This is a genomic window from Novosphingobium sp. BF6 (genome assembly GCF_058273105.1).
On the sequence record NZ_CM177775.1, the window covers coordinates 1557826 to 1613812 of the forward strand.

General features: G+C 64.8%; 51 protein-coding genes, 3 tRNA genes and 1 other RNA gene (2 of these 55 running past the window's edge). 31 read left to right on the forward strand and 24 right to left on the reverse strand.

The genetic code is table 11. The features are described from left to right. Nucleotides 1-2020, reverse strand: the 5' portion of a protein-coding gene (locus AC4D6D_RS07725) for a response regulator (RefSeq protein WP_491327155.1). The gene continues 1091 nt to the left of window position 1, outside the view; 2020 of the gene's 3111 nt are visible here — the first part of the coding sequence; it begins with the start codon at nucleotides 2018-2020; its stop codon lies off the left edge, out of view. A 244-nt stretch (nucleotides 2021-2264) separates the two neighbouring features. Between AC4D6D_RS07725 and AC4D6D_RS07730 the strand changes: the two genes are divergently transcribed. From AC4D6D_RS07730 to AC4D6D_RS07740, 3 genes are read left to right on the forward strand one after another with little or no spacing between them, the layout of a single operon-like run. Then, a complete protein-coding gene (locus AC4D6D_RS07730; RefSeq protein ID WP_491327156.1) occupies nucleotides 2265-4184 on the forward strand; it encodes a pilus assembly protein TadG-related protein in 1920 nt (639 codons plus the stop codon). After that, entirely contained in the window at nucleotides 4181-4777 is a 597-nt protein-coding gene (locus AC4D6D_RS07735) for a TadE/TadG family type IV pilus assembly protein (RefSeq protein ID WP_491327157.1), read from the forward strand. Before AC4D6D_RS07730 ends, AC4D6D_RS07735 begins: the two co-directional genes overlap by 4 nt. After that, a complete protein-coding gene (locus tag AC4D6D_RS07740) occupies nucleotides 4774-5448 on the forward strand; it encodes a TadE/TadG family type IV pilus assembly protein (RefSeq protein WP_491327158.1) in 675 nt (224 codons plus the stop codon). The genes AC4D6D_RS07735 and AC4D6D_RS07740 overlap by 4 nt, the downstream gene beginning before the upstream one ends. Before the next feature lie 36 nt (nucleotides 5449-5484). Here the strand turns inward: AC4D6D_RS07740 and AC4D6D_RS07745 are convergent, their stop codons facing one another. The 5 genes from AC4D6D_RS07745 to AC4D6D_RS07765 all read right to left on the reverse strand — a co-directional run bounded on the left by AC4D6D_RS07745 (nucleotide 5485) and on the right by AC4D6D_RS07765 (nucleotide 9324). Then, on the reverse strand, nucleotides 5485-5703 hold the full coding sequence (locus AC4D6D_RS07745) for a hypothetical protein (RefSeq protein WP_491327159.1): 219 nt from the start codon (nucleotides 5701-5703) through the stop codon (nucleotides 5485-5487). A 435-nt stretch (nucleotides 5704-6138) separates the two neighbouring features. After that, a tRNA-Pro gene (locus tag AC4D6D_RS07750) sits at nucleotides 6139-6215 on the reverse strand. 47 nt (nucleotides 6216-6262) lie between these two features. After that, a tRNA-Ile gene (locus AC4D6D_RS07755) sits at nucleotides 6263-6338 on the reverse strand. Nucleotides 6339-6384: 46 nt separating this feature from the next. Continuing rightward, a complete protein-coding gene (locus AC4D6D_RS07760) occupies nucleotides 6385-7398 on the reverse strand; it encodes a polysaccharide deacetylase family protein (RefSeq protein ID WP_491327160.1) in 1014 nt (337 codons plus the stop codon). A 120-nt stretch (nucleotides 7399-7518) separates the two neighbouring features. After that, on the reverse strand, nucleotides 7519-9324 hold the full coding sequence (locus AC4D6D_RS07765) for a histidine kinase (RefSeq protein ID WP_491327161.1): 1806 nt from the start codon (nucleotides 9322-9324) through the stop codon (nucleotides 7519-7521). Between the two features lie 405 nt (nucleotides 9325-9729). On the opposite strand from AC4D6D_RS07765, the gene AC4D6D_RS07770 reads away from it, so the two are divergent. Continuing rightward, a complete protein-coding gene (locus AC4D6D_RS07770; RefSeq protein WP_031342574.1) occupies nucleotides 9730-10197 on the forward strand; it encodes an Lrp/AsnC family transcriptional regulator in 468 nt (155 codons plus the stop codon). A gap of 20 nt (nucleotides 10198-10217) precedes the next feature. Further along, nucleotides 10218-10736: a hypothetical protein gene (locus AC4D6D_RS07775; RefSeq protein ID WP_491327162.1), complete on the forward strand. Its 519-nt coding sequence runs from the start codon at nucleotides 10218-10220 to the stop codon at nucleotides 10734-10736. Here AC4D6D_RS07775 and aroQ read toward each other — a convergent pair. From aroQ to AC4D6D_RS07805, 6 genes are all read right to left on the reverse strand, one after another. Further along, a complete protein-coding gene (aroQ, locus tag AC4D6D_RS07780) occupies nucleotides 10700-11137 on the reverse strand; it encodes a type II 3-dehydroquinate dehydratase (protein WP_491327163.1) in 438 nt (145 codons plus the stop codon). The genes AC4D6D_RS07775 and aroQ overlap by 37 nt on opposite strands. 100 nt (nucleotides 11138-11237) lie before the next feature. After that, entirely contained in the window at nucleotides 11238-11600 is a 363-nt protein-coding gene (locus AC4D6D_RS07785) for a hypothetical protein (RefSeq protein ID WP_491327164.1), read from the reverse strand. A gap of 73 nt (nucleotides 11601-11673) precedes the next feature. Then, entirely contained in the window at nucleotides 11674-12087 is a 414-nt protein-coding gene (locus AC4D6D_RS07790; protein WP_491327165.1) for a holin family protein, read from the reverse strand. A 90-nt stretch (nucleotides 12088-12177) separates the two neighbouring features. After that, nucleotides 12178-12534 (reverse strand): hypothetical protein, encoded by a 357-nt coding sequence (locus AC4D6D_RS07795; RefSeq protein WP_491327166.1) that lies wholly within the window; start codon nucleotides 12532-12534, stop codon nucleotides 12178-12180. 177 nt (nucleotides 12535-12711) lie between these two features. Next, a complete protein-coding gene (locus tag AC4D6D_RS07800; protein WP_147219808.1) occupies nucleotides 12712-12927 on the reverse strand; it encodes a hypothetical protein in 216 nt (71 codons plus the stop codon). Nucleotides 12928-13066: 139 nt separating this feature from the next. Beyond that, nucleotides 13067-13143: transfer RNA gene (locus AC4D6D_RS07805), tRNA-Pro, on the reverse strand. Between the two features lie 284 nt (nucleotides 13144-13427). On the opposite strand from AC4D6D_RS07805, the gene yajC reads away from it, so the two are divergent. From yajC to secF, 3 genes are all read left to right on the forward strand, one after another. Further along, nucleotides 13428-13763: a preprotein translocase subunit YajC gene (gene yajC / locus AC4D6D_RS07810; protein ID WP_147219807.1), complete on the forward strand. Its 336-nt coding sequence runs from the start codon at nucleotides 13428-13430 to the stop codon at nucleotides 13761-13763. An 88-nt stretch (nucleotides 13764-13851) separates the two neighbouring features. Further along, entirely contained in the window at nucleotides 13852-15465 is a 1614-nt protein-coding gene (secD, locus tag AC4D6D_RS07815) for a protein translocase subunit SecD (RefSeq protein WP_147219806.1), read from the forward strand. 12 nt (nucleotides 15466-15477) lie between these two features. Further along, a complete protein-coding gene (gene secF / locus AC4D6D_RS07820; RefSeq protein WP_147219805.1) occupies nucleotides 15478-16464 on the forward strand; it encodes a protein translocase subunit SecF in 987 nt (328 codons plus the stop codon). A gap of 58 nt (nucleotides 16465-16522) precedes the next feature. On the opposite strand, the gene AC4D6D_RS07825 is transcribed toward secF, so the two are convergent. Both AC4D6D_RS07825 and AC4D6D_RS07830 read right to left on the reverse strand, forming a co-directional pair. Further along, nucleotides 16523-17731 (reverse strand): glycosyltransferase, encoded by a 1209-nt coding sequence (locus tag AC4D6D_RS07825; protein ID WP_491327167.1) that lies wholly within the window; start codon nucleotides 17729-17731, stop codon nucleotides 16523-16525. A 23-nt stretch (nucleotides 17732-17754) separates the two neighbouring features. Next, nucleotides 17755-18327, reverse strand: coding sequence for a helix-turn-helix domain-containing protein (locus AC4D6D_RS07830; protein ID WP_147219803.1), 573 nt, complete (start codon nucleotides 18325-18327; stop codon nucleotides 17755-17757). Between the two features lie 180 nt (nucleotides 18328-18507). Between AC4D6D_RS07830 and AC4D6D_RS07835 the strand changes: the two genes are divergently transcribed. Continuing rightward, a complete protein-coding gene (locus tag AC4D6D_RS07835) occupies nucleotides 18508-20331 on the forward strand; it encodes a DUF885 domain-containing protein (RefSeq protein ID WP_491327168.1) in 1824 nt (607 codons plus the stop codon). Between the two features lie 34 nt (nucleotides 20332-20365). On the opposite strand, the gene AC4D6D_RS07840 is transcribed toward AC4D6D_RS07835, so the two are convergent. Continuing rightward, nucleotides 20366-22150 carry an ABC-F family ATP-binding cassette domain-containing protein gene (locus AC4D6D_RS07840; RefSeq protein ID WP_491327169.1) on the reverse strand — a complete coding sequence of 595 codons (1785 nt, stop codon included), beginning with the start codon at nucleotides 22148-22150 and terminating at the stop codon, nucleotides 20366-20368. A gap of 142 nt (nucleotides 22151-22292) precedes the next feature. Between AC4D6D_RS07840 and AC4D6D_RS07845 the strand changes: the two genes are divergently transcribed. From AC4D6D_RS07845 to AC4D6D_RS07860, 4 genes are all read left to right on the forward strand, one after another. Continuing rightward, nucleotides 22293-22616 (forward strand): PepSY domain-containing protein, encoded by a 324-nt coding sequence (locus tag AC4D6D_RS07845; protein ID WP_147219800.1) that lies wholly within the window; start codon nucleotides 22293-22295, stop codon nucleotides 22614-22616. A gap of 180 nt (nucleotides 22617-22796) precedes the next feature. Then, nucleotides 22797-23474, forward strand: a complete 678-nt coding sequence (locus AC4D6D_RS07850; RefSeq protein WP_147219799.1) for a response regulator transcription factor — start codon at nucleotides 22797-22799, stop codon at nucleotides 23472-23474. An 86-nt stretch (nucleotides 23475-23560) separates the two neighbouring features. After that, complete coding sequence (locus AC4D6D_RS07855) at nucleotides 23561-24913, forward strand: sensor histidine kinase (RefSeq protein WP_491327221.1); 1353 nt, start codon at nucleotides 23561-23563, stop codon at nucleotides 24911-24913. A gap of 90 nt (nucleotides 24914-25003) precedes the next feature. Then, nucleotides 25004-25207 (forward strand): hypothetical protein, encoded by a 204-nt coding sequence (locus tag AC4D6D_RS07860; RefSeq protein WP_491327170.1) that lies wholly within the window; start codon nucleotides 25004-25006, stop codon nucleotides 25205-25207. Nucleotides 25208-25336: 129 nt separating this feature from the next. Here AC4D6D_RS07860 and AC4D6D_RS07865 read toward each other — a convergent pair whose 3' ends face one another. Next, nucleotides 25337-25639 (reverse strand): chorismate mutase, encoded by a 303-nt coding sequence (locus tag AC4D6D_RS07865; protein WP_147219830.1) that lies wholly within the window; start codon nucleotides 25637-25639, stop codon nucleotides 25337-25339. A 108-nt stretch (nucleotides 25640-25747) separates the two neighbouring features. Here AC4D6D_RS07865 and AC4D6D_RS07870 point away from each other — a divergent pair, with 108 nt between their 5' ends. The 4 genes from AC4D6D_RS07870 to AC4D6D_RS07885 all read left to right on the forward strand — a co-directional run bounded on the left by AC4D6D_RS07870 (nucleotide 25748) and on the right by AC4D6D_RS07885 (nucleotide 29399). Then, entirely contained in the window at nucleotides 25748-26764 is a 1017-nt protein-coding gene (locus AC4D6D_RS07870; RefSeq protein WP_147219797.1) for a polyprenyl synthetase family protein, read from the forward strand. Nucleotides 26765-27151: 387 nt separating this feature from the next. Beyond that, entirely contained in the window at nucleotides 27152-27403 is a 252-nt protein-coding gene (locus AC4D6D_RS07875) for a hypothetical protein (RefSeq protein ID WP_491327171.1), read from the forward strand. 33 nt (nucleotides 27404-27436) lie between these two features. Further along, nucleotides 27437-28510 (forward strand): linear amide C-N hydrolase, encoded by a 1074-nt coding sequence (locus AC4D6D_RS07880; RefSeq protein WP_491327172.1) that lies wholly within the window; start codon nucleotides 27437-27439, stop codon nucleotides 28508-28510. 118 nt (nucleotides 28511-28628) lie between these two features. Then, on the forward strand, nucleotides 28629-29399 hold the full coding sequence (locus tag AC4D6D_RS07885; RefSeq protein ID WP_491327173.1) for an energy transducer TonB: 771 nt from the start codon (nucleotides 28629-28631) through the stop codon (nucleotides 29397-29399). Nucleotides 29400-29426: 27 nt separating this feature from the next. Here the strand turns inward: AC4D6D_RS07885 and AC4D6D_RS07890 are convergent, their stop codons facing one another. After that, complete coding sequence (locus tag AC4D6D_RS07890) at nucleotides 29427-31343, reverse strand: putative bifunctional diguanylate cyclase/phosphodiesterase (RefSeq protein ID WP_491327174.1); 1917 nt, start codon at nucleotides 31341-31343, stop codon at nucleotides 29427-29429. A gap of 171 nt (nucleotides 31344-31514) precedes the next feature. On the opposite strand from AC4D6D_RS07890, the gene hrpB reads away from it, so the two are divergent. The 7 genes from hrpB (at nucleotide 31515) to AC4D6D_RS07925 (ending at nucleotide 40843) form a co-directional block, all read left to right on the forward strand. Then, nucleotides 31515-33968: an ATP-dependent helicase HrpB gene (hrpB, locus tag AC4D6D_RS07895; protein ID WP_491327175.1), complete on the forward strand. Its 2454-nt coding sequence runs from the start codon at nucleotides 31515-31517 to the stop codon at nucleotides 33966-33968. A 45-nt stretch (nucleotides 33969-34013) separates the two neighbouring features. Continuing rightward, nucleotides 34014-34292, forward strand: coding sequence for an ETC complex I subunit (locus tag AC4D6D_RS07900; protein ID WP_147219793.1), 279 nt, complete (start codon nucleotides 34014-34016; stop codon nucleotides 34290-34292). Nucleotides 34293-34461: 169 nt separating this feature from the next. Then, an RNA gene (gene ffs / locus AC4D6D_RS07905) (signal recognition particle sRNA small type) lies at nucleotides 34462-34556 on the forward strand. A 142-nt stretch (nucleotides 34557-34698) separates the two neighbouring features. Then, nucleotides 34699-36621: a DNA polymerase III subunit gamma/tau gene (locus tag AC4D6D_RS07910; protein WP_491327176.1), complete on the forward strand. Its 1923-nt coding sequence runs from the start codon at nucleotides 34699-34701 to the stop codon at nucleotides 36619-36621. A 1-nt stretch (nucleotide 36622) separates the two neighbouring features. Continuing rightward, on the forward strand, nucleotides 36623-36958 hold the full coding sequence (locus AC4D6D_RS07915; protein ID WP_147219791.1) for a YbaB/EbfC family nucleoid-associated protein: 336 nt from the start codon (nucleotides 36623-36625) through the stop codon (nucleotides 36956-36958). 275 nt (nucleotides 36959-37233) lie between these two features. Next, a complete protein-coding gene (lon, locus tag AC4D6D_RS07920; protein WP_491327177.1) occupies nucleotides 37234-39636 on the forward strand; it encodes an endopeptidase La in 2403 nt (800 codons plus the stop codon). A gap of 181 nt (nucleotides 39637-39817) precedes the next feature. Next, on the forward strand, nucleotides 39818-40843 hold the full coding sequence (locus AC4D6D_RS07925) for an aspartate-semialdehyde dehydrogenase (protein ID WP_147219789.1): 1026 nt from the start codon (nucleotides 39818-39820) through the stop codon (nucleotides 40841-40843). An 84-nt stretch (nucleotides 40844-40927) separates the two neighbouring features. Here the strand turns inward: AC4D6D_RS07925 and AC4D6D_RS07930 are convergent, their stop codons facing one another. Further along, nucleotides 40928-41155, reverse strand: a complete 228-nt coding sequence (locus AC4D6D_RS07930) for a hypothetical protein (RefSeq protein ID WP_147219827.1) — start codon at nucleotides 41153-41155, stop codon at nucleotides 40928-40930. 71 nt (nucleotides 41156-41226) lie between these two features. On the opposite strand from AC4D6D_RS07930, the gene AC4D6D_RS07935 reads away from it, so the two are divergent. From AC4D6D_RS07935 to AC4D6D_RS07945, 3 genes are all read left to right on the forward strand, one after another. Further along, complete coding sequence (locus tag AC4D6D_RS07935) at nucleotides 41227-41670, forward strand: GFA family protein (protein WP_491324856.1); 444 nt, start codon at nucleotides 41227-41229, stop codon at nucleotides 41668-41670. Next, on the forward strand, nucleotides 41671-42432 hold the full coding sequence (locus AC4D6D_RS07940) for an alpha/beta fold hydrolase (protein ID WP_491324857.1): 762 nt from the start codon (nucleotides 41671-41673) through the stop codon (nucleotides 42430-42432). A gap of 280 nt (nucleotides 42433-42712) precedes the next feature. Beyond that, nucleotides 42713-44548: a M2 family metallopeptidase gene (locus AC4D6D_RS07945; RefSeq protein WP_491324858.1), complete on the forward strand. Its 1836-nt coding sequence runs from the start codon at nucleotides 42713-42715 to the stop codon at nucleotides 44546-44548. Nucleotides 44549-44637: 89 nt separating this feature from the next. On the opposite strand, the gene AC4D6D_RS07950 is transcribed toward AC4D6D_RS07945, so the two are convergent. The 5 genes from AC4D6D_RS07950 to rpsF form a co-directional block, all read right to left on the reverse strand. After that, nucleotides 44638-47433 carry a TonB-dependent receptor gene (locus AC4D6D_RS07950; protein ID WP_491324859.1) on the reverse strand — a complete coding sequence of 932 codons (2796 nt, stop codon included), beginning with the start codon at nucleotides 47431-47433 and terminating at the stop codon, nucleotides 44638-44640. A gap of 438 nt (nucleotides 47434-47871) precedes the next feature. Continuing rightward, nucleotides 47872-49302, reverse strand: coding sequence for an AMP nucleosidase (locus AC4D6D_RS07955; protein WP_491324860.1), 1431 nt, complete (start codon nucleotides 49300-49302; stop codon nucleotides 47872-47874). Between the two features lie 118 nt (nucleotides 49303-49420). Next, complete coding sequence (gene rplI, locus AC4D6D_RS07960; RefSeq protein WP_147219783.1) at nucleotides 49421-50017, reverse strand: 50S ribosomal protein L9; 597 nt, start codon at nucleotides 50015-50017, stop codon at nucleotides 49421-49423. 14 nt (nucleotides 50018-50031) lie between these two features. Continuing rightward, nucleotides 50032-50256: a 30S ribosomal protein S18 gene (gene rpsR, locus AC4D6D_RS07965; protein WP_021232952.1), complete on the reverse strand. Its 225-nt coding sequence runs from the start codon at nucleotides 50254-50256 to the stop codon at nucleotides 50032-50034. Nucleotides 50257-50261: 5 nt separating this feature from the next. Then, nucleotides 50262-50624, reverse strand: a complete 363-nt coding sequence (gene rpsF, locus AC4D6D_RS07970; RefSeq protein WP_054440796.1) for a 30S ribosomal protein S6 — start codon at nucleotides 50622-50624, stop codon at nucleotides 50262-50264. A gap of 244 nt (nucleotides 50625-50868) precedes the next feature. On the opposite strand from rpsF, the gene AC4D6D_RS07975 reads away from it, so the two are divergent. Further along, on the forward strand, nucleotides 50869-51813 hold the full coding sequence (locus tag AC4D6D_RS07975) for a DUF808 domain-containing protein (protein WP_147219782.1): 945 nt from the start codon (nucleotides 50869-50871) through the stop codon (nucleotides 51811-51813). 9 nt (nucleotides 51814-51822) lie between these two features. Here the strand turns inward: AC4D6D_RS07975 and AC4D6D_RS07980 are convergent, their stop codons facing one another. After that, entirely contained in the window at nucleotides 51823-53232 is a 1410-nt protein-coding gene (locus tag AC4D6D_RS07980) for a glutamate ligase domain-containing protein (protein ID WP_491324861.1), read from the reverse strand. A gap of 53 nt (nucleotides 53233-53285) precedes the next feature. On the opposite strand from AC4D6D_RS07980, the gene AC4D6D_RS07985 reads away from it, so the two are divergent. From AC4D6D_RS07985 to fabG, 3 genes are all read left to right on the forward strand, one after another. Further along, nucleotides 53286-54113 carry an LD-carboxypeptidase gene (locus AC4D6D_RS07985; protein ID WP_491324862.1) on the forward strand — a complete coding sequence of 276 codons (828 nt, stop codon included), beginning with the start codon at nucleotides 53286-53288 and terminating at the stop codon, nucleotides 54111-54113. Nucleotides 54114-54191: 78 nt separating this feature from the next. After that, the gene (gene fabD / locus AC4D6D_RS07990; protein ID WP_491324863.1) at nucleotides 54192-55127 is read left to right on the forward strand and encodes an ACP S-malonyltransferase; all 936 of its coding nucleotides are present in this window, start codon (nucleotides 54192-54194) and stop codon (nucleotides 55125-55127) included. Nucleotides 55128-55232: 105 nt separating this feature from the next. Then, nucleotides 55233-55987 carry the 5' portion of a 3-oxoacyl-[acyl-carrier-protein] reductase gene (gene fabG / locus AC4D6D_RS07995; RefSeq protein WP_491324864.1) on the forward strand. It continues 10 nt past the right edge of the window, so 755 of the gene's 765 nt are visible here — the first part of the coding sequence; the start codon lies at nucleotides 55233-55235; the stop codon falls past the right edge of the window.

Here is a 55987-nt window from a genome sequence, read left to right on the forward strand (position 1 = left end):
TGCCAGCGATCAGGCACTCGAAGCCGACTTCGTGGGCGAGGTCGCAGAGGATACGGGCGAAGGCGGGGTCGTCCTCGACGATCAGGATCACGCGGGAATCGCCGGAGAGCGTCTCGCGGTCGTCCTGCGGGACCGGCACGCGGCGGTTCGTCGGGGCAGTGGTCTGGGTCGCCGCCGGGGTGGGTGTCGGAGTGGAGCGACCGGGGATCAGCGGAGTGCTGGCGGCGTCGCCCGGCTTGAAGGCCACCGGCAGTTCGAGCGTGAACGTGCTGCCCTGGCCCGGCGTGCTGGCGACGGTGATCGTGCCGCCCAGCAGATGCGCCAGTTCGCGCGAGATCGACAGGCCGAGGCCTGTGCCGCCGTACTTGCGGGCAATGCCGCCGTCGGCCTGGCGGAAGGCCTCGAAGATCGCGTCCTGCTGGTCGGCGGGAATGCCGGGGCCGGTATCCCGGACGGCGAAGGCGAGGCGGCCCGGCACCGTGGGGGCGACCGTCAGCGAGACTTCCCCGTGAGCGGTGAACTTGACCGCGTTCGAGAGGAAGTTCTTGAGTACCTGCTCCAGCCGCAGGGGATCGGTCTCGATCTCGCCGACGCCTTCGGCCGCGGTCATCGTCAGCGCCAGCCCCTTGCCGGAGGCGGCGGCGCCGAAGGTGTTCTCCAGCTTGCCCAGCAGCGCGGCCACCGGCACCCGGTGCGGCTCCAGTTCCAGACGGCCCGCCTCGATCTTGGAGATATCGAGCACGTCGTTGATCAGCGTCAGCAGGTCGTTGCCCGAGGACTCGATCGTCTCGGCATAGCGGACCTGTTCGCCGGAAAGATTGCCGTGGCGGTTGTCGGCCAGCAGGCGCGCCATGATGAGCAGCGAATTGAGCGGGGTGCGCAGTTCGTGGCTCATGTTGGCGAGGAATTCGGATTTGTAGCGGCTGGCCTGGGCGAGCTCGTCGGCCTGGCTGCGCAGCCGCGCCTGCGAACGCGTCAGTTCGTCGCGCTGGGCTTCGAGCGACTGGGCCTGCTCCTCCAGCTGGGAATTGCTGCGTTCCAGATCGGCCTGCTGTTCCTCGAGCTGGCCCTGCGAGTGCAGCAGCAGCTTGCTCTGGGCTTCCAGTTCATCGTTGGTGGCGCGCAGTTCCTCGCTCTGGTTCTGGAGTTCCTCGGCCTGCTGCTGAGTTTCCGACAGCAGGTGCTCCAGCCGGGCGCGGTACTTGGCCGAGCGCAGCGTCACGCCCAGCGAGCCGCCGACGATGTCGAGGAAAGCGGCGAGGTCTTCGGCCCGCGCATCCGGCGCATTCACGAAACCGAGCTCGAGCACGGCGTTGACGGTGCCGTCGACCTGGGTGGCGCCGAGCACCAGCCGGGCCGGACTGGCCTGTCCCAGCGCGGTGCCGAAGGCGAGATAGCCGGCGGGGACCTGCTCGATCGTGGAGGTACGGCCATGGCGGATCACTTCGCCGAGCAGGCTTTCGCCCGGCGCGATGGTTTCGGGCAGGGCGGCGCCTGCGGGCACGCCATACGTGGCGACTTTGCGGAAGGCGCTGTCGTCCTTCACGTAGATCGCCCCGGCGACGGCGCCGAAACGCTCGGCCAGGAAGGTGAGGGTGCGATTGCCCAGTTCGCCCAGCGAGAGACTGCCCGCCGTGGCGCGGGCGAGGTCGGTCTCGCTCTCGCGTAGCCATTGCTGGTGGCGATTGGCGTTGCGATAGCGGATCAGCACGAAGCCGATCGCCGCCAGCAGCAGGTTGGTCGTGCCCGAGAGCGCGCGATTGGCCATCGCCACTTCCACGCCCAGTCCCTGCGGCGCGATCAGATAGGCGCCCATCGCGCAGCCGATGCCGAGGATTGCGGTCAGCAGCGGCGTGATCGGGCGGCGCGCGACGAAGGCGATCACCGTCGGCAGCAGGTAGAGCACGCTGACACCGGTGCCGAGCGGGATGGTCGCGTCGATCAGGAGGCAGAGCCCCAGGACGATGATGATGACGAGCGCGAGCTGGACGTGAGGACCGAAGGCCTTGCTGGGCGACATTATGATTCTCAAGGAGAACGGCCGGTTGGAGGCGGGCCGCGTCTCCCCCAAACTTCGGCGCGGTCCCCGGATCGAGGTGGGCAACGCATTGGAACGCGATAAGGTTCCCGGAAGATTACGCAAAATTGCGTGACCTGCCGGGCACGAGGTGACTCCTGTGCGGGGCGCTTGAGGGTTTCATTAAGCAGTTCGCGTTAGAAAAGCCCGTTTCCACTGGGTTTCCTGCTGAAAGACGGCTCTCGCGATGCGTCACTTCCTGAAAGCTTCCTCGAAGATGGTCGCGGACCGCAGCGGCGCCGTCCTGCCGATGGCGGCGGTGGGCATGCTGGTGGCCGCGCTGATCGTCGGCGCAGCGGTCGATCTCAGCCGCCGCTACAAAGTGGAGAACCAGTTGCAGGCGGCCTGCGACTCCGCCGTTCTGGCCGGTCGCAGGACGGTGACGACTGCGGGGTTCGACCAGAAGTCGAAAGATGCGGCGGACGCCTACTTCGCGACCAATTTCGACGATGCCGCGCAGGAAGCCACCGCGACTGCCTTCAACGCGACTTCGGACGACGATGGGCAGACGGTAAAGGGTGCGGCCACCACGACCGTCAACACGCTTATCATGCGCCTGTTCGGCTACGACAGTTTTGCAGTGGCCGTGAGCTGCACTTCGTCGATGGGCATGGGCAATGCCGACGTGATGCTGGTGCTGGACACGACGGGTTCGATGGCGAGTTCGCTCGACAAGACCACGCGTATCGCCGCGCTGCGCTCGGCGGTGAAGAACTTCTACAAGACTGTGAACACCGCGACTAAGGAAACCAATGCACGGGTGCGCTACGGTTTCGTGCCCTATAGCTCGACCGTGAACGTCGGCAGGTTGCTGACCGGACTGGATCCGAATTACATCGTCGATAAGTGGAAGTATCAATCCCGTCAGGCGTTTTTCGTGGACTATTCCGCGGGAACCAAGTCCACCGGATCGACAAGCTATCAGAATGCATCCGTTTCAAATTTGAGGCAGTACAGCAGCACGAGATACAGTTCGAACAGCAACTGCACCAAGGCGCTGCCTTCGGCTGGCAGTTACAGTTCCAACGGGTCGGTTTCGCAGTCCTGGACAACTTCCGGCACGGCACCCAACCAGACGATAGTCGTTACGGATTCTCAACCGGTCAAGCGAACGATCTACCAGTGCCAAGGCTCGGGTTCGAGCTATTACATCTATTCCGGCACCGAAACCTCGGATGGCAAGACTTCGACGACTTACACGAAGTCGAAGTGGGTCAATGCCCCCACGAGCAAGTCCGATTTCATTTATTTGGAGTACACGCAGGTCGAGCGGCCCACGAACGTCTTCAAGACGTTCGCTTCGACAACCACTTATACCGGAGACAATGGAGCGGCGCAGACCTCGACCTGGGGCGGCTGCATCATCGAGCGCGATACGGTGAACAGCGGCACGTTCAGCTATTCCAGCGTGACGGGCATCTCCCCGTCGGGCGCCCTCGATGTCGATATCGATTCTGCTCCCACGTCCGATGAAAAGACGAAGTGGCGTCCGCTCTGGCCCGAGATTTCCTATCGCCGGGCGGGATCGAGTTCCTCTACCTACACCCAGGCGACCACGGCTACCGGTGCTCTGGCGGGAACCTATTGCCCGGTCGAGGCGCGCGCGCTCAACGAGATGAGCCAGAGCGATTTCAACGCTTATGCCGATTCGCTGACCGCCGTCGGTGGTACCTATCTTGACATAGGCATGATCTGGGGCGGCCGCATGCTTTCGCCGAACGGCATCTTCCAGAGTACCGTGAACGTGAAGCCGGGCAACGGCGGCGAAGTGTCCCGGCACATCATCTTCATGACCGACGGCGAGATGGATACTTCCAACTACGTGCCGCAGGCCTGGGGCATGGAATGGTGGGACCGCAAGGTGACCAGCGATGGTTCCAAGTCGCAGGAAGACGCTCGCCACACCCAGCGCTTCCGCGCCGTCTGCGAAGCGGTGAAGGCCAAGGGCATCCGCGTCTGGGTGATCGCCTTCACCTCGAAGCTGTCCGACGATCTCAAAGCCTGCGCTTCCGACGACAGTTCCTATCTGGCCGGCAATTCGAGCGAACTCGACAATGCCTTCCAGGAAATCGCCAAGCAGGTGGGCGAGCTGAGGATCACCCAGTGACGGTAAGGGCATTGTCCCTGCGCCGGGTCGCGGAGGACCGTTCGGGCGTGACCGTGGTGGAGTTCGCGCTGGTCGCGCCGGTGTTCCTGCTGCTGCTCATGGGAATCTTCGATATCGGCCACATGGCCTATGTCCGCTCCGTGCTACAGGGCGCGGTGCAGCAGGTGGCCCGCAACGCCACGTTGGAAACCGCCGACACCGCGACGGGCGACGACTATGTGCGCAAGGCGGTGGAAGGTGTCGCGCCGGGGGCTAAGATCGAAATCACCCGTTCCAGCTACTACGACTTCACCGATATCGCCCGGCCGGAAGTCTGGAGCGACAAGAACAACAATGGCCGCTGCGACAACGGCGAGGCCTATACGGACGAGAACGGCAACGGCCAGTGGGACGCCGATATCGGCAAGAGTGGCAACGGCGGGGCCAACGACATCGTCGTCTACAAGGTGAGCGTCACTTACAAGCCGCTCTTTCCCGTCCCCGGCCTGACCGATCGCAATGCCACGCGCACGCTCACGGCGACGGCAGTGAAGAAGAACCAGCCTTTCGCGCTCCAGACCGAATACGGCTCGGCGGCGGGGACCTGCAAGTGATCGCGCCGCTTTCGTGTATCCGCAGGGAAGCGCGGCGTCTGCGGGCCGATCGCAGCGGCGTGTCGATCCTGGAATTCGCGCTCGTCCTGCCGGTCCTGATGACACTGGGCATGTACGGCACCGAAGTGGCCTATATGGCGATGGTCAACATGCAGGTCGGCGAGATCGCCACCTCGGTGGCGGACAACGCCTCGCGCCTCGGCCAGACGGATAATACCGCCGTGGCGCCGACGGTGAAGGAGGCGGACGTCGATTCGGTCATGTGGGGGGCGCTGGCGGAAGGCGCGAGCTTCAACTTCGGCGATAACGGACGGATCATCCTCTCCAGCCTCGAAGTCGATCCCTCGACGAAGCGCGAGTACATCCACTGGCAGCGCTGCCGGGGCAGTCTTGCGCGAGCCTCGTCCTACGGCGTGGCCGATACCGGTAAGACCGGCAACCTGCTGAACGGCATGGGCAAGACCGGGAAGAAGATCCATCCGGTCGCCAATTCGGCGGTGATGTACGTGGAAGTCTATTACCGTTACCAGCCGCTGTTCGGCACGATGTTCGTGAAGGATGCCGAGTTCAAGCAGGAAGCGGCCTTCATCATCCGCGACAACCGCATGCTCAATCCCATGGACGCTCCGGGCGGCGTCACCGGCGGCAACGGCAAGTCGCTTTGCACCTGAACTACGGGCCGAGGTATCCGCACGCTGGCAGAGGAGCTATTCGAACAGTTCCTCAACGGCCTCATCCTTGTTCGATCGTTTGACGCCCTCCCAGAGCAGTCGAATGGGCACGGCTATGAGGAGGCTGTTCAAGATCATGTTGCCGACCAGCATGCCGAGCAGCTTTGGAACATTTTGAGATCCAGTGCCGCCGAGCCCGGCAATGCCGAACAGGACGAAAGCCAGGACGATGTGGACGCCGGTAGCCAACGCCACGGATATGGACGCCGCGAGGAAGCGGTTCCGGGCCAAGCGCTTGCTTCGTGGTCCGAATAGAAGCGCGATGGCCAGAATCAACGCGACATGAACTAGGCGTAGGATCATATGCTGACACTTTATTGTTTGATTTTACTAGGGATATAGTAGCCAGATTTGCCCCGTTTCCGGCCCCCAAGATCAACGCGTAACAGCCTTTTTCGTAATGTGTTGCCGGAACACATCACCTTCTGCCGTGCATCCTCGTTTGTCATTTGCCTGTTGATTGCCGCCTGGAAGTGACCCGGGTGCGTTGCTCCATGTGCTGCCGCCAGGCAGCGCCGCGTTCGCAAATCCCTTTCCGCCGCCTTCAAAAGTACGGCGAGGGGGCAAACGTGTGTGCAATCGTTCCGTCCGGGGAACTTTAGGGCTTGAAATCAGAAACTTGGAGGAAGTTGGTCGGGGAGACAGGATTCGAACCTGCGACATCTTGCTCCCAAAGCAAGCGCGCTACCGGGCTGCGCCACTCCCCGACCCTTCGGTCGTCGATGATCTATCCGAGGATTTCCTCGGTGGCCGTTGGTGGGCCCGGCAGGATTCGAACCCGCGACCTAGCCGTTATGAGCGGCCAGCTCTAACCGCTGAGCTACAGGCCCCAACTGCCGCGCTCGGCCTCATCGACGATGCCGGGCGGATTGCGCGTTAGCCCGGCAATTCGTTCTGTGCAAGGGCTACACTGGAGATGATGTCGGTAACATGGCTGGGTTTTACACCGCGGCGGTGCAAATGGGAAAAAAGTGTGCGCCACCAATCGTAAAGCGCGTCGAGATCGTGCAGCGCGCGGACGTAAGGGGTATAGCCGGGAACCAGCGAAGGGCTGTGGAACGAGAACACCAGCACCGGCAGCCCCTGATCGATCGCGACATCCACGCCGCGCAGCGCTTCCTCCACGGTCACGCCTTCGGGAGTGAGCGGAATGCGCTCCAGCAGCCCCGCGCGGGCGAGGGCGCCGCGCAACTGCGGCGCGCGCCAGAGTGCCGGATAGATCGTGTTGCCGAGCTGGCGTAGCGGTCCCCAGTAGACCGTTGTCAGTGGCAGTTCGAGCAGGTTGCCCGCCCAATAGGGCTGCAAGGGATGCTGGCGATAGTTCGGCCCGCCCGAGGCGCTGTAGTCGAACCGCGCGCGGACCGAGGTGTCGATGGCGATGCCGAATTCGGCGAGGATCTCGGCGGTGCGGGGGCTGAGGCCGTAGCGACCGGCGCGGTAGATCAGCGGCGTGGTGCCGAAGGCCTTTACGATTCGGGCGTGGAGTCTTGCGAACTTCTCGCGCTCCAGTTCGAAGGGGAGGTTGCCCGCGAAGGAGTTGAATTCGTTCACCGCCTCGTCGAACGGCGGGTTGACCCAGGGGTGGAGCTGGACGCCGATTTCGGCCCGTCCGGCCGAGACCGCCTCGCCGATGGCCTCCACCGCGATTTCGGAATCGGCGACCGGATAGTCCACGAGGTAGATTGGCACCACGCCGAAGCTCTCGCAGAATTCCTGGAACATGCGCAGGGCCGGGATCGTGCGGGTGCTGTGGCCGTCGCGGTTGAGCGGCGCGTTCCAGTCGAACTCCTCCTCGGTGTCTACGGTGACGATGAAGCGCTGGCCGAAGTCGCTGCCGAAGCGGGCAAGCTCATCCGGACTGGGCGGCAGGAGGAGATTTGGCCCCGGCAAGACTGACATTTCCTCGATCGGCCCCTTATCGTCTCGCGTCCGACAAGGTAGCGAGTTGGACGGATGATGTGAAAGGAACGATTTAGCCGTAAAGTGTTCCGCTTCGGTAAAGGCGATCCGTCAAAGAGCGCGCAGGTGCGCTTCCTGGACGGCGGGGAGCGAGAGCTTGAGTTCGTTATCCTCGCGGTCCAGCCCGCCCCCGGCAGCGCTCGCCTCGGCGGCGGCGAGGCGCAAGGTGAAGCCGATGCCGAACATGCCGGTGGAGAGCGACTGGCCGCGTTCGCTGACCGGCGTTTCGAACAGGCTCTGGGCATCGCGGGCGATCAGCAGCGAGGGCAGGGCGATCCGCATGGCGATGCGGCCATTCTCGACGACAAGCCGCACCGGCAGCAGTTCCTGCGGTGCGGTCATGCCCGCAAGGACCGCGAAGACGCGCCAGAGCATGCGCTCGATTTCGGTGCGGTCCACGGCGACGAGGACCGGGAGCGCTTCCACAGGCGGCAGCACGAAGCCGCTGCCGCGCGGTTCGGTCCAGGCCTTGAGGCGCGCGACCGTCTCGGTCAGCACCGAGGCGAGATCGCATTCACCGGGCTCGATGCCGAGCGCACCGCATTCGAGCTTCACCAGCCGGTCGAGTTCCTCGAACCCGGCGAGAATATGCGCGCAGTCCCCGGCGATCGCGGCGGCGAGGGCGCGATACTCGTGCGGGGCGGGGCCGTAGAGCTGCTGCTGGATGATCTCGGCGGCGACCTGGATGGCATTGGCCGGGGTGCGCAGTTCATGGAGGACCTGGCGCATGCGGTCCGCCTCGCTCGGCTCGGCTTCGGGTGCGGCATCGACGGCGGCAATCCTGCCGGGGCGGCGCAGGCGGCCCGCATAGCCGGTGAAGCGGCCGCTGGCGGGATCGAAGTGCGGCACCGCGTCAATCTGCCAGGCACCGCTGACGGCAGGTGCTCCGGTCACTTCGATTCGCGCGTCGCGCAGCGGCTGGCGATGGCGCATCGACAGCGCGAGGCCGGGGACATGCAGCGCGGCCGAGGCCAAAGGGCTGGAGATCGGCGGGCTGGGCGATAGCGGTGCAGCAGGATCGAGCGGTTCGCCCAGCGCCGGATCGAGAGCCGGGAGATTGAGGCCGATGAGGGCGCTGGCATGGACGCCGTCCGCCCAGCAGATGCGGCCTTCCGCGTCGGTCGCGAAATCGATGGCGGCAAGAGCGGGAGCGGGCGAATCGGCTGCCGGCAGCCGGGTGGTGCTGCCGCTTGTTGCCGTCTGGCTTTCGCGCGCCTTGCGGAATTCCTCGATGCGGCGGACGATCGCGCCGATCCCGGCTTCGCCTTCATTCGAGAGAGGCGCACTGGTCGCGCTTCGGGTGACGGCCTGTTCGAACGCGGCGAAGGGGGCGGGTGCGGCGGAGAGGACTTCTGCTTCCGGAAAAGCGTCCTCTTCGAGCAGGTCCAGCGGCTCCGCCGATTCGGTCGCGGTTTCGGCAGGCGGCAGGGCGCGGTCACGGATGCCGAGGCGAGCGAGCAGGGCTTCCACTTCCGCACCGAGATCGCGGCGATGGCGCAGGATGCCGCGCGCGCGCACCGGCAGCGCGGGGACGAGGTTCAGCCAGCCCGCCTCGTCGAGCCGGGCGGTGCCGATGGCAGCCATGGCGACTTCGGGTTCCGCTTCGGCGAAGAGGGCGAGCAGGCGCGGGTTTGTCAGCGGCTGGAGCGGTTGGCGCACCAGACGGGCACGGTCGGCGGCGGGAATCACGCCCGCCAGTTCCGTAACACGCGCAAATCCGGCTTCGATTGCGTCCGAGCGCGCGTCGCCGGGGAGGCGGCCGAGGATGTCGATCAGCTGCCGGTACTGGATGCGCGCCAGCGCGTCCCCGGAGGACGGCAGGCGCAGTACCGTGGCAAGGCGATCGTCGAAGTGCATTCCGGCTCCTTGGTGTCTGATCCGAAACTGTCGTTTCGGATCGTTCGGCACCGGCCCTCTCCCCCACCCGCCCCCAACGAATGTACCCTGTGGGAGGTCGGGTGGGGGAGAGGGCCGGTGCCGAACCGAAATTCGCGCTTCCGCGAATTTCGAATCAGACCGTTACGCGCCTCGCAAGTGCTTGCGAAGACGCCTTATCCCTATCTTGCCCGGTTTACGCCTGAGAGGTTAAGCCGAGGTCACCGGGGTTCTATCAAACTGTGCAGACGCTGTAAGTCGGTAGATTGTAGGCGTTGCAATGCGGGACGATTACGCTATGGGATAATATTATTACAGGGGTGTCGGCGTTTTCGAGTGGATATTGCATGCCGGATCACGCTGGGCGCCCCGCAAGGAAAGTTTCGCATGATTAATCTCGATGACATCGATCGCCGTCTGCTTGCAGAGTTGCAGGACGAGGGGCGGATCACCAATGTCGAACTCGCCCAGCGCGTCGGTCTCACCGCGCCGCCTTGCCTGCGCCGCGTGCGCAGCCTTGAGGAATCGGGCATCATCCAGGGCTACCACGCCGACCTCGACGCCTCGAAGCTGGGCTTCACGATCACCGTCTTCGCGCTGGTCAGCCTGAAGAGCCAGGCCGAGGAATCGCTCCGCGCCTTCGAAGACCACATGAAGGGTCTGCCCGAAGTCCGCGAATGCCACATGCTCAACGGCGAGATCGACTTCATCCTGAAGATCGTCAGCCGCGACCTCCAGAGCTTCCAGGAATTCCTGACCAGCAAGCTGACGCCAGCCCCGAACGTGGACAGCGTCAAGACCTCGCTGACGATCCGCACCGCCAAGAGCGTGCCCGGCGTGCCGCTGGAAGCCTGAGAGCGATACACCGCGTGGCAATGACGAAGAAAACGCGCCGCGTCCTCCTGTTGGGCGCGGCGTTGCTGTTGGTGGGTGGGAACCTCTGGTGGTTCACCCGTCCACCCGAACCGCGCCTGCCCGATTTCGAGCTGGGCGCGATTCCCTTGCAGGCGCAGTTCCCGGCCGGGGAACTGGCGCACCTTCCGATGTTCGACAGGGGGCAGGGGAAGTGGCTGGTCGAAGGGCGTCCAGTGGCATCGCTCGCCGCGCTGCGACGGCTTGTGACCGGCGCCGATATGAGCGGCACGGATGGCAATTATCTGCTGGTCCGGGTGCCGGAACCCGGTTCCGCGGACCTGGTTCGCGCCATGCTGCTGTCGCTGAGTGAGCAGGGCGAGTGCGTCGTGGCCCTGACCGATGGTTCCGCTACGCCTGATTCCAGCGGACGAATGGCGGCGCCTCTCCACCGGATCGTCACCGTGCGCGACGATTCCGGCGAGATGCATCGCTGCAATGCGATTCAGAGTTCGGCCGCGCCTTCCAGCGCCAGCAGGTAGCTTTTCGCGCCGAAGCCCGCGACGGTCGCCTTGGCGGCCATGCCGACCCACGACGTGTGGCGAAATTCCTCGCGCGCATGCGGGTTGGAGAGGTGGACCTCGATCACCGGCACCGTGATCGAACGGATCGCGTCATGCAGCGCGACCGAGGTATGCGTATAGGCGCCGGGATTGATGAGCACCGCGTGGGCGCCTTCGTCCTCGGCTTCGTGCAGCCAGTCCACGAGGTGGCCTTCGTGGTTGGACTGGCGCATGTCGATCGTGCAGCCGAGCGCTTCGCCGCGCTCCACCAGCATAACACCGATGTCGTCCAGCGTCTGCGAGCCGTAGATGCCGGGTTCGCGCTTGCCGAGGCGGTTGAGGTTGGGTCCGTTGAGGACGTAGACGAGCTTGCTGGCCATTTCGCGAATTCCCGGTGCGGTTGCTATCCGGGCGCGGCTCTAGAGCATTTTTCTGCCTGCTGGAAACACCTGGCGGCGCGGAACATGTGAAGAGGGCGGGTTACTGCGGTGCGGGCATCTCGTCGCCGACGGGGCGGCCATCGGCCTGATATCCTGCGGGTGCCGGGCCTGCGGCAGGCTGCGCGCTCTCGTCCGGACTGTCCTGAGGCGCATCGGCTTTTGGTTCGGCTGCGTCGCCGGAGTAGAATTTCGCGAGTTCGGCAGCGTTGGCCTGGCGCCGCGCGGCGGCGGCTTCGCGCTCGGCCTGCTGTCGGGCGTCGGCTTCCTGCTCGGCCGAGGCCTTGGCTTCCGCGAGTTGCCGTTCCAGTTCTTCCTCGCGGCTTGGCCCGCAGGCGGCCAGCGCCAGGACCGGGATCAGCACCGGGATCAGGATCGGCGCGATGCGCGCTATGCTGCGAAACACTCTTGGCTCCTTGCAGGGATGGCGAAAGACGCATCCCTGCAAGGATAGCTAGCGGCGAAGGCTTGGCTTTGTCTTAACGGTCGCTGCCCTTGGTCTTGCCCCATTGGCGCATCGCCGAGTAACCGAGATAGCCGGTGCCGAAGAGGGCGTAGAGCGGTTCCGGAATGCCGTTCAGATAGGCGGTCATGGCCTCGCCGATGGCACGGGCGGTTGCCGGGCTCAGCGCACCGATCAGGCCCATCGGCAAGGCCCAGAGAATCATCGCGTAGATGACGTAGAGAAAGCTCGGCCGGGCGCGGCTGGTCCAGGGATCGGGGGAAGAGGCTTCTGCGACGATGGGTGAGAGGCTCGCCTGAAGTAGCTGCAATTCCTGCGAATTTTCGAGTTTGAGCAGTTCCAGCTTGGCGCGATCGCGGGCTTCGGGGTCGGGAATCACCTTGTCGATGATCTTCGAGACCGGTGCGAGTATAGAATCGAACAGGGGCATTTGCGGGCACTCCCTTGGATGGTGGCCCGCAACCAGATAACCGAAGCCGTCGATGTAGGAAAATGCGCCCCCGTCAGCGTTTCCTGGCCGTCACCGTTTCTTGGCCGGTGCGCACATCTCGTCCGCGCGATCGGCTAGCGCGAAGTCGCCCGCTTTCAGTGCGGTCTTGCGGGCATCGGCGCAGCGCCCGTCCGCCACCAGCGCGCCGACTTCCTCGCGCAGGCCCTGCTGTCGCTGAGCCTCTTCGCGGTCCTCGTTCTCCTTGTGAAGCCGATCGACTTCCTGAAAGCCCGCGTGGCGCTGCTGGATCGGATTTTCGCCGCTGTTCGGCTGGACGGAGCAGGAGGCGATATTGCCGAGCCGGTAGCAGGTCGAAGTCTGCGCCATGGACGGCGAGGCGGCGACGGCGCCGAAAGCGAGGCCGATCGCGGCAAGCGTGAACTTCATCTGCACCCCCTGCTTCTTGACTCGAAGTATTGCTCCGAATGACCCTGCTGCATTGTTCAGTCAAGAACTTCCGGCGCTGGCTGGCGGCCGGGAAAGAGCGTCGATTCCATTCGCGTATCGCTGATGGATATTTGTGCGGCTTCAAGTAAACGACTTGAGGTCGGCGCTCGGAAAGCGTCAGACATCCCGTGGGATAGGGCGATCCAGGTAGCTGGTTTCCCCTCGCTTGCGCGCTTCCCAGGCATTCGTGCGTTCGCGGGCGTAGGCCTTCTGCACGCGGACCCTGCTGATGCCGTAGCGCAGAGCCAGTTCGCCAAAGGTCGCGCCGTCGATCACGGCAACGTAAATGGCGGCATTTCGCTCGTGGTTGGGGCTGGAATTTTCAGGGGTCATCGCATTCTCCCATTCTGGCGGCGCGATTCGCGCAGGCGATCCGATGGAGGCGCGGCCAACAGGTGTACGCCGATCGATACGGAGACCGCAGAAACGAAAATGCCGCTTCCTGCGCGAGGCAGGAAGCGGCATTTTTCATTGGTCGGGACGAGAGGATTCGAACCTCCGACCCCCACACCCCCAGTGTGATGCGCTACCAGGCTGCGCTACGTCCCGACCGGAGGGCGCCCTATAGGCAGCATATTTTGAGAGCGCAAGCGTCTCGATGAGACTTTCTTCATCGCGGTTGAAGCGCGCCTGTGGATACTTATCTGCGGGCATGTCGCGGGGGATGGGCGGGCAGGGCCGGAAGGCCGCGCGTTGCCAGTTCTTCGCTTTGTTGCTAACCGCGCCCATCCGGCAAAGTCCTTGAATGGATTTTCCCGGCGAGGCGTGTCGCAGATCGGATGCGGCGCGCGATTCGCGCCGGGGATGAAAAGACGAGAAGGCCCTTCAGTTCAATGCAAAGCTCGATTCTCAACCAGCTCGCCGCCGCCGCTCCTGCGGGCGCGCCTCCGGCATGGATTCAGTACCTGCCGTTCGTGGCGATGGCGGTGATCTTCTGGTTCCTCATCCTGCGTCCGCAGATGAAGCAGCAGAAGGAGCACAAGAACAAGCTCTCGGCGCTCAAGAAGGGCGACGAAGTGCTGACCGGAGGCGGCCTCGTCGGCAAGATCGTCAAGATCGACGACAACTATGCCGACGTCCAGCTGGCGCAGGGCGTGGTCGTGAAGGCCGTCAAGTCGACCATCGTCGACGTGATCCCGCCGGCCGGCTCCAAGCCCGCAAACGACTGATTTTCCGGCATCGCCGGGTCGTTCCGGCCATGCCAGACTGCATGGAGCGCCCCGGACCGGGCGCTCTTTCGGAGAGAAGCCACAGGCTATGCTCGAATTTCCCACCTGGAAGAAGCTCTGGTACTGGGGCCTGACGATCGTCATCGCCCTTTGCGCCGTGCCCTCGCTGGTCTCGCTGACCAATGCGCGCTGGCCCGCATTCCTGCCCGAGCCCAAGATCAATCTCGGCCTAGACCTTGCCGGCGGCAGCCGCCTCCTGCTGGAGGCCAACCGCCAGCAGGTCGTGCAGCAGCGCCTCGAAGGCATGGAAGAATCCGTGCGGACGCGCCTGCGGCAGGCCAGCCCGACCATCGCCATCGGCGATTTCTCCAGCACCGGCGGCCAGCTGGCCTTCACCGTGCGCGATCCTTCGCAAGTCGATGCCGCGCGTGAGGCGATCCTGCCGCTGACCTCGGGTGCGGGCCTCACCGGCCAGCGCGACTGGGACATCACGGTGCAGGACGGCACGCGCTTCATCCTCGTGCCGACCCAGGCGGGCATCGACCTGGCGATCAGCAATGCGATGGAGACCGCAGTCGAAGTCGTGCGCAAGCGCATCGACGCGCTCGGCACCAAGGAGCCGGACATCCGCCGCCTCGGCGGCACCCGCATCGACGTGCAGGTTCCCGGACTTCAGGACCCGCAGGCGTTGAAGAACCTGCTCGGCCAGACCGCCAAGCTCGAGTTCAAGCTGGTCGACGAGACCGCCGTGCCGAGCGACCTTGCCAAGGGCATCGTCCCGCCGGGCGACGAGATCGTGCCTTACGCCAATCCCAACGATCCTGCTGCGGGCGGCGTTCCGGTCCTTGCGGTCAAGCGTCTCGGCGGCATCAAGGGCGACGAACTGACCGATGCCAAGCAGGCCTTCGACCCGAAGACCAATGCCGCCGTCGTCTCGATCACCTTCAACCAGCAGGGCGGCGAGAAGTTTGCGCGGCTGACCAGCGAGAACGTCGGCAAGCGCTTTGCAATCATCCTCGATGGCAAGGTGCTTTCGGCGCCTGCCATGCACGAGGCGATTCTGGGCGGCAGCGCGCAGATCTCGGGCAGCTTCAACGTCCAGTCGGCCACCCAGCTTGCCATCGCGCTGCGTTCGGGCGCGCTGCCGGTCGATCTCACCGTCGTCGAGGAACGCACCGTTGGTCCCGACCTCGGCGCCGATTCGATCCAGAAGGGCGTCGTCGCCATGGGCGTCGGCACCGTGCTGCTGATGCTGTTCATCTTCTTCACTTATGGCCGCTTCGGCGTCTATGCGAACGTCGCGCTGTTCATCAACGTGCTGATGATCCTGGGGATCATGGCGGTGCTGGGCACGACCCTGACGCTGCCGGGCATCGCCGGTTTCGTGCTCACCATCGGTGCCGCGGTTGACGCCAACGTGCTCATCAACGAGCGCATCCGCGAGGAACGCCATCGCGGTCGCCGCGTCGTGCAGGCCGTGGAACTGGGCTACAAGGAGGCGAGCCGCGCCATCTTCGACGCCAACATCACCAACTCGATCGCCGCCGTGCTGATGTTCGCCTTCGGCTCGGGCCCGGTTCGCGGTTTCGCGGTCGTGCTGATGATCGGTATCGTCACGTCGGTGTTCACCGCCGTCACGATGAGCCGCATGTGGGTTGCGGGCTGGCTGCGTCGCGCCCGTCCCAGCGACCTGAACGTATAAAGGTACTGGCGCATGAAGCTCCTCAAGCTCATTCCCGATCACACGAACATCCATTTCCTGCGTTGGCAGTGGCCGTTCTTCATCACCAACCTGCTGGCGATGGCCGCCTCGATCGTGCTGCTGTTCACCCACGGGCTGAACCTCGGCGTCGACTTCGTCGGCGGCCAGATGATCCGCGTGACCTTCGAGCAGAGCGCCACCGCGCCTGCCGGCAAGCTGCGCGACAGCGTGGAGGCGCTCGGCTTCGGTGAGCCGGTGATCCAGACCTTCGGCAAGCCGAACGAAGTCTCGGTGCGCATGAAGCTGCCGGAAGGTTCGGAGGACAATCCGAAGCTGGCCGACGGCATGGCCCGCAAGATCACTGCCAAGGTCCGCCAGGACTTCGCCGACGCCCGCGTCGACGGCGTCGACTCGGTCTCGGGCAAGGTCTCGGGCGAGCTGTTCCACACGGGCATGCTCGCGCTCGGTCTGGCAATGATCTGCATCTCGATCTACATCTGGATCCGCTTCGAATGGCAGTTCGCGGTCGGCGCACTCTTCGCGCTGGTGCAGGATATCCTGCTGACCGTAGGCATGTTCTCGCTGACGCAGATGGAGTTCGACCTCAACATCGTCGCCGCGCTGCTGACGCTGCTGGGCTACTCGCTGAACGACAAGATCGTCGTCTACGACCGTATCCGCGAGAACATGAAGAAGCATCGCCGCATGCCGATGAACGAGCTGCTCGACCTCTCGGTGAACGAGACGCTGTCGCGCACGATCGCGACCTCGCTCTCGGTGCTCATCATGCTCGTGTCGCTGCTGTTCCTCGGCCCCGACGTGATCTTCGGCTTCACCGCCGCCATCACCCTGGGCATCTTCATCGGGACCTACAGCTCGATCTTCATGTCGGCGCCGATCCTGATCTGGCTGGGCGTGAAATCGGATACTTTCGTGAAGACGGAAACCGATATCGACCGTCAGGACCGTCTCGCCCGCGAAGGCGGCGCGCGGCCCTGAAGGTAGCGATAGTTCAAAACGAAAGGGCCGCTCCCGCAAGGAGCGGCCCTTTTTTGCTTCAGGCGGCAGCGGTGATCGCTTCGCCCGCCAGCACGTCGCGCCAGAAGCAGACGAGATTCTGCGCATTGACGCCCCAGGAGAAGCGGCTGACATGGGCGGACACTTCCGCCTGACTCGGCGGGTCGGCGAGGATGTCGCCGACGGCCTCGGCGATGGCTTCGGGGGTGCGCGCGGCGATGCGTCCGGCGGTATCATCCTGCACCACCTCGCGCGCGCCGCCGATATCGGGGATGACGATCGGGGTGCCGCAGGCCAGTCCCTCGATCCAGACATTGGCAAGACCCTCGCTGGCGGAAGGCAGCACCAGCACGTCGGCGGCGCAGAGCACATGCGGCAGGAGGTCGTGGCCGACGAGGCCGAGGAACTGCACCCGCTCGGCGACGCCCAGCCGCTCGGCGAGGGCCCGTAGGGGCTTTTCGTCCTCACCCGTGCCCGCCAGCGCGAGGTGGGCGCCCGGAAGCCGGGCGAGGGCCTCGATCACCAGCCTTTGCCCCTTGCGGGGGATCAGCGAGCCGGGAGTGACGATCAGCGGCCCCTCCGGCCAGATGCCGAGATTGGGCATGGCCGAGACGAGCGCGCGGGCGGCGCCGCGCTCGATGGGGTGGAAGCGCTCGCGGTCGAGGCCGGTGTAATGCACGCCGATGCGGTCACGCGGCATGCCGAGCGCGACCATGTCCTCGCGCAGGGCACGGCTGACGGCCAGCATTCCGGCAGCCTGATGCGCGGCCTGCTGCATCTGTTTCAGCGCGGCCTGACGCTGGCCCCAGTAATGGATATCGGCGCCGCGCGACTTGATGGTCAGCGGCAGGCCCAGTTCGCGCGCGACGATCGCGGCGGCGGGGCCGTCCGGAAAGAAGAACTGCGCGTCCACGAGGTCGAAGGGCTGCTCGGCGTGGAGGCTGCGCACCAGCGGCAGCACGGCGCGGGCGATGCGGGCGGGGTTGCTGTCGCCGCCGATCTTCGGGATCAGGGTGAACTTCGGATAGAGCACCGGCAGGCCCGAGACTTCGCTGCGCTCCGGGATAGCTGCCAGCTTGTCGTAGGGATGGCGGCGGGAGAGCGGCCAGGGCGGCACGCCGATCGGGCTGACCATGGTGAGGTCCACGTCGCCTGCTGCGACGATCGCCCGCATCTGGTTGCCGACGAAGATCCCGAAGGACGGCTTCACCGGATTGGGAAACAGCGTGGCGATGGAGAGGATGCGCATGAGTTGCCTTTAATGGCGGAAGGTTAGAGCTTTCTGACGAGCATTTCCGCAACGGCCAGCCATTGGGGATGTTCCACTCTGGCGACGGACTGGCCGCTGGTCGGGGGCAGCAGGGCGAGCCGCTCGCGGCTGCCGTCGATCAGGCGTCCGAATGCGAAGCGGCCGCCGGGCAGGGGGGCGAGAACGTCGCGGTTGAGCAGCTTCGGCGCATCCTGCGGCGGCGACTGGCGCAGCCAGACCTGATCCCCGGCGCGGTACTCGCCGCAGGACTGTTCGACTTCCATCACCATCCACGGCGTATCGGCGGCAAGATCGCTCGGCAGGATGGCTTCGCGCCGGCTGCGCGGACTGTCGGCACCGCTTTCGGAGAGCACCGCCATGACCATGGCGGGCACTTCGCTCTCGCTGCGCAGCAGGCGCTCCGGCTCGATATCCAGCGCCTTTGCGATTCTATTCATCCAGGCGAGCGAGAGGTTGCGCGTGCCGGTCTCCAGCCGCCCGATGGTCTGCGCAGTCGTCGGCGGCAGGCAGGCGGCGGCGACGTCGGCGAGGGTCAGGCCCTTCTGCAGGCGAATGTCGCGAATACGGTTTATCATCCTGAATGCGCTCGCATAACCGTTCTGGTTTTCCAAGTCCCGTCATGGTGCCATTCTGGAGGCTGTTCGCACAAGACTTCGGCTCCCTATGAATTAATCCGTTTCGGCACCGGAGTTTCGTTGCGGTCTCGCGAAAGGAGCGGCACCTTCGGTGTCACCACCGCATCCCGGGAGAACAGAATGTACCGTCGCGAATTCATGGCCACGGCAGGCGCCGGTCTGGCCTGGAGCCTGCTTGCTTCCCGCCATTCGATTGCCGCTGTCACGACGGGGACCGCCGCCGACACGGCGTTCTATGCGAAGCTCGACGGTCTGTTCTACGACGCGCTGGCGCAAAGCCCGGAAATGGCCAGCTCGCTCGGCCTCGACAAGGGCAAGTATGCGGGTCTGAAGTCCCGCCTGTCCGACGGCAGCACCAAGGGCCGCACTGCCGATCTGGCGCTTGGGCACAAGGCGATCGCCGAAGTCGAGAAAGTCGATCCCGCACCGCTCAGCGAGGCGGGGCGGCGCAACCGAGAACTGGCGCTCTATCAGCTGCGCCAGCGGGTGGTGGCGCAGGACAAGTTCGACCTCGAAAGCGCCCAGCGGCCCTATCTCATCACCCAGCAGGGCGGCGCTTATTTCTCGTTACCCGATTTCCTCGACAGCCGCCACACGATCGAGAACAAGGATGACGCCGAGGCTTATCTCGCGCGCCTTTCCGCCTTCAGGACCGCGCTCGACGACGAGACCCAACTCCAGAAGGAATACGGTGCGCGGGGCGTGGTGGCGCCGGGCTGGTCGCTCGATCTGGCGCTCGGGCAGATGGCGAAATTGCGCGACACGCCCGCAGTCGAGAGCGGCCTTGTAACCTCGCTGGCCAAACGGGCGGCGGCCAAGGGCATCGCCGGCGACTGGGCGGCGCGGGCTTCGGCCATTCTCGAAAATCAGGTCCATCCCGCGCTCGACCGGCAGATCGCACTGCTGAAGGCGCAGCGTCCGACCACGGCGGCGGGCGACGGCGCCTGGCGTCTCAAGCAGGGCGATGAAATCTATGCCGAAGCGCTGAAGCAGGCGACCACGACCGACTATTCGCCCGAGGACGTCCACAAGATCGGCCTCGAACAGGTCGCCGATCTCACCGCGCAGCTCGACACGATCCTGAAGTCCACCGGCCTCACCCAGGGCGCGGTCGGCGCCCGGCTCGATGCGCTGAACAAGCGGCCGGACCAGCTTTACGCGAACACCGATGCCGGGCGCAGCGAGCTTATAGCGGCGCTCAACGAGGGCATTCGCCAGATGTACGCGAAGCTGCCGCAGGTCTTCGACAATCCGCCGCAACAGCCGCTCGAAATCCGACGCGTGCCGCCGGAGATTCAGGACGGCGCCTCGAACGGCTATTACTACCGCGCGCCGCTCGATGGCTCACGCCCGGCGATCTACTGGATCAACCTCAAGGACGTGGGCGACTGGCCTAAGTACACCCTGCCGTCGCTGACTTATCACGAGGGCGTGCCCGGCCATCACCTCCAGGGCGGCTATTCCCAGACCGGGGGCGAATTGCCGATGCTGCTCAAGAACAGCTTCATCTCCGCTTATGGCGAGGGCTGGGCGCTCTATGCCGAGCAGCTTGCCGACGAACTGGGCGGCTACACGGGGCTGGAGCGCGCGGGCTATCTCCAGAGCTACCTGTTCCGCGCCGCGCGTCTGGTGATCGATACCGGCCTCCACCACTATCGCTGGAGCCGCGAGAAGGCAGCGGACTACATGGTCGAGACCGTCGGCTTCGCCCGCCCGCGCTCGCTGCGCGAGGTTGAGCGCTACTGCACGATGATCGGGCAGGCCTGTTCGTACAAGATGGGCCACACCGCCTGGGTCAAGGCGCGCCAGCGAGCGCAGGCGGCGCTGGGCGACGGCTTCACCCTGCCGTGGTTCCACGCCATTCTCGCCGAAGGGGTGATGCCGCTCTCGATGCTAGACAAGCGGGTGGACGAGCGCATCGCCGAGCGTCTCAAGGGGAAGTGAGGAAAAAGGCCGGGGTTCTCGCCCCGGCCTTTCATTACCCTTCGACCTGTTCGGCGAGTTCCAGCCAGCGCTCCTCGGCGGCATCCTTCTCGCCGCGCGCCTTTTCGACGGCGGCGGAGAGGCTGGCGAATTTCGCCGGATCGCGGGTGTAGAGCGCCGGGTCGGCCATGGCCGCCTCGTCGCGCACGATTGCGGCCTCCAGGTCCTCGATCTTCTTGGGCAGCAGTTCGTAGTCGCGCTGGTCCTTGTAGGAAAGCTTGCCCTTTTTGGGCGGCATCGGCGGAGGCGGCGGGGCGGTTTCGCCCTTGGCCTTCGCCTTGCCCGCGCTCGTGCGTTCGCGGCGCTTGGCTTCCCAATCGGCATAGCCGCCCGCGATCACGTCGATATGGCCCGAGCCGTCGAGGCCGAGCGTGACGTTGACGGTGCGATCGAGGAAGTCACGGTCGTGGCTGACGATCAGCACGGTGCCGTCGTAGTCCGCAATCACTTCCTGAAGCAGGTCGAGCGTTTCGAGGTCGAGGTCGTTGGTCGGCTCGTCGAGCACCAGCAGGTTCGAGGTGCGGGCGAACTCGCGGGCGAACAGCAGGCGCGAGCGTTCGCCGCCCGAGAGCGTGCCGACTTTCGCCTCGACCAGGCCGGGGTCGAACAGGAAGTCCTTCAGGTAACCCTGGATGTGCTTGCGCACGCCGACGACGTCGATCCAGTCGCCGCCTTCGGCCAGCACGTCGCGGATGCGCATTTCCGGGCTCATCCGGCTGCGCTGCTGGTCGATCACGGTGGCGTCGAGCGTGGCCGCGCGCGTCACCTTGCCCGCGTCGGGCTGAAGTTCGCCCATCAGGATCTTGAGCAGCGTCGTCTTGCCCGAGCCATTGGCGCCGACCACGCCGATGCGGTCGCCGCGCTGGATGCGCAAGTTGAAGTCCTTGATGACCGTGCGGTCTCCGAACTTCTTGGTCACATGTTCGGCGACGATGACCGACTTGGTCTTGCTGTCGTCGGCCACGACGGCCAGCTTGGCGGCACCCTGCGGCCCCATCATCGAGGCCCGCTGGGCGCGCATTTCCCAGAGCTTGGCAAGGCGGCCCTGGTTGCGCTTGCGCCGCGCGGTGACGCCGCGCTCCAGCCAGTGCGCCTCGATCTTGAGCTTGGCGTCGAGCTTCTGGGCCGCGCGCGCTTCCTCGGCGTAGACTTCCTCTTCCCAGGCTTCGTAGCCGCCGAAGCCGATATCGCGGCGGCGGAGGCCGCCGCGGTCGAGCCAGAGCGTGGCGTTGGTCAGGCGGGTCAGGAAAGTACGGTCGTGGCTGATGACCACGAAAGCGCCGTTGTAGCGCTGGAGCCAGGATTCCAGCCAGTCGATCGCGGCAAGGTCGAGGTGGTTCGTCGGCTCGTCGAGCAGCAGCAGGTCCGGCTCGGAAGCAAGCGCGCGGCAGAGCGCGGCGCGGCGGCGCTCACCGCCCGAGGCGCTCTTGGCCTCGCGCGAAAGGTCGATGCCGAGCTGGTCGGCGATGGCTTCCACTTCGTGCTGCTGCGGGGCGTCGTCGCCGTGGATGGCGAAATCGAGCAGGGTGTCGAAGCCGGTGAAGAACGGGTCCTGCTCCAGCGTCACCACGCGGGTGCCGGGCTGGACCGAGCGCGTGCCCTTGTCGGCATCGACCGTGCCGGCGATCAGCTTGAGCAGCGTCGTCTTGCCTGCGCCGTTGCGGCCGATCAGGGCCAGCCGGTCGCGCGGAGCGATGTTGATGTCGAGGTCCTGGAAGAGCCAGCCGGAGCCCTGGATCAGGCCGAGGTTTTCCCAGCTGAGAATTGGTGCAAGTGCCATGCCCGGCGCCCTACAGGGCAGAGCGGGGGGCTGGCAAGGCGGACTGAGGCATGTGGGATTCGTGCAACAGTCGAAAGCCGGTGCCACCTTCGCGCCACATTCAGGACTTGTTCAAGGCCAGAGGGTTAGGCAGCAAGTCGCTATGAACAAGTCCCTTTCCTCTCTGACGGTCGCAGCCTCGTTGGCATTTGCCGCGTTTGGCATGGTCGGACCGTCGCTTACCGCCCATGCCGCCGATCCCGGCGGCGAGCAGGGCGAAGTGCGCCGTGAACGCCGGGCGGGCAATGTTCTCTCCCTGCCCGATATCGAGCGGCAGGTGCTGCCGCGCATGTCGGGGATGCAGTATCTCGGCCCGGAATTCGATTCCGCCGCCATGGCTTACCGCCTGAAGTTCATCCGCAACGGCAAGGTCTTCTTCGTGGATGTCGACGCCCGGACGGGCCGTGTGATCGGCCAGTCGCGTTAGTTGGGCATATTGAGGTGGGGATGAACGGATCTTGTTCATCTTTACGTTCATATTTGAACGCCTAGTGCTAACAGCGAAGCGGAAGCACTGGAACCAAGCCGGTTCCCGTCGCTTGACGCTCCGGGACCCCGGTCCCATTTCGGAAGTTCCATGCAGCCCCCACTTTAGGGAGAGACCGAATTGCGCATCCTGATCGTCGAGGATGAACCCACGCTCGGCAACCAGCTCAAGACCACGCTGGAGCAGACCGGCTATGCCGTAGACTTGTCCGTCGACGGCGAGGACGGCCACTTCCTGGGTTCGACCGAAGACTACGACGCCGTCATCCTCGACCTCGGCCTGCCCGAGATCGACGGGCTGACCGTGCTCGGCATGTGGCGCAGGGAAGGGCGCAATTTCCCGGTCCTGGTGCTGACCGCGCGCGATTCCTGGTCGGACAAGGTGGCGGGCCTCGATGCCGGCGCCGACGACTATCTTGCCAAGCCGTTCCAGACCGAGGAACTGATCGCCCGCCTGCGCGCGCTTATCCGCCGTGCCTCGGGCAATACCTCCAGCGAACTGACTGCGGGAGAGGTCCGCCTCGACACCCGCTCTGGCCGCGTCACGCTCGACGGCGAGCCGGTGAAGCTCACCGCGCAGGAATACAAGCTGCTGTCCTACCTGATGCACCACAAAGGCAAGGTGGTCAGCCGCACCGAACTGATCGAGCACATCTACGATCAGGACTTCGACCGCGATTCGAACACGATCGAGGTCTTCGTCACCCGCATCCGCAAGAAGCTGGGTGCCGATGTCATCACGACGATTCGCGGCCTCGGCTACAGCCTCGACGACCCCGCAGAACCCGGTCGGGGTTAAGATTGGGGGCTGAAAACGCCGGGAGTGGTCAGGTGCAGGAAGGAGACGTGCGCGAAGAGGAGGCCCTGAATCAGGTCGGCCCGCGCATGAAGGCGTCCAACACCGGATCGCTGGCCCGGCGCATGATGCTGATCGCGGCAGGGTGGATCTTCATCCTGCTGCTGGTCGGCGGCCTCGCGTTGGACCGCACGCTGACCGGCCTCATTTCGCGCAATTTCGACGAGCAGCTCGGCTACATGCTGGCCGGCATGATCGGCTCGGCGGAGATCGGGCCGGACGGGGAAGTGTTCTTCATCCGCCCGCTCGGCGACCAGCGTTTTCTGGAGCCGAATTCCGGCCTCTACTGGCAGATCCGTGCCAAGGGGCACGAGGATTTCCCTTCGCGCTCGCTGTGGGACCGCACGCTGAACGTGCCCGCCGACCACTTCGACGCGCAGCCGCACGTCTACGACAGCGACCAGTTCGCCGGCGAGCCGCTGCGGGTCATGGAGCGCTCGATCATCCTGCCGGGCAGCGATTCGAAGTGGATGTTCACGGTGGCCGCCAGCCGCGCGGACCTCAACGAACAGCTCAAGATGGTGCGCGGCATCCTGGTCTACAGCTTCGTCGCGCTGGGCTTCGGCCTCTTGCTGATGGCGGGGATGCAGACATGGTACGGGTTGTTTCCGCTGCGCCATGTGCGCCGCGCGATCCAGAAGCTGCGCACGACCGGGGCCAGCCGCGTCACCCAACCGCTGCCGCAGGAAGTGCAGCCGCTGGTCGAGGAACTGAACGCATTGCTCGCCCATACCGAACGCCAGGCGGAGGAAGCACGCACCCATGCGGGCAACCTAGCCCATGCGCTCAAGACCCCGCTGACGGTGGTGATGAACGCCGCCACCGCCAAGGCGCCGGACCTTTCCGATACCGTCATCCGCGAGGCGGCGGTCATGCGGCGTCAGGTCGATCACCATCTGGCGCGCGCCCGCGCGGTCGGCCGCCGCGCGGTCGGCCAGTCACGCGCGGAACTCTGGCCGAGCCTCGAAGCCGTGCTGCGCGCGGTCGAGCGGCTCTACGATCAGGCGCGCCTCGATCTCGACGGCAACCGCGAGGCGGTGGTCGCGCTGGAGAAGCAGGACCTTGAGGAAATCCTCGGCAACCTGATCGAGAATGCGGCGAAGTACGGCGGCGGCAGCGTCTTCGTCACGGTAGATCCGGACCGCGCCGCGCCGCTCTGCGAAGTCTGGATCGAGGACGACGGCATGGGCATCCCCGAGGCCGAACGCATCCGCATCTTCGACCGCGGCGCCCGACTCGATACCGGCAAGCCCGGCACCGGGCTGGGCCTTGCCATCGTGCGCGATGTCGTGGAAATCTATGGCGGCACCGTGGAACTCGACGAAAGCGAGGATCTCGGCGGTCTGCTGGTAAAGCTCAAGCTGCCGCGGGTCGATGCATAGAACCAATTCTTGGGGGAAGCGGCGCGGAGGTGGTTGCGGCTCCGGTCATTCGTCCCCATTGGCGCGGTTTACCAGATCAAGGACACTCTCATGACCGATTCCATCAACCTTTCGCTGTCGTCCGACGAGATCGAAATCATCGTCGATGCGCTGGAAGCCGATCTCGAAGGCTATGTCGAGGCGGCCAAGGAAGCACGCGGCAACAACAACCGCGAGGACGTGACCACCTTCACCGAAGCGGCAACCCGCATCCAGACCCTGATGTCGAAGCTTCAGGATCTGGTCGAAGAGTAAGCTCGTTTCCGGCGTGGCCCTGGCCCTCGCGTGAAGGCGAAGGCTGGGGCTATCGCCCGAAGGGCTGGGGTAATCGCCCGAAGTTTCGTCTTTGCTTCGCTAGGCTCGCAATGACGACAGCGGCGGGAATTACGCCTCGTTCTTCGCCCGCTCGTGATGGCGGATCACTTCGTCGATGATGAAGCGGATGAACTTTTCGCCGAAGTCGGGATCGAGGTTCGCGTCTTCCGCCAGCTTGCGCAGGCGCACGATCTGGCGCTCTTCGCGCCCGGGATCGGAGGCGGGAAGGTCCTTCTCGGCCTTGTAGGCGCCGACGGCCTGGGTGATCCGGAAGCGTTCCGCCAGCATGTGGATGAGAGCGGCGTCGATATTGTCGATGCTCGCACGGAAGCTGGCGAGAACGGGGTCGGCTGCGGGAGTTTCCTGGGTCATCGCGAGGTCCGCTAGCACGGGTTCGCCGCCCGTTCCAGTCGGCGTGTTTGCTCCAGACATGGCATTCGCTCTTGCGTTACGGGCGCCGAACGCGCAATGCGCGGGGCGATGAGTGCCGACGTTCTCCCCCTGCGCGCACGCGGGTCGCAGCCAACCCTCGCTCCCATGCTGGCGGTTACCGCTGCCGGCATGAACAGCGTCAACGCCGTCATCCTTGACCGGATGCAGAGCGAGATTCCCCTCATTCCGGCCCTGGCCGGGCACCTGATCGCGGGCGGCGGCAAGCGCATGCGCCCGATGCTGATGGTCGCCGCGGCCGAGCTTTGCGGCTATCAGGGCACGCGCCACCACCGGCTGGCCGCCGCCGTGGAGTTCCTTCACACGGCCACGCTCCTGCACGACGATGTCGTCGACGGTTCCGACATGCGCCGCGGCAAGGCCGCCGCGAACATCGTGTTCGGCAATCCGGCGACGGTGCTGGTGGGCGATTTCCTGTTCACCCGCGCGTTCGAACTGATGGTCGAGGACGGCAGCCTCAAGGTCCTCAAGATCTTCTCGAAAGCCAGCTCGATCATCGCCGAGGGCGAGGTCGACCAGCTCACCGCCCAGCGCCGGATCGAGACGAGCGAGGAGCACTACCTCCAGATCATCGGTTCGAAGACCGCCGCACTCTTCGCCGCCGCCACCCGCATCTCGGCCGTGGTCGCGGAAAAGACCGAGGCGGAGGAGCTGGCGCTCGACGCTTATGGCCGCAACCTCGGCATCGCTTTCCAGCTGGTGGACGATGCGATCGACTACGATTCCGAAGCCGCCGAATCGGGCAAGGACAAGGGTGACGATTTCCGCGAGGGCAAGATGACCCTGCCGGTGATCCTCGCCTATGCGCGCGGCACTGCCGAGGAGCGCAAGTTCTGGGAGGAAGCCATCGCCGGTTTCCGCACCGAGGACGAAGACCTTGCCCACGCGGTCGAACTGATCAACCGCCACGGCTGCGTCGAGGCCACGCGCGAGCGGGCGCGGCTCTACGGCCAGCGTGCCATCGACGCGATCTCGATCTTCCCGGCGGGCGCCGCACGCGACGCCATGTGCGAGGCGGTCGAGTTCGCGATCGCGCGTCGCTACTGAGCCGATTTCGCGCTACCTCTTTACGGATCGAACGCCGGGCAGGTTCTGCCCGGCGTTTTCTTATGGCGCAGACAAGAAAGAGAAGATCGCGCAAGGGCGCGATCTTCTCTTGCCTTCGTCAATCCTGCTTTTCGAGCAAGCGCATGGACGAGTTGACGGATATTGCTGACGTGGATCAGGCCTCGCCTGGCCCGTTGGTTTACGGGGTAGTAATCATGAGAATTCCGACCTGATTTCGATTAATTACTGCTGTAATTGCCGAATATGATGAAATCTATTCGGTTGATGGCATGGGTAATGAGCTATAGGCTTCGATGAAACGAATTCCTGAATAAGGAGGTCGTCAATGTCGAGTGCATTCTCCGGGTCAGTCCTCTTTCCCAAGCCATGGCGGAGGAAGTTTTTTCCTCGCCCGAACAGGCAAATGTTGGCGGCTTCGGCGCCGGTTCCGACGTCAGCATCAATGCGCTCGCCATGCTGGGCTATCGCACGCATCTGCTGGGGCAGCGGATGATCCTGCGCGGCGGCTATCGTGTCATCTACGAGGATTACAGCCAGGACGATTTCACCGGGCGCGGCAGGTTCGTCTGGGACATGCGGCCGCGCGGCCCTGTGCTTGGCCTTTCCATGCTGCTTTGACCGCGCTTCTTTCCCGCGAAGAGGAGAATGACCATGCCAGTGATGACGAAACTCGGGCGGGCGCTGGGCCTGCTGGCGGCACCGGGACTGCTGGCCGCAGGCACTTCCGCCGATGCCTGCACGCGCGCGGTCTATCTCGGCCCGAACGGCAATGTCATCACCGCCCGCTCGATGGACTGGAAAAGCGACATCGTCTCCAACTTGTGGATACTGCCGCGCGGCATTGCCCGGAGCGGGGAGGCGGGACCGAACTCGATCAGGTGGACGGCCAAGTACGGCAGCCTCGTGGTCAGCGGCTATGACGTATCGAGCACCGACGGGGTGAACGAGAAGGGCCTCAACGCCAACATGCTCTGGCTGGTCGAATCGGAGTATCCGCATTTCGACGGCAAGGGCAAACCCGGCCTGACCATCGCGGCCTGGGCGCAATATGCCCTCGACAATTTCGCGACCGTGGCGGAGGCCGTGGCGGCGCTGGAGAAGGAGCCGTTCACTATCGTCACCGACAACGTGCCGGGCGAGAACCGCTTGACCACGGTGCATCTCTCGCTGTCCGACGCCAGCGGAGACAGCGCCATTTTCGAGTATATCGAGGGCAAGCTGGTGATCCACCACGGCCGCGAACACCAGGTCATGACCAACTCGCCCATGTACGACGAGCAACTCGCGCTCAATTCCTACTGGAAGGGCATCGGCGGCACGGTGATGCTGCCCGGCACGAACCGCGCGGCGGACCGCTTCGCGCGGGCATCTTTCTACATCAACGCCATTCCCAAGGACGAGGACCCGAACAAGGCGCTCGCCTCGGTCTTCAGCGTGATCCGCAATGCCTCGGTCCCCTACGGCATCAACACGCCCGAGCAGCCGAATATCTCCTCCACCCGCTGGCGCACGGTGTTCGATCACAAGCGCGGGCTCTACTTCTTCGAATCGGCGCTGACGCCGAACACCTTCTGGGTGAACCTCAAGAAGATCGATTTCTCGAAGGAGACGGGCAAGGTGAAATGGCTCGACCTTGGACCTAATCAGGATCACACCTTCTCCGGCGAGGTGAACGGCGATTTCGTAGAGCGTGCACCGCTTCGCTTCCTCGGCCTGAGCGGCTGAGTTTCCGCGCTTTACGGCACAGTCCGGCGGTTTTTTGGCACGGGACTCCGCCGTGCAATGATCCTGCAACATCCCTGCAATTGCAGTGGCATGGGAAGCGCCCTATTCAGGCGCCGCCATGCCCGCCGAATCCGAGATGGTGACATCGGGCTATCAGCCCGGTTCGCCGCGCCAACGCTTCGTTTCTTCGATCCTCTCTGGGGGGTTGATCCTCATTGCGCTGCTTCTGGCTATCTACCAGACCGGCCTCGTTCCCCAACTGGTTGAGAAGACGACGTCTCTGACGACCTTCGATGTCGTCGACCACGACCGCGACAAGGGCGGCGAGAAGCCGGAAAAGCCCAAGCAGCGCGAAGAAAAGAAGACTGAAAAGACCAGCCAGGCCAAGGTCGTCCAGGAAAAGGTGCCGCCGACTCCGCCGGTCGTGAAGCCGGTGGAGGAAAAGCCGGCCTTCACTTTCCTCAAGCTGTCGCGGCAGGAATTCGCCGCCGCCGATATCGGCAAGATGAAGGGACCGGAGCCGGCCCAGGGCTCCGCCGCGCCCAGCGGTGGCTCCGGCGGGACTTACGGTCCCGGCGAAGGTCCGGGCGGCGCCACGCTCTACAATGCCGACTGGTTCCGCCGCCCGACCGACGCACAGCTTGGCGGCTATCTGCCCGAAAACCGCCCACGCAGCGGCTGGGGCATGATCGCCTGCCAGACCATCGAGCACTACAAGGTCGAGAATTGCCAGATCCTCGGCGAATCGCCGCGGGGGTCCGGCTTCGGTCGCGCGGTGCTCAACGCCGCCTGGCAGTTCGAGGTGCTCCCGCCGCGCATCAACGGCAAGCAGCAACTCGGAACCTGGGTGCGCATTCGTATCGATTACGGCACCAAGGGCGATATCTGAAGGCCGAGCCTCGGCCTCTTCGAAACTTCAGGCGAATTGCCAGGCCTTGGACGAGGTTTCGACCCGGCTGAGCATGTCTTCCAGCGTCATGGGCCGGGCGATGTGGAAGCCCTGTGCCAGCGAGAACCCGGCGATGCGGGCGCTGAGCAACTGGTCTTCGGTCTCGATCCCCTCGATCACGCATTCCAGCGAAAGCGCGCGCGCGAGGTTGCGGATCGCCGAGATCAGGCGGCGGCCCACGGTCTCGTCGAGGCGGGGGGCGAAGCTGCGGTCGATCTTGACCATGTCGAGCGGCAACTGGTGCAGCGACGAGAGGCTGGAATAGCCGGTGCCGAAGTCGTCGAGCGCGATGCGGGCGCCGGTCGCGCGCAGGCGTTCGAGCACGGCGCGGGCGGTCTCGAACTCGGCGATCAGTGTCGTTTCGGTGATTTCGAACAGCAGGCGCCGCGCGTCGCAGCCGCTGCGTTCGATATGGTCGAGCAGGGTGGCGATCGTTTCCGCATCGGAAATGTCGTGCCCGGAAAGATTGAACGAGATCGAGATCGGGTGCGGCAGCAAGGCCAGAGTGCCCAGCGCGCGGTCGAATAGTGTCGCGGTCACTTCGCGGGCGCGGCCTACGCGCTCGGCGGCGGCGATCATCTGCTCCGGCGGCACCGCGCCGAGCGTCGGCGAAGTCCAGCGGGCGAGGCACTCGAAGCCGACCGGCTGATTGCTCTCGGTGGCGATGATCGGTTGATAGGCGACGGAAAGTTCCCGTGCGAGATCGGCGCTCTGCAGGGCCGAGTCGAGCGCCTGCTCGGAGCGGATCAGGGTTTCCAGCTGGTCCGAGAAGCGCACGCATTGTCCGCGACGGTGGTTCTTGGCGTGATAGAGCGCGAAGTCGGCCCGGTCGTAGAGCGAATGGGCGTTGCGGGCGCTTTCCGGGTAGATCGAGATCCCCGCCGATCCGCCCACCGCTACCGTCACTTCGCCGAGGCGTGCGGGCATACGGATGGCCGTGCAGAATTTCTGGGCGATGGCTTCCGCTTCGTCGGGGCCGCCGGGCACGATGAACCCGAATTCGTCGCCGCCGAGCCGGGCGATCGTCACGCTCGGGTCGCATTGCGCGATCAGGCGCGTGCCGATCACCTGAAGCAGGCGGTCGCCCTGGGCATGGCCATAGGTGTCGTTGACCGGCTTGAAGCGGTCGAGATCGATCAGCCCGACGCAGAAGACCTGATCCTGCGCACTTTCCAGCAGCCGTTCGAGCGCCGCGAAGAAGTAGCGCCGGTTCGGCAGGCCCGTGAGCGCGTCGGTCTGGGCCAGGCGGGCGTTCTCGTCGCCGAGCGCCTGCGCCTGCCTGCGTTCGACGCGAAGCTCGCGCTGGGCCATTTCCAGCTCGACGAAGGAATCGTAGGTGTCACGCAGGATCTTGAGGATCACGGCGGCGACGAGGGCGATATTGATCGCCACGGCGGTGAGCGTTTCCGACCCCGTCGTCATGCAATAGACGAGGAACATGCCCAGCGCCGTGACGCAGATCAGCAGCGCCGCCGTGGGCAGGAAGGTCAGGCAGAACACGCAGCCGAGCACGGTGACGGATACGAAGACGGCGACGTGACCATGTTCGTAGGGCCCGCCGTAACGGTCGAGGCAGAGCGACCAGACGGCGAAAGTCATGGCGAAGAGCAGCGAGAGCCAGATCGCCTGCTTCATGCGCCGGCGCGCGACATCGGCCTCCAGGTCGCGCTGGGAAACCGGACGCAACCAGACCAGCATGCGAATCAGGCAGCAGGCGATGAGGATCGCGGGGATCGTGAGCGTCAGATAACCCGGTGCCAGCGCGCGATGCGTATAGGCGAGAATGGCCGCGTTGATCGACAAAAGCCCGTAGAGCGGCGGGATTCGTTCGCGCAGGCGCAAGTACTGCGCGACGGGCAGCGGAAAGTGCCCGGCGCGATGCATCTTGCTCTGGATTGAACTGGCATCGGGCAAAACGTGAACTCCTGAGAGTTTTGCTTAAGTACAATTCCTTGATGAAGCGTAGACGTCTCGCTTTATCTCATCCGTTTCGGGTTCGGTTGATATCGGGACGAAGTCTTTCCCGTTGACGCCACCGGCCCTAAGGAGGCGGGCGTGAGCGAGCTTCCCATCCACACCGTATTGCCCGAAGTCTTGTCCGCATTGCGTGACGGCCCTCACGCCGTGCTGATCGCGCCGCCGGGGGCGGGCAAGACCACGGCGCTGGCCCCGGCCCTGCTGGCCGAACCCTGGTGCACCGGCACGGTGATCCTGCTGTCCCCCCGCCGTGTCGCCGCGCGCGCCGCTGCCGAACGCATGGCCGAACAGCTGGGCGAAAAGGCCGGCGAGACGATCGGTTACGTCACCCGCCTCGACGTGAAGCGATCGGCGCGCACGCGAGTCGTGGTCATGACCGAGGCGATCTTCGTCTCGACGATCGTCTCCGATCCGGAGCTTTCCGGCGTCTCCGCGGTGCTGTTCGACGAGGCGCACGAGCGCCATCTCGACAGCGACCTCGGCCTCGCGCTGGCGATCGAATCGAGCCAGGTCCTGCGCGAGGACCTGCGCATCGTCGTCATGTCCGCCACGATAGACGGCGCGCGTTTTGCGCGTCTGCTGGGCGGCGCGGTTCCGGTCATCGAAAGCGAGGGCAAGGCCTGGCCGCTGGCAATTCGCTGGCTCGGCGGATCGCCTGACCAGCGGATCGAGGATGCCATGGCCTCCGCCGTGCTGACCGCCTGGCGCGAGCAGGACGGCGACATCCTCGCCTTCCTGCCCGGTGTGCGCGAGATCGACCGCGTGGCCGAGCGACTCGCCGAAAAGCTGCCGGGGGCGCTGGTCCTGCCGCTGCACGGGCAATGCGAACCCGCTGCGCAGCGCGCGGCGATTCGCCGCGATCCGCAAGGGCGTCGCCGGATCGTGCTTTCAACCGCGATCGCGGAAACCTCGCTGACGCTGGAGGGTGTCTCGGTGGTGGTGGACAGCGGCCTCTCCCGCCGCGCCGAGTTCGACAAGGCGGCGGGTGTCACCCGCCTGGCGACACACCGGGCGAGCCGGGCTTCCGCCGCGCAGCGGGCCGGTCGCGCTGCGCGTCAGGGGCCGGGTACGGCCTATCGTCTCTGGGAAGAGGCGGCGCATCCGGGGCGCCCCGAATTCGATCCGCCCGAAATGCTGACCAGCGACCTTGCGCCGCTGACGCTATCGCTGGCGCAATGGGGCGCGGGCGATCCGGCGGCGATGGCCTGGATCGACCCGCCGCCGGTGCCCGCGCTCGACGCGGCGCGGCGCCAGCTCGAGGCGCTCGGCGCGCTGGACGGGGACGGGCGGATCACCGCGTTCGGTCGCAAGGTTGCGAGCCTGCCGATGGACCCGGCGCAGGCGGCGATGATCCTCCATGCCGCCGAGCGCGGCGCCGCCGGAACCGCCGCAAAGCTCGCCCTATTGCTACAGGAGCGCGGGCTGGGAGGGCGCAGCGAGGATCTGGCGCAGCGGCTCTCGCGCTGGGACGGCGACCGCTCGCCGCGCGCGGAAGCCTCGCGCAAGCTGGCGGCGGGCTGGGCACGGCGGGCGCGTTCGCTGATTTCCGGTGAGGATGATGGCGACGAAACTCCCGCAGGCGTGCTTCTGGCGCTTGGACGGCCCGACATGGTGGCGCGCCGCCGTGATGCGAGCGGCGAACATTGGCTCTCTGCCGGGGGCCGGGGCTATGTGCTCGATCCCGCCTCGCCGCTGGCGGCGCGCGAGTGGCTGGTGATCGGCGATGCGCAGGGGCAGGCCAAGGGCGCGCGTATCCTTTCGGGCGCTTCGCTGGAAATGTCGGAGGTCGAACAGGGCCTCGGCGCGCGAATCGAGCGTCGCTCGGTCCTGCGCTGGAACGAGGCGGAAGGGCGCGTCGAGGCGCGGCTGGAACGGCGGCTCGGGGCGATCACGCTGGCGAGCGGTCCCGATCCCGCGCCAGATCCGGCGGCGATCTCCGCCTTCCTGCTGGAGCGCGTGCGGGACAAGGGCCTCGACCTCGTGCCGTTCGGGAAGGGCAGTCTCTCGCTGCTGCGCCGCGCGCGCTATGCGGGGATCGCGGCGCTGTCCGAAGCGGCGCTGGTGGAGGATCTGGACGACTGGCTCGGTCCGCTGCTGGGGCGGAGGCTCGACGCGATCGACAAGGGCGGCTTGGCCGAAGCCTTGCGCAATCGCCTGAACTGGGACGACCAGCAAAGCCTCGAAAAGCTCGCGCCGCCGGAATTCCGCAGTCCGGCAGGCAGCACGCATGCCATCGACTATGAGGACGAGGGCGGTCCCAGCGTCGAGGTCCGGGTGCAGGCACTCTTCGGGCTGGACCGTCATCCGACCTTCGGGCAGCCCGCGCAGCCGCTCCTGCTGAAGCTGACATCTCCCGCCGGGCGGCCGATCCAGACCACCCGCGACCTGCCCGGATTCTGGCGCGGATCGTGGCGCGACGTGCAGCGCGACATGAAAGGCCGCTATCCCCGGCACCGCTGGCCGGACCAGCCCTGGACCGAAGATCCCAGCCTGAAGACTCGCAATGCGTTCGAAGCTTCGAGGAACAAGTGATTTGCGCTTGATTCTCTCCCTGATTCGGAGGCAAAGCGCTCAGCCATGAGTGCACGCATCTATCAGCGCCCGAAGAACGCCATGCAGTCCGGCAAGGCACTGCTGGACCAGTGGGTCCTCGAATTCGTTCCCGCCGAAGCGAAGAAGCCCGATCCCCTGATGGGTTGGGCCGGTTCGGGTGATACCCGGCAGCAGGTCGTGCTGAAGTTCCCCGATGTGGACGAAGCCAAGGCCTATGCCGCGCGCTACGGCATCGAGGCCGAAGTGCATGCCACACCGCCGCGCCGCCTGAAGATCCAGGCCTACGCCGACAACTTCCGCTGATTCGCCCCCCTTACCCCGCCAGCGCCGAGGCGCAGGTTTCTGAGCAATCGGCCCGCCTTCCCGCAAGGGAAGGGCGGGCCGCTGCCGTTTGGGCTGCCGAAAACTTCGCGGTGTTAAAAAGTCTGGCAGGCAGGCTGGACAAACCGGACGCGCGCCGCCATAGGCCCGCTCGGGAGTCGGGTGGACGTTTGCGTTCGCCAACCTGGTCAGGTCCGGAAGGAAGCAGCCACAACGGATAGCGGCGGGTCGCCCGGCTCCTTCAGCCCACATCATGACAAATTGATGCCGGACCCGCCGGAAGGCCGGTTTTTGGCCCTGTCCTGTCGATCTTGCCCAATGATCTGCGCTGTGGAGCAAATTGCTTTTCCCCTGACATTCCGGCCTCCAGTCCCTAGTTTGACAGGCGATGGACGATTCACGCGACATGTTCGGCGATACCCCCCCTTGGGATGACAAGGAGGAGGAAGAGGCCGCTCCCACCCAGGCCGAACTGGAAGAGGCCGGTCAGGCGTCGATGTTCGGCGAACCCGAGCCGCCTGCCTCGCCTGAACCCGCTGCCGAACCTGTCGCTGCGCAGGTCGAATCGGTTCCGGTCGAAGCGAAGCCCGCTCCTGAACCAAAGCCCGCTGCCGCCGCGCCTTCTTCGGCGGCTCCCGTCAGCGCCCCTGCGCAGCCCTATCGCGTGCTCGCGCGCAAATACCGTCCGCAGACTTTCGCCGAACTGATCGGTCAGGAAGCGATGGTGCAGACGCTGGCCAACGCCATCAAGCGCGACCGGCTGGCCCATGCCTTCCTGATGACCGGCGTGCGCGGGGTCGGCAAGACCTCGACCGCGCGCCTGATCGCCAAGGCGCTCAATTGCATCGGTCCGGACGGGCAGGGCGGTCCGACGATCGACCCTTGCGGCGTCTGCGAGCCGTGCCAGGCGATTGCCGAAGGCCGCCATATCGACGTGATCGAGATGGACGCCGCCTCGCATACCGGCGTCGACGACGTGCGCGAGATCATCGAGGCGGTGCGCTATGCCGCCGTCTCGGCGCGCTACAAGATCTACATCATCGACGAAGTCCACATGTTGTCGCGCAATGCTTTCAATGCCTTGCTGAAGACACTCGAGGAGCCGCCGGCCCATGTGAAGTTCCTCTTCGCGACCACCGAAGTGGACAAGCTGCCGGTCACGGTGCTGTCGCGCTGCCAGCGCTTCGACTTGCGCCGCATTCCCGCGCCGATGCTCGCGGAGCATTTTGCCAAGGTCTGCGGTCTCGAAGGCGTCGAGGCCGAGGACGAGGCGCTCGCCATGGTCGCCGCTGCTGCCGAAGGGTCGGTGCGCGACGGCCTGTCGATCCTCGATCAGGCGATCGCCCATGCCGATCTTGATGGAGAAGGCCAGGTCCGTGCCGAGAAGGTGCGTGACATGCTCGGTCTTTCCGACAAGAGCGTGCAGCGCAGTCTCATCACCGCCATTCTCGACGGCAAGGGCGGGGAACTGCTCGAACTCGTGGCGCGGCAGTTCGCGCTGGGTGTCGAGCCGATCGCGATCATGCGCGGGCTGATGACGCTGGTGCACCGCATCGCCGTGGCGCAAGTCGCGGGCGGCGCCCACGATGCCCATTCGGCGGAAGAGCGCGAGGCGATCGAGGGCTGGGCCAAGGCGCTCAAGGCCGGACAGGTCCATCGCATCTGGCAGCTGCTGCTCAAGGGGCACGAGGAAGTGAAGTCCGCGCCCGATCCGCTGGTGGCGGTGCAGATGGCGCTGCTGCGGATCATGCACGCCTCGGATATGCCGGACCCCGGATCGCTGGTGAAGAAGCTGGAAGAGCTTGCCGCCCGCGCTCCGGCGCCCGCTCCGGCAGGCGGCCCGCAAAACGGCGGCGAAAGCGGCGCTCCGGCTGCCGCGACTTCGCCCGCGATCACCGCCGCCATGGTTACGCGTCGCTGGGAAGAGCTGGTCGAGGACGTCGAGCACATGGGCGAGCTTTCGACCGCGAACACCATGCGCATGCAGGTCCGCGTCGTCGAATTGGGGGGCAGTCTGCTGCGCTACTCGCAGCCACCCGGTTTCAGCGAGGATATCACGGCCATCCTGCGCGCCTGCCTGACCAAGGCGACGGGCGAGCGCTGGGAAATCTACAAGGTCGAGGAGCAGGGCCAATCCACGGCTCTGCCCACGCTGGTCGAGCAGGCCGAAGCGAAGAAGGCCGAGGAAAGCGATGCCGTGAACCAGCACCCGCTGGTGCTGGCAACCAAGGCGGCTTTCCCGCAGGCCGAAGTTATCGAAGATGATCGTCCGCTTGCCGTCGGCGGCGGCGGACGCAACTGGAGACGTTGAGATGAAGTCGATGGAAGAGATGCTCCAGGCCGCACAGCAGGCGGCCGAGACCATCCAGAAGCAGATGAACGAGGCGCAGGCCAAGCTCGATGCCATGGAAGTCGAAGGACTTTCGGGCGGCGGTCTGGTGAAGATCCGTTGCTCGGCCAAGGGCCGCGTGATCGGCGTAGCGATCGACGACAGCCTGCTCCAGCCCGGAGAAAAGCAGATTCTCGAAGATCTGGTCGCGGCCGCCTACAACGACGCGCGCGTCAAGGCGGACTCGGTCGCCGGCGAGGAACTGGCCAAGGCCCAGCAGGGCATGGGCCTGCCGCCGGGCTTCAAGATGCCGTTCTGATCCTGCGGTCTCTCTCGTTCCGGACCGCCTGGAATCGCGATTTCCATGGGGTAATTTCCGTCAGGACTGGCGGAAGTTCCGGGAAATTGCGCTATATTGGATCAAACCTCCGGTATTTTCCGGAGTTGCGATCTAGGGGAAAGGGGGAAGTGGTGCGACTATCACTTCCACAGTCTTTCGGCGGCGGCGCCATTGCGCGGCGCGGGAGAGACCCCATATCGTTCCCGCGAAGGCCGGGGGGCTCTCAGCCGCCCCGCGTGTGTGTTGAAATGGAAATGACCTTGAACCTGCTTCCACTGCTTCCCCTGCGCGACATCGTCGTGTTTCCCGGCATGGTCGTGCCGCTTTTCGTTGGACGCGAGAAATCGGTGGCCGCGCTCGAAGCGGCGATGGCGGGTGAAAAGGACATCTTCCTGCTCGCGCAGCTCGATCCCGGCTGCGACGATCCCGACCGCGACGACCTTTACGACACCGGCGTCATCGCCAGTGTCCTCCAGCTGCTGAAGCTGCCGGACGGCACCGTGCGCGTGCTGGTCGAAGGGCAGGAACGGGCGAAGCTGGAGACCCTGCGTACCGAGCAGTCCGCCGAGGGCGAAATGCTGGTGGCCCAGGTCGAGCGCGTCGAGCCGGTCGAGGCGGACGGCACCGAGACCGAGGCGATGATGCGTTCGGTGGTCGAGCAGTTCGGCGAATATGCCAAGCTCAACAAGAAGCTCTCGCAGGACGCGGGCGACCAGCTCGGCGAGATCGAGGATGCGGCCAAGCTGGCCGACACCATCGCCGCGCAGCTTTCCGCCAAAGTGGGCGACAAGCAGGCCGTGCTTTCGGAAGCCGACCCGCTCAAGCGCCTGGAAATGGTCTATTCCTTCATGGAAGGCGAACTCGGCGTCCTGCAGGTCGAGCGCAAGATCCGTGGCCGCGTGAAGCGCCAGATGGAAAAGACCCAGCGCGAATATTACCTCAACGAGCAGCTCAAGGCGATCCAGTCGGAACTCGGCGGCGGCGACGGCGAGGAAGCGAACGAGCTTCAGGAGCTTCAGGAGCGCATCGAAGCAACGCGCCTGTCGAAGGAAGCCCGCGAAAAGGCCACGGCCGAGCTGAAGAAGCTCAAGTCGATGCAGCCGATGAGTGCCGAGGCGACCGTCATCCGCAATTATCTCGACGTGCTGCTGGGCCTGCCCTGGGGCAAGAAGAGCAAGCTCAAGCGCGACATTTCCTCGGCGCAGGAAATCCTCGATGCCGATCACTACGCGCTCGACAAGGTCAAGGACCGCATCGTCGAATATCTGGCCGTGCAGGCGCGCACCAACAAGCTGAAGGGGCCGATCCTGTGCCTCGTCGGCCCGCCGGGCGTCGGCAAGACCTCGCTGGGCAAGTCGATCGCCAAGGCGACGGGCCGCGAGTTCATCCGCCAGTCGCTGGGCGGCGTGCGCGACGAAGCCGAGATTCGCGGCCACCGCCGTACGTATATCGGCTCGCTGCCGGGCAAGATCGTCACCAACCTGAAGAAGGCCGGCAAGTCGAACCCGCTGTTCCTGCTCGACGAGATCGACAAGTTGGGCCAGGACTTCCGCGGCGATCCTGCCTCGGCGCTGCTGGAAGTGCTCGATCCGGAACAGAACGCCAAGTTCCAGGATCACTATCTGGAACTGGACATCGATCTGTCGGACGTGATGTTCGTCTGCACCGCGAACAGCCTGAACCTGCCGCAGCCGCTGCTCGACCGCATGGAGATCATTCGCCTCGAAGGGTACACCGAGGACGAGAAGGTCGAGATCGCCGAGCGGCACCTCGTGCGCAAGCAGGTCGAGGCGCATGGGCTGAAGAAGGGTGAATTCACCCTGACCCAGGAGGGCCTGCGCGACCTGATCCGCTATTACACCCGCGAGGCGGGCGTGCGTACGCTGGAGCGCGAGATCGCCAAGCTGGCGCGCAAGTCGCTGCGCCAGATCCTCGAAGGCAAGGCCACCGAGGTCACGATCACGCCGGAAAACCTCTCCGAGTTCGCGGGCGTGCGCAAGTTCCGCCACGGCGTGGGCGAGGAAGAGCATCAGGTGGGCGCCGTCACCGGCCTCGCCTGGACCGAAGTGGGCGGCGAACTGCTGACCATCGAAAGCGTGACCGTGCCCGGCAAGGGCCAGATCAAGGCGACCGGCAAGCTTGGCGACGTGATGAGCGAGTCGATCCAGGCCGCCTTCAGCTTCGTGAAGGCGCGCTCGCCCGCTTACGGTATCAAGCCGTCGACGATCCAGAAGAAGGACATCCACATCCACCTGCCTGAGGGCGCGGTGCCCAAGGATGGCCCTTCGGCGGGTATCGGCATGGTCACGTCGATCGTCTCGACCCTGAGCGGCGTGCCGGTGCGCAAGGACGTCGCCATGACCGGCGAAGTCACCCTGCGCGGCCGGGTGCTGCCGATTGGCGGTCTAAAGGAGAAGCTGCTGGCAGCTCTGCGCGGCGGCATCACCACCGTGCTGATCCCCGAAGAGAACCGCAAGGATCTCGCGGAGATTCCCGAGAACGTGAAACAGGGCCTTGATATCATTCCCGTTTCGCATGTCGACGAAGTGCTGGCCAAAGCCCTCACCGAGCCGCTCGAAGCGATCGAGTGGACTGAGGCGGACGAACTGGCGGCGGCGCCGTCGCAGACGCCGTCGCCTTCCGCCACCGCGCACTGAATATGTCGCAGGACGCTCTTTCCGTTTCTGGAAAGGGCGCCCTGACGGCAATTTTCGGTCGATATTGGCGGTCGGAAAGAAAGTCTTTTGCGTAGAGCGCTTGTCACAAGCAGGCGTACGCTGTAACGGCCCCCTTCCTGCCGCGCGCCTTGCCGCAGGATTTTGCTAGAAGGATCTTTAAATGGGTTACCGGGTTGCCGTCGTCGGCGCGACCGGAAATGTCGGCCGCGAAATGCTCAACATCCTCGCCGAACGCGAATTCCCCTGCGACGAAATCGCAGCGCTGGCTTCGTCGCGTTCGACCGGGACCGAGATTGAATTCGGCGAAACCGGCAAAATGCTCAAAGTAAAGAACATCGAGCATTTCGATTTCACCGGCTGGGATATTGCGTTGTTCGCCGCAGGTTCCGAGCCGACCAAGATTTACGCGCCGAAGGCCGCTGCCGCGGGCTGCGTGGTGATCGACAACTCGTCGCTCTACCGCATGGACCCCGACGTGCCGCTGATCGTGCCGGAAGTGAACCCGGAAGCGATCGACGGTTACAAGGCGCGCAACATCATCGCCAACCCCAACTGCTCGACCGCGCAGATGGTGGTGGCGCTGAAGCCGCTGCACGACAAGGCGAAGATCAAGCGCGTTGTCGTCTCGACCTACCAGTCGGTTTCCGGCGCCGGTAAGCCGGGTCTCGACGAGCTGTTCGAGCAGAGCCGCGCGATCTTCGTGGGCGATCCGGTCGAACCCAGGAAGTTCACCAAGCAGATCGCCTTCAACGTGATCCCGCACATCGACGTCTTCCTCGACGACGGTTCCACCAAGGAAGAGTGGAAGATGGTGGTCGAGACCAAGAAGATCCTCGATCCCAAGATCAAGCTGCAGGCCACCTGCGTGCGCGTGCCGGTCTTCGTCGGCCACTCGGAATCGCTGAACATCGAGTTCGAGAACGAGATTTCGGCCGAGGAAGCACAGGACATCCTGCGCGAGGCGCCGGGCATCATGCTCGTCGACAAGCGTGAGGACGGCGGATACGTCACCCCGATCGAAAGCGTGGGCGACAGCGCGACCTACGTGAGCCGCGTTCGCGAGGACCCGACCGTGGAGAACGGCCTGGCCCTGTGGTGCGTCTCGGACAACCTGCGCAAGGGCGCCGCGCTCAACGCGGTGCAGATCGCCGAACTGCTCGGCCGCCGTCACCTCAAGAAGGGCTGACGCGGCGGGTTTCGGTCCGAACCGATAGAAAAAGGCCTGCGGAGCGTTCGCTTCGCAGGCCTTTTCTTGTGCGGTTCAGCGAGTCTATCTGCCCTCATCCGCCGCGAATGCCTTCATCTGCGCATATGCGGCCTCGCGCGCGTCATCCGTCAGAGACAGGAGATAGCCCGAAGCTTCCTTGTACGTCAGGAACGGCTGGTCATCGGCAATGATGGGAACGGTTCGGCTGTTGTAGATTCGTTTCAGCAGGCGTCGTTGCGGCCGGCTCAGCGCCGGGTTTTCGGCGCTCGTGTTTTCTTCTGTCGTTTCCATGGGGCGCTTTATCACGGCTTCGTTCGCGGCAGCAATGGCGCGCACAGGGCGTTCCGGGTTACTCTCCGCGCATGAGCCAAACCCTGACCGGCGGCTGCCAGTGCGGCCGCATTCGCTACGAGGCCAAGGTCGAGAACGACGAGGCCTATCTCTGCCACTGCCGCTATTGCCAGAAGGCGACAGGCGGCTTCGCGGCCGCTTTCGTGCAGGTATCGAAGGCCGGTGTCCAATGGACGCACGAGCCGGACTGGTACCAAAGCTCGGCCATCGCGCACCGACCGTTCTGCTCGCATTGCGGCACCCCGCTCGGGTTCGACTTCATCGAGAGCAGCGGCAACATGGACCTGACGCTCGGCAGCTTCGACACGCCGGAATTCTTCCGCCCCGTCGCGCATTCCGGTGCTGAGAGCTTGCATCCCGCGTGGCTCGATACCAAGGACTTGCCCAGACATTACAGCGCGACGACCGAAAGCGTCGCCTCGCGCTGGAAGGCGGCAGGACTGGAGGTTCCCTAAGTGAGCGATCTGCGCAAGGAAGTCATCGAAGGTTACGCGGGCACCGATCTGGCAGTGCACGTCATGGGCGATACCGGCGCGCGGCCGCTGCTTCTGCTCCACGGCCTGTTCTCCAGCGCCGACGTGAACTGGATCAAGTACGGCAATGCGAAGATCCTCGCCGATGCCGGGTTCGAAGTGTTCATGCCCGACCTGCGTGCCCACGGCCAAAGCGGCGCGCCGCACGACCCCGAGGCCTATCCCGCCGACGTGCTGGTCGAGGACCTCAAGCTGGTGATCGCCGCGCTCGGCCTGACCGATTATGACCTTGGCGGCTTCTCGCTCGGCGCACGGACTTCGGTGCGCGGCGTGCTCGCGGGCCTCGCGCCGCGCAAGCTGATCCTCGGCGGCATGGGCCTTACCGGCCTCTCCGGCTGGGCACGGCGCAGCGCTCACTTCGTGGATGCCATCGACCGCTTCGGCACGATCGAACGCGGCGACAAGGCATTCGTTGCGCAGGCCTTCATGAAGTCGATGAAGATCGATCGCGTGGCCGCGCGGCTGCTGCTGGGCTCGGTGGACGATACTTCGGCGGATGCTATCGGGCAGATATCCATGCCCACGCTCTGCGTATGCGGAGCGGAAGATCACGACAACGGCTCCGCGCCGGAACTGGCCGAGGCGCTGCCGCAGGGGCACTATGTCGAGACGGCGGGTAATCACATGTCCTCGGTGACGTTCAAGGATATGGGCAGGGCTATGGCCGAGTTTCTGCTCGATTGAAGAATGAGGGAAGATTCCGGGGGATGATCCCCCGGACCCTCGGAATGTCAGCGTCGCGTGCTGCCTATCCGTTGTGCGCTTCTTGCGGCGCAGCCATTAAGTCTCCCTCTACGCGACCAGGGGCGCACAACGGATAAGTGGCACCTGACCTCGACAGTAATGGGGGTGCAGGGGGGCTTTGCTCCCCTGCTTATTCCTTCTTCTCCTCCCTCAACAGTTGATCTGACGCAGCGGGCGACTAGTCTCCCGCGCCATCAGAGAGACAAATGAGGACAACCCCATGAAATTCGCATCCACCGCGCTTGCCGCGCTCGCGGCCGGGCTTTCGTTCGGTGTGGCGGCTCCGGCCTTTGCCGCGGACGCGCCGTCCTATCCGGAGACCGCGCAAGGCGCCGCGCAGTTCGTGGCCGCCGCCGAGAAGGACCTGTTCGATTTCTCGGTCGACAATGCCCGCATCAACTGGGTGAACTACACTTATCTCACCGACGACACCGATGCGCTGGCGGCGCAGTCCAACGGGTTGCTGACCGAGAAGCAGGTCGATTATGCGGTTGAGGCGGCGAAGTTTGCGAAGCTGCCGGGGCTTGACCCCGACGTTTCGCGCAAGCTCGGCATCCTGCGCCAGAGCATCGTCCTGCCTGCGCCGACTACGCCGGGTGCGGCGGCGCAGCTCAGCGAGATCAGCACGCGTCTTGCCTCCACTTACGGCAAGGGCCGCGGCACGCTGGACGGCAAGGAAATCAACGGCTCGGACATCGAGTCGGAGATGGGCAACCTGACCCACACGCCCGCTGAGTTCGCCGAGATGTGGACGACCTGGCACGACAACGTCGGCAAGCCGATGAAGGCCGACTATGTGAAGATGGTCGGCATCGCCAACCAGGGTGCCAAGGAACTCGGCTATGCCGACGTCGGCGCCATGTGGCGTTCGGGCTACGACATGACGCCCGAGCAGTTCTCGGCCGAGACCCAGCGCCTTTGGGAGGAAGTGAAGCCGCTCTACCTCGCGCTTCACACCTATGTCCGTCACAAGCTGAACGAGAAGTACGGCGATGCCGTGCAGCCCAAGAATGGCCCGATCCGCGCCGACCTGCTCGGCAACATGTGGGCGCAGGAGTGGGGCACGATCTATCCGCTGGTCGCGCCGAAGGGCGCGGGCGATCTCGGCTACGATATCGGCGATCTGCTGAAGGCGCATGGCCGCACGCCGATCGACATGGTGAAGGCGGGTGAGGGCTTCTACTCGTCGCTCGGTTTCGCGCCGCTGCCGGAGACGTTCTGGAAGCGCTCGATGATCGTGAAGCCCGCCGACCGCGAGGTGATCTGCCATGCCTCGGCCTGGGACGTCGACAACAAGGACGACATTCGCATCAAGATGTGCACCAAGGTCGATTCCAACGATTTCGTGACGATCCATCACGAACTGGGCCACAACTACTACCAGCGCGCCTATAACAAGCAGCCGTTCCTTTACCTCAACGGCGCCAACGACGGTTTCCACGAGGCGATCGGCGACTTCATCGCGCTGTCGATCACCCCGCAGTATCTCGTGCAGATCGGCCTGCTCGACAAGGCGAAGGTGCCGAGCGCGGACAAGGACATCGGCCTGCTGCTGCGTCAGGCGATGGACAAGGTGGCGTTCCTGCCGTTCGGCCTGCTGATCGACCGCTATCGCTGGGGTATCTTCGACGGCTCGATCCAGCCCGCCGACTACAACAAGGCCTGGACGAAGATGCGCCTCGACTATCAGGGCATCACGCCGCCCGCCGCGCGCGGTGACGACGGCTTCGATGCCGGGGCGAAGTTCCACGTTCCGGGCAATACGCCTTACACGCGCTACTTCCTCGCCCGCATCCTCCAGTTCCAGTTCTATCAGGCGGCCTGCAAGCAGGCGGGCTGGAAGGGACCGCTGCACCGTTGCAGCTTCTACGGCGACAAGAAGGTCGGCGCGAACCTGAACAAGATGCTGGAGATGGGCATGTCGAAGCCCTGGCCGGAGGCGCTCAAGGCCTTCACCGGTACCCCGCAGATGAGCGCCAAGCCGATGCTCGACTATTTCGCGCCGCTCAAGAAGTGGCTCGACGAGCAGAACAAGGGCGAGAAGCAGGGCTGGTAACGAGAACGGCCCCGGCGACGCAAGGTCGCCGGGGCCGTTTCGAACCGAAGGGGGAGCCGGTTCGCGCCGGCTCCCTTTTTTGTTGGCGCTTAGAAATCCACCGTAATGCCGGTGAAGAACGTACGGCCGTAAACGTCGTACGTGGTCGGGTAGGTGTTGGCCTGTTCCTGGTTGTCGCCGAGGATCGGCGGCTTGCGGTTGAACATGTTGTTCATGCCGATGTTCCAGGTGAAGCGCTTGGCCACGTCGATCTGCGCGGTGAGATCGAAGTAGTCGTAGGCCTTGATCTTTTCGACGCTGTAGGTCGTCGAGGCATCGTCATCCTTGACCGGCGAGAGGTGGCGCCAGGCAAGCGAGAGCGTCTTGCCCTCGGTCGACCAGCTCACGCGGCCGTTGAGGCGCCACTTGGCATAGACATTGCCGCAGAGCAGGCCGAACTTGCCGGCGCAATCGACGGTCAGATCGGAGAGGGCGGCGATCGGCTTGAACGTGAAGTTCATCAGGCGGGTGCCGCTGGCGCGCAAGGTCAGCTTGCTCGATCCGTGCTCGCCGAAGGCCAGCGGGATCGCGTACTGCATGTCGAAGTCGATGCCGTCGGTCTTCATGCCGCCCGAGTTGGACAGGTTGTCGATCGCGCCGGTGATCGTGTAGCTGTTGCCGTCACGCGGCAGCAGCGAGCAGTAGCCGGTGTTGTAAGGCGTCCACCCGTTGGCGGCGGTGCCGTAGCAGGCCGAGAGGATGTTCGAGGTGCCGGCGGCGGTGATGTAGTTGTCGATCTTGATGTGGTAGTAATCGACGGTGAGCGACAGGCCCGGAATGAAGCGGGGCTGGATCATCGTGCCGACGGTCCAGGTATTCGCCGTTTCCTCGCGCAGGGACGTGTTGCCGCCGTTGTAGCTCTCGATTTGCGAATCGCCGCCATTGTAACTGGTGCCGATCAGGTTCGCCGGGATGCCCGAAGCGGCGCAGCTGGCATTGAGATTGGCATTCGTCAGCGCGGTCGAAGTGGCGCAGGGGTCGGTCGCGGGCTCGAAGTTCTGGGCGTTGCCGCTGTAGAGGTTGTTGACCGTGGGCGCACGCACCGCGCGCGAGAACTGGCCGCGCAGGCTGACGTCCTTGATCGGCGCCCAGACGAGGCCCGCCGAGAAAGTGCCGACCGACTTGGCCGCCGTCGAATAGTACGAATAGCGCGCCGCGCCGTTGAATTCGAGCCGCTCGATGAAGGGCTTGTCGGCGATCAGGGGCACGTTGAACTCGGCGAAGAGTTCCTTGACGTTGTAGCCGCCTGCGATCGGTTCTGAGCCGTTGAAGCCGATCACGTCACCCGAGGCGAGCGCCGCGTCCGGGTTGAAGCTGCCGTGCTCGCTGCGGTACTCGCCGCCGAACGCAAGGCCGGCCGGACCAGCGCCCAGATCGAACAGGTTGTTGTTGGTGATCGCGCCGCTGACGACTTTTTCGGTGATGGTCGAGCGGTTGACCGTGTCGATCGAGATGAAGTCCGCTGCTTCCTGGCTGATGTTACCGGCGCCGAAGATGTTCAGCGGGACGCAGCCGTTGCTGGTGTCCGAGCAGACGAGGTTGCCGCTGGAATCGTAGCCGGTTAGCAGCGCCTGCTGGACCCGGCTGGCCGAGACGTTGCCGTACTGGCGCTCGACCTGCTTGGTGCGCGAATAGCTGAAGTAGGCGTCGTAGTTCCAGTCGCCGGTGATCTGGCCGCGTGCGCCGATCAGCCCGCGATAGGCCTTGCTGTCGAGGTTCGAGATGCGGTCGCCCACTTCCGAAAGACGGCGATAGACCGATGCCGAAGTGTAACCGTCGCCATCGGTGTCGTAGCCGCTCAGCAACGACTGCGTCGCCGAGGACAGGAACGAGGAATCGGTGTCGAGCGAGAACGTGCCGGTCAGCGGTGTCGGGGCCAGCTGGTTCTTCACGCGGTTGTGGATGTACTGGCCTTCGCCGTAGAGGGTCAGGTGATCGCTGACGTCGAAGTGGGCCTGTGCCGAGAGCAGCTGGCGCTTCTGCGGAACCTGAAGATAGTTCTCGGAGGCGTAGTTGTAGGCGTCGGCCGAAGTATAGGCCGAAGTGCTGCCGACCTGCCCGAACTTGTAGTTGTTGCCGCCGAGCGCGATGCGGCCCGCCGGGATCGAGCTGGAGCCGCCGCCCATCAGGCCGCCTTCGCCGTCGTCGGTCTGGGCCACCGAAGTATAGCTGCGCGCGGACTGGAGGATCGACTTGCGGCGCATGTAATCGCCGTAGATCGTGATGTTGCCGCGCCCGTCGGCGAAGTTCTTGCCGACCAGAAGGCCGCCGTTGTACTGCGCGCCGTCACCTGCGCCGGTCAGGCGGTAGTTGGCGTTGGCCTGGACGCCGTCGAAGTCCTGCTTGGTGATGAAGTTCACCACGCCGGTTACGGCGTCCGAACCGTAGACGGCGGACTTGCCGCCGGTCACTACGTCGACGCGCTCGATCAGCGCGGTCGGGATCGTGTTGAGGTCGACGATCTGGTTGGTGTCATAGGACACGTAGCGGTGGCCGTTGACCAGAACCAGCGTGCGTTCCGCACCGAGGCCGCGCAAGTCGGCGGTGGCGACGCCGCCGCCCGGATTGTTCGACGCGGCGGTCGAACCCGGCAGCACCTGCGGCAGGTCCTTGAGGATGTTCTCGACGTTGACCTGGCCGGTCAGCGCGATTTCCTTGGCGGAAACGGCCATGATCGGGGCGGCCTGTTCGAGGTTCGGATTGGACAGGCGCGAGCCGGTCACGACGATGGCGCCGCCGTCGGACTCGGCTGCATTCGCGGTCGCGCCGTCCTGCGCATGAGCCGTGGCGGGCAGACCCATCAGCAGGGTGGAAGCCAGCAGCAGGCGCTTCATTTCGGATGTCATTCGGTACTCCCTTTGCAGTTTCCGGCGCACGGTTTGCCGTAAGCCGGAACCAGATCGGGGGGTGTGCTCCCAAGGAGAACGTTCTGTCATCAGGTAATAATGGTCGATATTTATTGATGTTCGCGTAGTTGTAGATCGGCAACTATTATTTCATGCGATGATACATGAAAGTAATTTATGTGTGATTTTTTGAAATAAAAGCGTAACATGATATTACTTCATCTTATTATCAATGCATAGAGATTTGTTGTGCAAATTTCTATCACAAACTTATAAGGTTGCTGCATGACCCCTCCTCCGGACATATCCGTGCCGGGTTGCAAGAGGCGCGCCTGCCTCGCCAAAGATGCGGAAGGCGGATTGCTTGGGCTGGAATAGAAAAAGGGCGCCGCTCCTTTCGGAGCGACGCCCTTTCTTATGCAGCACAGGTCGCGGCGATCAGCGGAACGGCGGCTCGTTGAATGCGCGCAGCTTGCGGGAGTGCAGCTTCTCGCCTTCGGCGCGGAGCAGGTCGCAGGCCTGGAGGCCGATCTTGAGATGGCTGGCGATGGCCTCCTCGTAGAACCGGTTGGCCTGGCCCGGAAGCTTGAGTTCGCCGTGGATCGGCTTGTCGGAAACGCAGAGCAGGGTGCCGTAAGGGACACGGAAGCGATAGCCCTGGGCGCTGATCGTGGCGCTTTCCATGTCGATGCCGATGGCACGGCTCAGGCTGAAGCGGTGCGCGGATTCGGTATAGCGCAGTTCCCAGTTGCGGTCGTCGGTGGTGACGACGGTGCCGGTGCGCATGCGCTTCTTGAGGTTGGCACCGCCTTCGCCGCTGACCGTCTCGGCGGCCGAGGCGAGGGCCTGCTGCACTTCCGCGATCGCGGGCAGCGGGATCTCCGGCGGCAGCACCGGATCGAGCACGTGGTCGTCGCGCAGATAGGCATGGGCGAGCACGTAGTCGCCGATACGCTGGCCTTCGCGCAGGCCCCCGCAGTGGCCGATCATCAGCCAGACCTCGGGACGGATGACCGCGAGGTGATCGGTGATGGTCTTGGCGTTCGAGGGGCCGACGCCGATGTTGACGAGGGTGATGCCCGACTTGTCCGGCCGGATCAGGTGATAGGCCGGCATCTGGTGACGGCGCCATGCCGTGTCGGAAAGCCGTTCACGGGCATTGTCCACCGGGGTGTCGAGGTAAAGGCCGCCGGCGCCCGAAAGTGCGGTATAACCGTTCGAGCCGATCTGCTGCCCGGCCCAGTCCACGAACTCGTCGACATAGCGGTGGTAGTTGGTGAACAGGATATAGCGCTGGCAGTGCTCGACGCTGGTGCCGGTATAGTGCTGCAGGCGCGCGAGGCTGAAGTCGGTGCGGAGGCCATCGAACAGGGCCAGCGGCAGCGGTTCCTCGGCCGAATGGCGGAACACGCCGTCCGAGATCTCATCACCGATGAGCGCGAGTTCGGTGGTCGGGAAGTGCGCGGCCAGTTCCTGCGGGGTAACATCGCCCATGCCGACGCCGTCGAGGACGTAAGGGAAGGGGATTTCCTGTGCGGAAGGCGCGACCTCGATCTCCACCTCGTAGTCCTCGTGAAGCAGCGCGAGCTGTTCCTCGAGATAGTCCGCGAAGAGACGCGGCTTGGTGATCGTGGTTACGTAGACGCCGGATTCGTTCAGGCGGCCGAACGAGCGGCTATAGAAGCTTCCGCGCTCCACGCCTGCGTACGTGATGCGCAGTTCCGGATAGGACCAGGCGCGCGTTTCGCGGCGTTCGGGCGGGGGCGGGGTGCCGTTCTCGACGAAGGCGGCGATATCCGCGCGCAGGGTGCTGACGGCGGTTTCGTAAACGCGGACCAGTTCCGCGAGGGTGTTCTTGATCGTTTCCATCGCCCGTAATTACGCAATCTGTATTGCAGTGCAATAGCGGCGTGAAAAAGAGAAAGGCCCCCGCTCCGGTGGGAGCGAGGGCCTTCGATCTCGACGGTCGTTACCGCGAAGGGGAAGCTCAGGCTTCTTCTTCGGTCTCGGCAACTTCCTCTTCGACCGCGATTTCGCCGGGTTCGGCGTTCGGGTCGTAGGCTTCGGTGAAGCCCGAGACGTCCTGTTCGAACATCGCGGCCATCACGTCGACGCCCTGCGACTGCAGGTCGGCTTCGTCCGGCGAACGGGCGACGTTCACCTTGACGGTCACGGCGACTTCGGGGTGCAGGTTCACGCGAACGTCGAACACGCCGATGGTCTTGATCGGGCGTTCGAGCACGATCATCTGCTTCGCGACTTCGGCGCCCTGCTCGTTGAGAGCGTCGACGATGTCACGAACCGAGACCGAACCGTAGAGCTGGCCCGAGTTCGACGAGGCGCGGATCAGGACGACCTGCTTGCCTTCGACGTTGCCCGAGTGCGCTTCGGCCGACGAGCGACGCTCGGCGTTCTCAGCTTCGATCTTCGCGCGGTTGGCTTCGAAGACCTTCTTGTTCTTCTCGTTGGCGCGCAGGGCCTTCTTGTTGGGAAGAAGGTAGTTGCGGGCGTAACCGTCCTTGACGGAAACGACATCGCCGATGGCGCCGAGCTTCTCGACGCGTTCGAGGAGGATGATGTCCATGAGGCTAGTCCTCCTTACTTGACGATGTAGGGCAGGAGGCCGATGTGCCGGGCGCGCTTGATCGCCTGGCTCAGCTCACGCTGCTTCTTTGCGGAAACCGCGGTGATGCGGCTGGGAACGATCTTGCCACGCTCGGACATGAAGCCCTGAAGCAGACGCACGTCCTTGTAATCGATGGCCGGAGCGTTCTTGCCCGAGAACGGGCAGGACTTGCGGCGGCGGAAGAATGCACGTGCCATGGAAATCAGTTCCCTTCACGTTCGCGACGGCGCGTACGCTCGCGGTCGCTCTTGCGCATCATGACCGACGGACCAGCTTCGTGCTCGTCGACGCGGATGGTCAGGTAACGGATGACGTCTTCGTTGATCTGCGTCTGACGCTCGAGCTCGGCGATGGTGTCGCCGGGAGCTTCGATGTTCAGCATCACGAAGTGCGCCTTGCGGTTGCGCTTGATCTTGTACGCGAGATTCTTCAGGCCCCAGGTCTCGGTCTTGGTGACCTTGCCCTGGTTGGCTTCGACGATCTCGGTGGCGGTGGCGGCAAGTGCATCGACTTGCGCCTGGCTGAGGTCCTGGCGTGCCAGGAACACGTGCTCATACTGAGCCACGGCAGCTTCCTTTATCTTGATCTAACCGATCGCTGGCTTGTCCGCGGGATTGCGGGGCCCCTCCGGCTTTCTTCCTTCCCGTCCGGCATGCGGCATGGCGCACGAGACGGAAGGCGGGCCCTTAGCGGATTGGGCGAGGAACGCAAGCAAAAGCTGGGTTGGGGGTAGTTTGTTCGTTTCGCTTGATCGGTGCGATTTTCCCCCGCATGGCGGCAAAGTCTTTTGAACAGGGGGTTTGTTCCAGATGCCATCCGGCCTCGTTGCGCTTCTCGATGACGTTGCGGTGATTGCCCGTGCCGCCGCCGCCTCGCTGGACGACGTGGGGGTAGGGGTCGCCAAGGCCGGCAGCAAGGCTGCTGGCGTCGTGATCGACGATGCGGCAGTGACGCCCGGTTACGTCACCGACTTCACGCCCGAACGCGAACTGCCGATCATCTGGAAGATCACCAAGGGCAGCCTGTTCAACAAGCTGGTCGTGCTCCTGCCGATCGCCCTGCTGCTCAGCGCCTTCCTGCCCTGGCTGATCACGCCGATCCTGATGCTGGGCGGCAGCTATCTCGCGTTCGAGGGCGCGGAGAAGGTCATCGAGAAGCTGGGCGGGGCCAAGCACGGCGAAACGCTGGAAGACCCTGTTTCGGACGCCGCGAGCTTCGAGCAGGCCCGCGTTTCCGGTGCGATTCGCACCGATCTCATCCTCTCGGCGGAGATCATGGCGATCGCGCTTTCGGAAGTGGCCGATAGCTCGCTTGTGACGCGGGCAGTGGCGCTGGCGCTCGTGGGCATTCTTATCACGGCGGGCGTCTACGGCGCGGTGGCGCTGATCGTGAAGATGGACGACATCGGCCTCCACCTCGCAAAGAAGCAGGGCAAGGGTACGCAGGCTTTCGGCCGCATGCTCGTCAGCGCGATGCCCAAGGTGCTGACGGTGCTGGCCTCGGTCGGTACGCTGGCGATGCTCTGGGTCGGCGGCGGGATCGTCCTGCACGGACTGGAGGAACTGGGCGTTCCGGCGCCTGCGCATATCGCCCATGGGGTCCAGCACTGGCTGGAAGTGCTGGGTGGGCCGCTAGGCGGTGCGCTCGGCTGGTTGGGTTACGCCGTTGCTTCGGCGGTCGTGGGCCTGGTGTTGGGCGCGGTGATTGCGGTTCTGGTGCACCTTGTCGCGAAGGCTCGCGGCAAGGTGCACTGACCCCGCGCGTTACAGTCGCGCCAGCAGGTCCTTCGCGAAGACCGTCAGCGTATCGTCGCGCGCGCCCATCACGACCACGCGGTCGCCGGGCCGTGCGATCTGGGTGATGCGGGTGGCGCAGTCCTCGCGAGACGGCACATATTCGGCTTTTCCGCCGTCCGCTTCGATCAGGTGGACGATGCGCTCGCTGCCTTCGGAGCGGTCCACCGTGCCGCCGAAATAGACAGGATCGCACAGGATCGTAACATCGTCCGGCCCCAGCTTTGTCGCCAACACTTCGGCCAGTTCATGGCCCATCTGCTTGAGCGGGCCGTAACCATGCGGCTGGAAGAAGGCGATCACCCGGCCCGCATGCGCCTTGAGCGTGGCCAGCGTGGCCGAAACCTTGTCCGGATTGTGGCCGAAATCGTCGATCACCGTCACGCCGGAGGGCGAGGTGCCGACGATATCGAACCGCCGCGCCAGGCCCACGAAGCTGCCGAGCGCCTCGACCGCCTCGGCCACCGAAACCCCGGCGGCATTGGCGGCGGCGATGGCGGCGAGCGCGTTGTAGAGGTTGTGGCGACCCGGCACCTTCAGCGTTAGCGCATGCGAGGTCCCGTCGCGGCGATCCAGCACCTCGGCGGTCAGCGACGTTGGCCCTTCGACCACATCGATTGCACCGATCTGCGCGTCCGGCGATGTGATGCCGAACGTCACCAAGGCCTTGGCATGCGGGGCGAGAGCGGCGGTCTCCGCATCGTCGAGATTGATGGCGGATACCTCCGCGCGGGCAAGGAAATCGCCGAAAAGCTGGCGCAGTTCCTCAAGGCTCTTGTGGTCGAGGCTGACATTGCCCAGCACCGCCACTTTCGGGCGATAGAGCGCGATGGAGCCGTCGCTCTCGTCCACTTCCGACACGAAGACCTCGCCCTCACCCACGCGGGCGCTGGCGAAAGGGGCGTCGGGCGAGACGAAGTTCTTCATCACCGCGCCGTTCATGATCGTGGGATCGCGGCCAGCATGGGTCATGATCCAGCCGGTCATGCCAGTGACGGTCGACTTGCCGGAGGTGCCGCCGATCGCCACGCCGAAAGGCGCCGCGTTGAAGAGGGTGGCGAGAAGCTGCGCGCGGCTCATGCGCGGGCAGCCGAACTCCTTCGCGCGGACCACTTCCGGCACCGTGTCTTCCACCGCCGCCGAGGCGACCAAGGTCTGCTCAGCGCTGGTGATGCCGCTGCCGTCCTGCGGGTGCAGGTCGAAACCAAGGCTCTCCAGCCAGGCGAACTTTTCAGGCGTGCGGCCCTGATCGCGGCTGCGGTCCGACCCTGCGACTTTTGCGCCGTGACCCTTGAGGATCAGCGCGAGCGGCAACATGCCCGATCCGCCGATGCCGCAGAAGAACCAGGGATGAGAAGTGAGATCGTGATCGGAAGTCATGACGCTTCGGTATGCGGCCTTGTTCGTCCTGACAACCTCGATAGGAAGGAGCCATGACCCGTATCGCAGTTTGTGCACCGTCCACCCCGATCACCCGCGAGGATGCGGAGGCCGTCGTTGCTCTCGCGGCTGCCGAGTTCCCCGATGTCGAGCTTGCGATCCACGAGCAGTGCTTCGAAATGGAAGGCCATTTCGCCGGCAGTGACGCGCGGCGGATCGCGGCGTTGGTGGAGTGTGCCAACGATCCTTCGGTGGACGCCGTGTGGTTCGCGCGCGGCGGCTATGGCGCTTGCCGGGTGGCGGAAGCGGCTATCTCCAGGTTCACGCACGATGCCCAGGCCAAGACCTTCCTTGGCTATTCCGACGCGGGCTATCTGCTGGGCGGCCTCTATCGCGCCCGCATCGGCAAGCCGGTTCATGGGCCGATGCTGGCGGATATCCGTCGCGAGGGTGGTAACGAAGCCGTGCGGCGCGCGCTGCGCTGGCTGACCGGCGATGCCTCCGGCGTGGAGCCGACCGGCGACGAGCACCCGCGGGTAGCCTTCAACCTGATGACGCTGGCCATGCTCTGCGGCACCCCGCTGATGCCGGGGCTGGCCAACCATGTCGTGCTTGTCGAGGAGGTTTCGGAGTATCTCTACGCGGTCGACCGGCTGTTCTTCCACCTCACCGCGCACCTTGGCGGGGTGGCCGGTGTGCGCCTTGGTCGGATTAGCGACGTACCGGAAAACGACCGTCCGTTCGGCATCGAGGCCGAGGAAATCGTTCGTCACTGGTGCGCGCATCACTCTATTTCCTACCTCGGCAGCGCCGATATCGGGCATGACGCGATGAACCGCATCGTGCCGTTCGGGCTTGCGGAGCGACCCCAAGGTCAATAACGCGCCGCGCCACATATAAAAGATTCACAAACCGGCAGGGCGCAATCGCCTGCCCGCCGGACAGAAGGAGCCGCCAAGATGCGTGCATTCGTTTTTCCCGGACAGGGCAGCCAGAAGGTCGGCATGGGCGCCGAACTCGCCGAAGCCAGCGCCGTCGCGCGCGAGGTCTTCCAGGAAGTGGACGAGGCGCTCGGCCAGAACCTCTTCCGCGTGATGACGCAGGGTCCCGAAGAGGAACTGACCCTCACTGAGAACGCCCAGCCGGCGATCATGGCCAATGCCATCGCCGTCCTGCGCGTGCTGGAGAAGGAGGGCGGCGTGACGCTCGCCGACAAGGCGGACTTCGTTGCCGGCCACTCGCTGGGCGAATATACCGCGCTCTGCGCCGCCGGTGCCTTCAGCCTTGCCGATACCGCGCGGCTGCTGAAGCTGCGTGGCCAGTCGATGCAGGCGGCCGTTCCGGTCGGCCTTGGCGCCATGGCGGCACTGCTGGGTGCCGACATCGAAAAGGCGACCGCGCTGGCTGAAGCCGCTGCGGAAGGTCAGGTTTGCACCGTCGCCAACGACAACGACCCCACGCAAGTCGTGATCTCCGGCCACAAGGAGGCCATCGAGCGCGCCGTCGCTCTCGTTAAGGACCACGGCATCAAGCGCGGCGTGCTGTTGCCGGTTTCGGCGCCGTTCCACTGCCCGCTGATGCAGCCCGCTGCCGATGCCATGGCGGAGGCGCTGGCCAAGACTCTTCCGGGCAGCCTGCACGTTCCGCTGTTCGCCAATGTCACTGCTTCGGTCGTCACGGATTCCGCCGAAGTCCAGCGCCTGCTGGTCGAGCAGGTCACCGGTCGCGTCCGCTGGCGCGAAAGCGCGATCGCCATGCGCGAGGCAGGCGTCGAGACGTTCGTCGAACTCGGCGGCAAGGTGCTTGGTCCGATGATCAAGCGTTCGGCCGGTGAGGTGGAGGTGATCTCCGCCGTCACCATGGCCGAGATCGAGGAACTGGCGAAAAGCCTCTGATCGACGCGCCGGGGTTGACCCCGGCGCCTCGAAGGTTTGAAGAATGGCCCCGTTCAGCGGGCCGTCGCTGCCGTTTCGGCAGGCGATTCACGGAGATTTGAAAAGATGTTCAACCTCAACGGAATGACCGCCCTCGTCACCGGCGCCTCGGGCGGCATCGGTTCCGCCGTTGCCCGCGCGCTGGCCGCGCAGGGTGCCCGCCTCGCCATCTCGGGCTCGAACGCCGACAAGCTGCGCGCCTTCCGCGACGAGCTGGACGAGCACACCCCGCAGCATGTGCAGGACGTCGACCATGTCGCCATCGCCTGCAACCTCGGTGATCCCGAGCAGGTCGAGAAGCTGGTTCCCGCCGCGCTCGAATCGCTGGGCAAGATCGACATCCTGATCAACAATGCCGGTATCACCCGCGACAACCTTGCCATGCGCATGAAGGACGAGGAGTGGGATCAGGTCATCAAGATCAACCTCGAATCGACCTTCCGCCTGATGCGCGCCGTCACCAAGCCGATGATGAAGGCGCGCTTTGGCCGCATCATCAACGTCACCTCGGTCGTCGGCACCACCGGCAACCCCGGCCAGATGAACTACTGCGCGGCGAAGGGCGGCATCACCGCCATGTCGAAGAGCCTCGCGCAGGAACTCGCCAGCCGCAACGTCACCGTGAACTGCATCGCGCCGGGCTTCATCCGCACCGCGATGACCGACGTGCTGCCCGATGCGCAGAAGGACGCGCTGAACGGCCGCATCCCGATGGGCCGCATGGGCGAGGGCGACGACATCGCCTCTGCCGCCGTGTTCCTCGCCTCGAAGGAAGCAGGCTACGTCACCGGCCAGACGATCCACGTCAACGGCGGCATGGT

Bases quoted from the DNA above. Each gene is read 5' to 3' on its own strand.
- AC4D6D_RS07730 (WP_491327156.1), top strand. From the start codon at position 2,265: ATGCGTCACTTCCTGAAAGCTTCCTCGAAGATGGTCGCGGACCGCAGC.
- AC4D6D_RS07765 (WP_491327161.1), bottom strand. From the start codon at position 9,324: ATGCACTTCGACGATCGCCTTGCCACGGTACTGCGCCTGCCGTCCTCC.
- AC4D6D_RS07770 (WP_031342574.1), top strand. From the start codon at position 9,730: ATGATTAATCTCGATGACATCGATCGCCGTCTGCTTGCAGAGTTGCAG.
- AC4D6D_RS07775 (WP_491327162.1), top strand. From the start codon at position 10,218: ATGACGAAGAAAACGCGCCGCGTCCTCCTGTTGGGCGCGGCGTTGCTG.
- aroQ (WP_491327163.1), bottom strand. From the start codon at position 11,137: ATGGCCAGCAAGCTCGTCTACGTCCTCAACGGACCCAACCTCAACCGC.
- AC4D6D_RS07790 (WP_491327165.1), bottom strand. From the start codon at position 12,087: ATGCCCCTGTTCGATTCTATACTCGCACCGGTCTCGAAGATCATCGAC.
- AC4D6D_RS07795 (WP_491327166.1), bottom strand. From the start codon at position 12,534: ATGAAGTTCACGCTTGCCGCGATCGGCCTCGCTTTCGGCGCCGTCGCC.
- AC4D6D_RS07800 (WP_147219808.1), bottom strand. From the start codon at position 12,927: ATGACCCCTGAAAATTCCAGCCCCAACCACGAGCGAAATGCCGCCATT.
- yajC (WP_147219807.1), top strand. From the start codon at position 13,428: ATGCAAAGCTCGATTCTCAACCAGCTCGCCGCCGCCGCTCCTGCGGGC.
- secD (WP_147219806.1), top strand. From the start codon at position 13,852: ATGCTCGAATTTCCCACCTGGAAGAAGCTCTGGTACTGGGGCCTGACG.
- secF (WP_147219805.1), top strand. From the start codon at position 15,478: ATGAAGCTCCTCAAGCTCATTCCCGATCACACGAACATCCATTTCCTG.
- AC4D6D_RS07825 (WP_491327167.1), bottom strand. From the start codon at position 17,731: ATGCGCATCCTCTCCATCGCCACGCTGTTTCCCAATCCGGTGAAGCCG.
- AC4D6D_RS07830 (WP_147219803.1), bottom strand. From the start codon at position 18,327: ATGATAAACCGTATTCGCGACATTCGCCTGCAGAAGGGCCTGACCCTC.
- AC4D6D_RS07835 (WP_491327168.1), top strand. From the start codon at position 18,508: ATGTACCGTCGCGAATTCATGGCCACGGCAGGCGCCGGTCTGGCCTGG.
- AC4D6D_RS07840 (WP_491327169.1), bottom strand. From the start codon at position 22,150: ATGGCACTTGCACCAATTCTCAGCTGGGAAAACCTCGGCCTGATCCAG.
- AC4D6D_RS07845 (WP_147219800.1), top strand. From the start codon at position 22,293: ATGAACAAGTCCCTTTCCTCTCTGACGGTCGCAGCCTCGTTGGCATTT.
- AC4D6D_RS07855 (WP_491327221.1), top strand. From the start codon at position 23,561: ATGAAGGCGTCCAACACCGGATCGCTGGCCCGGCGCATGATGCTGATC.
- AC4D6D_RS07860 (WP_491327170.1), top strand. From the start codon at position 25,004: ATGACCGATTCCATCAACCTTTCGCTGTCGTCCGACGAGATCGAAATC.
- AC4D6D_RS07865 (WP_147219830.1), bottom strand. From the start codon at position 25,639: ATGACCCAGGAAACTCCCGCAGCCGACCCCGTTCTCGCCAGCTTCCGT.
- AC4D6D_RS07870 (WP_147219797.1), top strand. From the start codon at position 25,748: ATGAGTGCCGACGTTCTCCCCCTGCGCGCACGCGGGTCGCAGCCAACC.
- AC4D6D_RS07875 (WP_491327171.1), top strand. From the start codon at position 27,152: ATGGCGGAGGAAGTTTTTTCCTCGCCCGAACAGGCAAATGTTGGCGGC.
- AC4D6D_RS07880 (WP_491327172.1), top strand. From the start codon at position 27,437: ATGCCAGTGATGACGAAACTCGGGCGGGCGCTGGGCCTGCTGGCGGCA.
- AC4D6D_RS07885 (WP_491327173.1), top strand. From the start codon at position 28,629: ATGCCCGCCGAATCCGAGATGGTGACATCGGGCTATCAGCCCGGTTCG.
- AC4D6D_RS07890 (WP_491327174.1), bottom strand. From the start codon at position 31,343: ATGCATCGCGCCGGGCACTTTCCGCTGCCCGTCGCGCAGTACTTGCGC.
- AC4D6D_RS07900 (WP_147219793.1), top strand. From the start codon at position 34,014: ATGAGTGCACGCATCTATCAGCGCCCGAAGAACGCCATGCAGTCCGGC.
- AC4D6D_RS07910 (WP_491327176.1), top strand. From the start codon at position 34,699: ATGGACGATTCACGCGACATGTTCGGCGATACCCCCCCTTGGGATGAC.
- AC4D6D_RS07915 (WP_147219791.1), top strand. From the start codon at position 36,623: ATGAAGTCGATGGAAGAGATGCTCCAGGCCGCACAGCAGGCGGCCGAG.
- lon (WP_491327177.1), top strand. From the start codon at position 37,234: ATGACCTTGAACCTGCTTCCACTGCTTCCCCTGCGCGACATCGTCGTG.
- AC4D6D_RS07925 (WP_147219789.1), top strand. From the start codon at position 39,818: ATGGGTTACCGGGTTGCCGTCGTCGGCGCGACCGGAAATGTCGGCCGC.
- AC4D6D_RS07930 (WP_147219827.1), bottom strand. From the start codon at position 41,155: ATGGAAACGACAGAAGAAAACACGAGCGCCGAAAACCCGGCGCTGAGC.
- AC4D6D_RS07935 (WP_491324856.1), top strand. From the start codon at position 41,227: ATGAGCCAAACCCTGACCGGCGGCTGCCAGTGCGGCCGCATTCGCTAC.
- AC4D6D_RS07945 (WP_491324858.1), top strand. From the start codon at position 42,713: ATGAAATTCGCATCCACCGCGCTTGCCGCGCTCGCGGCCGGGCTTTCG.
- AC4D6D_RS07950 (WP_491324859.1), bottom strand. From the start codon at position 47,433: ATGACATCCGAAATGAAGCGCCTGCTGCTGGCTTCCACCCTGCTGATG.
- AC4D6D_RS07955 (WP_491324860.1), bottom strand. From the start codon at position 49,302: ATGGAAACGATCAAGAACACCCTCGCGGAACTGGTCCGCGTTTACGAA.
- rplI (WP_147219783.1), bottom strand. From the start codon at position 50,017: ATGGACATCATCCTCCTCGAACGCGTCGAGAAGCTCGGCGCCATCGGC.
- rpsR (WP_021232952.1), bottom strand. From the start codon at position 50,256: ATGGCACGTGCATTCTTCCGCCGCCGCAAGTCCTGCCCGTTCTCGGGC.
- AC4D6D_RS07975 (WP_147219782.1), top strand. From the start codon at position 50,869: ATGCCATCCGGCCTCGTTGCGCTTCTCGATGACGTTGCGGTGATTGCC.
- AC4D6D_RS07980 (WP_491324861.1), bottom strand. From the start codon at position 53,232: ATGACTTCCGATCACGATCTCACTTCTCATCCCTGGTTCTTCTGCGGC.
- AC4D6D_RS07985 (WP_491324862.1), top strand. From the start codon at position 53,286: ATGACCCGTATCGCAGTTTGTGCACCGTCCACCCCGATCACCCGCGAG.
- fabD (WP_491324863.1), top strand. From the start codon at position 54,192: ATGCGTGCATTCGTTTTTCCCGGACAGGGCAGCCAGAAGGTCGGCATG.